Annotated in this window: 57 protein-coding genes (2 of these 57 only partly in view); 43 read left to right on the top strand and 14 right to left on the bottom strand. The window is 58.9% G+C overall.

Going from position 1 to position 56000, the window contains the following annotated elements:
- Positions 1-3387, bottom strand: partial view of a transcription-repair coupling factor gene (gene mfd / locus DXT88_RS09505; RefSeq protein ID WP_265212962.1) — the 5' portion only. Its footprint begins 69 nt before the window's first position; 3387 of the gene's 3456 nt are visible here — the first part of the coding sequence; its start codon is at positions 3385-3387; the stop codon falls past the left edge of the window.
- A gap of 166 nt (positions 3388-3553) precedes the next feature.
- Between mfd and ispD the strand changes: the two genes are divergently transcribed.
- From ispD to DXT88_RS09490, 3 genes are all read left to right on the top strand, one after another.
- On the top strand, positions 3554-4294 hold the full coding sequence (gene ispD, locus DXT88_RS09500) for a 2-C-methyl-D-erythritol 4-phosphate cytidylyltransferase (protein WP_265212961.1): 741 nt from the start codon (positions 3554-3556) through the stop codon (positions 4292-4294).
- 20 nt (positions 4295-4314) lie between these two features.
- Complete coding sequence (ispF, locus tag DXT88_RS09495; RefSeq protein ID WP_265212959.1) at positions 4315-4818, top strand: 2-C-methyl-D-erythritol 2,4-cyclodiphosphate synthase; 504 nt, start codon at positions 4315-4317, stop codon at positions 4816-4818.
- 162 nt (positions 4819-4980) lie between these two features.
- Positions 4981-5184 (top strand): cold-shock protein, encoded by a 204-nt coding sequence (locus DXT88_RS09490; protein WP_053197264.1) that lies wholly within the window; start codon positions 4981-4983, stop codon positions 5182-5184.
- A 241-nt stretch (positions 5185-5425) separates the two neighbouring features.
- On the opposite strand, the gene aceB is transcribed toward DXT88_RS09490, so the two are convergent.
- Entirely contained in the window at positions 5426-7012 is a 1587-nt protein-coding gene (aceB, locus tag DXT88_RS09485; RefSeq protein WP_265212957.1) for a malate synthase A, read from the bottom strand.
- 181 nt (positions 7013-7193) lie between these two features.
- Between aceB and DXT88_RS09480 the strand changes: the two genes are divergently transcribed.
- Positions 7194-8102 (top strand): LysR family transcriptional regulator, encoded by a 909-nt coding sequence (locus DXT88_RS09480; RefSeq protein WP_016833893.1) that lies wholly within the window; start codon positions 7194-7196, stop codon positions 8100-8102.
- Positions 8103-8172: 70 nt separating this feature from the next.
- Here the strand turns inward: DXT88_RS09480 and thrC are convergent, their stop codons facing one another.
- Together thrC and DXT88_RS09470 are read right to left on the bottom strand one after the other, a co-directional pair.
- On the bottom strand, positions 8173-9633 hold the full coding sequence (gene thrC / locus DXT88_RS09475; RefSeq protein WP_265212956.1) for a threonine synthase: 1461 nt from the start codon (positions 9631-9633) through the stop codon (positions 8173-8175).
- A 92-nt stretch (positions 9634-9725) separates the two neighbouring features.
- A complete protein-coding gene (locus tag DXT88_RS09470) occupies positions 9726-10862 on the bottom strand; it encodes a helix-turn-helix transcriptional regulator (protein ID WP_265212954.1) in 1137 nt (378 codons plus the stop codon).
- Positions 10863-11052: 190 nt separating this feature from the next.
- Between DXT88_RS09470 and DXT88_RS09465 the strand changes: the two genes are divergently transcribed.
- The 5 genes from DXT88_RS09465 to DXT88_RS09445 all read left to right on the top strand — a co-directional run bounded on the left by DXT88_RS09465 (position 11053) and on the right by DXT88_RS09445 (position 15398).
- Positions 11053-12705, top strand: coding sequence for a COG3014 family protein (locus DXT88_RS09465; protein ID WP_265212952.1), 1653 nt, complete (start codon positions 11053-11055; stop codon positions 12703-12705).
- A 43-nt stretch (positions 12706-12748) separates the two neighbouring features.
- Positions 12749-13171: a YcfL family protein gene (locus DXT88_RS09460; RefSeq protein ID WP_265212950.1), complete on the top strand. Its 423-nt coding sequence runs from the start codon at positions 12749-12751 to the stop codon at positions 13169-13171.
- 85 nt (positions 13172-13256) lie between these two features.
- Entirely contained in the window at positions 13257-13856 is a 600-nt protein-coding gene (gene lpoB, locus DXT88_RS09455; RefSeq protein WP_116435580.1) for a penicillin-binding protein activator LpoB, read from the top strand.
- A gap of 34 nt (positions 13857-13890) precedes the next feature.
- A complete protein-coding gene (locus DXT88_RS09450) occupies positions 13891-14739 on the top strand; it encodes a penicillin-binding protein activator LpoB (RefSeq protein ID WP_265212947.1) in 849 nt (282 codons plus the stop codon).
- A 236-nt stretch (positions 14740-14975) separates the two neighbouring features.
- Positions 14976-15398, top strand: a complete 423-nt coding sequence (locus DXT88_RS09445; RefSeq protein ID WP_265212946.1) for a surface-adhesin E family protein — start codon at positions 14976-14978, stop codon at positions 15396-15398.
- Between the two features lie 137 nt (positions 15399-15535).
- Here the strand turns inward: DXT88_RS09445 and DXT88_RS09440 are convergent, their stop codons facing one another.
- Positions 15536-16846, bottom strand: coding sequence for a homoserine dehydrogenase (locus DXT88_RS09440; protein ID WP_265212944.1), 1311 nt, complete (start codon positions 16844-16846; stop codon positions 15536-15538).
- Positions 16847-16985: 139 nt separating this feature from the next.
- Positions 16986-18215 carry a pyridoxal phosphate-dependent aminotransferase gene (locus tag DXT88_RS09435; RefSeq protein ID WP_265212942.1) on the bottom strand — a complete coding sequence of 410 codons (1230 nt, stop codon included), beginning with the start codon at positions 18213-18215 and terminating at the stop codon, positions 16986-16988.
- A gap of 227 nt (positions 18216-18442) precedes the next feature.
- On the opposite strand from DXT88_RS09435, the gene DXT88_RS09430 reads away from it, so the two are divergent.
- The 11 genes from DXT88_RS09430 to DXT88_RS09380 all read left to right on the top strand — a co-directional run bounded on the left by DXT88_RS09430 (position 18443) and on the right by DXT88_RS09380 (position 29056).
- The gene (locus tag DXT88_RS09430) at positions 18443-18826 is read left to right on the top strand and encodes an Mth938-like domain-containing protein (RefSeq protein ID WP_029363360.1); all 384 of its coding nucleotides are present in this window, start codon (positions 18443-18445) and stop codon (positions 18824-18826) included.
- A gap of 13 nt (positions 18827-18839) precedes the next feature.
- Positions 18840-20558, top strand: a complete 1719-nt coding sequence (locus DXT88_RS09425; RefSeq protein ID WP_265212938.1) for a glycosyltransferase family 39 protein — start codon at positions 18840-18842, stop codon at positions 20556-20558.
- A complete protein-coding gene (locus DXT88_RS09420) occupies positions 20555-20926 on the top strand; it encodes an EamA family transporter (protein ID WP_016833905.1) in 372 nt (123 codons plus the stop codon). The genes DXT88_RS09425 and DXT88_RS09420 overlap by 4 nt, the downstream gene beginning before the upstream one ends.
- 103 nt (positions 20927-21029) lie before the next feature.
- Positions 21030-22169 (top strand): DegT/DnrJ/EryC1/StrS family aminotransferase, encoded by a 1140-nt coding sequence (locus DXT88_RS09415; protein ID WP_265212936.1) that lies wholly within the window; start codon positions 21030-21032, stop codon positions 22167-22169.
- Between the two features lie 61 nt (positions 22170-22230).
- A complete protein-coding gene (locus tag DXT88_RS09410) occupies positions 22231-23187 on the top strand; it encodes a glycosyltransferase (RefSeq protein ID WP_016833907.1) in 957 nt (318 codons plus the stop codon).
- Entirely contained in the window at positions 23184-24101 is a 918-nt protein-coding gene (locus tag DXT88_RS09405; RefSeq protein ID WP_016833908.1) for a formyltransferase, read from the top strand. Before DXT88_RS09410 ends, DXT88_RS09405 begins: the two co-directional genes overlap by 4 nt.
- A gap of 14 nt (positions 24102-24115) precedes the next feature.
- A complete protein-coding gene (locus DXT88_RS09400) occupies positions 24116-25171 on the top strand; it encodes a bifunctional UDP-4-keto-pentose/UDP-xylose synthase (RefSeq protein WP_016833909.1) in 1056 nt (351 codons plus the stop codon).
- Between the two features lie 256 nt (positions 25172-25427).
- Positions 25428-26369 (top strand): polysaccharide deacetylase family protein, encoded by a 942-nt coding sequence (locus DXT88_RS09395; protein WP_265212934.1) that lies wholly within the window; start codon positions 25428-25430, stop codon positions 26367-26369.
- Between the two features lie 69 nt (positions 26370-26438).
- The gene (locus DXT88_RS09390) at positions 26439-26918 is read left to right on the top strand and encodes a peroxiredoxin (RefSeq protein ID WP_265212932.1); all 480 of its coding nucleotides are present in this window, start codon (positions 26439-26441) and stop codon (positions 26916-26918) included.
- Positions 26919-26940: 22 nt separating this feature from the next.
- The gene (locus tag DXT88_RS09385) at positions 26941-27387 is read left to right on the top strand and encodes a hypothetical protein (protein ID WP_265212930.1); all 447 of its coding nucleotides are present in this window, start codon (positions 26941-26943) and stop codon (positions 27385-27387) included.
- On the top strand, positions 27362-29056 hold the full coding sequence (locus DXT88_RS09380) for a PhoH family protein (RefSeq protein WP_265212929.1): 1695 nt from the start codon (positions 27362-27364) through the stop codon (positions 29054-29056). Before DXT88_RS09385 ends, DXT88_RS09380 begins: the two co-directional genes overlap by 26 nt.
- 84 nt (positions 29057-29140) lie before the next feature.
- Here the strand turns inward: DXT88_RS09380 and DXT88_RS09375 are convergent, their stop codons facing one another.
- The 7 genes from DXT88_RS09375 to rpsF all read right to left on the bottom strand — a co-directional run bounded on the left by DXT88_RS09375 (position 29141) and on the right by rpsF (position 34040).
- The gene (locus tag DXT88_RS09375; protein WP_029363364.1) at positions 29141-30148 is read right to left on the bottom strand and encodes an inorganic phosphate transporter; all 1008 of its coding nucleotides are present in this window, start codon (positions 30146-30148) and stop codon (positions 29141-29143) included.
- Between the two features lie 85 nt (positions 30149-30233).
- Positions 30234-30860: a DUF47 domain-containing protein gene (locus DXT88_RS09370; protein ID WP_016833914.1), complete on the bottom strand. Its 627-nt coding sequence runs from the start codon at positions 30858-30860 to the stop codon at positions 30234-30236.
- Positions 30861-30969: 109 nt separating this feature from the next.
- Positions 30970-32367 carry a replicative DNA helicase gene (locus DXT88_RS09365; RefSeq protein ID WP_407649298.1) on the bottom strand — a complete coding sequence of 466 codons (1398 nt, stop codon included), beginning with the start codon at positions 32365-32367 and terminating at the stop codon, positions 30970-30972.
- 181 nt (positions 32368-32548) lie between these two features.
- Positions 32549-33001: a 50S ribosomal protein L9 gene (gene rplI / locus DXT88_RS09360; protein WP_265212923.1), complete on the bottom strand. Its 453-nt coding sequence runs from the start codon at positions 32999-33001 to the stop codon at positions 32549-32551.
- A gap of 26 nt (positions 33002-33027) precedes the next feature.
- The gene (gene rpsR / locus DXT88_RS09355; protein WP_007882558.1) at positions 33028-33312 is read right to left on the bottom strand and encodes a 30S ribosomal protein S18; all 285 of its coding nucleotides are present in this window, start codon (positions 33310-33312) and stop codon (positions 33028-33030) included.
- A gap of 33 nt (positions 33313-33345) precedes the next feature.
- The gene (priB, locus tag DXT88_RS09350; RefSeq protein ID WP_265212918.1) at positions 33346-33639 is read right to left on the bottom strand and encodes a primosomal replication protein N; all 294 of its coding nucleotides are present in this window, start codon (positions 33637-33639) and stop codon (positions 33346-33348) included.
- Between the two features lie 32 nt (positions 33640-33671).
- Positions 33672-34040, bottom strand: a complete 369-nt coding sequence (gene rpsF / locus DXT88_RS09345) for a 30S ribosomal protein S6 (RefSeq protein WP_016833918.1) — start codon at positions 34038-34040, stop codon at positions 33672-33674.
- 251 nt (positions 34041-34291) lie between these two features.
- Here rpsF and lexA point away from each other — a divergent pair, with 251 nt between their 5' ends.
- The 10 genes from lexA to DXT88_RS09295 all read left to right on the top strand — a co-directional run bounded on the left by lexA (position 34292) and on the right by DXT88_RS09295 (position 44383).
- Entirely contained in the window at positions 34292-34942 is a 651-nt protein-coding gene (lexA, locus tag DXT88_RS09340) for a transcriptional repressor LexA (protein WP_265212915.1), read from the top strand.
- A gap of 184 nt (positions 34943-35126) precedes the next feature.
- A complete protein-coding gene (locus DXT88_RS09335; RefSeq protein ID WP_265212912.1) occupies positions 35127-37094 on the top strand; it encodes a tetratricopeptide repeat protein in 1968 nt (655 codons plus the stop codon).
- 337 nt (positions 37095-37431) lie between these two features.
- Positions 37432-38520, top strand: a complete 1089-nt coding sequence (locus DXT88_RS09330) for a flagellin N-terminal helical domain-containing protein (RefSeq protein ID WP_116435561.1) — start codon at positions 37432-37434, stop codon at positions 38518-38520.
- Between the two features lie 77 nt (positions 38521-38597).
- Entirely contained in the window at positions 38598-38957 is a 360-nt protein-coding gene (locus DXT88_RS09325) for a flagellar protein FlaG (RefSeq protein WP_265212908.1), read from the top strand.
- Positions 38958-39190: 233 nt separating this feature from the next.
- On the top strand, positions 39191-41260 hold the full coding sequence (fliD, locus tag DXT88_RS09320) for a flagellar filament capping protein FliD (RefSeq protein ID WP_265212906.1): 2070 nt from the start codon (positions 39191-39193) through the stop codon (positions 41258-41260).
- 26 nt (positions 41261-41286) lie between these two features.
- Positions 41287-41706: a flagellar export chaperone FliS gene (fliS, locus tag DXT88_RS09315; protein ID WP_265212904.1), complete on the top strand. Its 420-nt coding sequence runs from the start codon at positions 41287-41289 to the stop codon at positions 41704-41706.
- 52 nt (positions 41707-41758) lie between these two features.
- Positions 41759-42094 (top strand): flagellar protein FliT, encoded by a 336-nt coding sequence (locus tag DXT88_RS09310; protein ID WP_016833925.1) that lies wholly within the window; start codon positions 41759-41761, stop codon positions 42092-42094.
- 2 nt (positions 42095-42096) lie between these two features.
- Entirely contained in the window at positions 42097-43272 is a 1176-nt protein-coding gene (gene fliK / locus DXT88_RS09305; RefSeq protein ID WP_265212903.1) for a flagellar hook-length control protein FliK, read from the top strand.
- Positions 43259-43546, top strand: a complete 288-nt coding sequence (locus DXT88_RS09300) for an EscU/YscU/HrcU family type III secretion system export apparatus switch protein (RefSeq protein WP_016833927.1) — start codon at positions 43259-43261, stop codon at positions 43544-43546. Before fliK ends, DXT88_RS09300 begins: the two co-directional genes overlap by 14 nt.
- 81 nt (positions 43547-43627) lie before the next feature.
- The gene (locus tag DXT88_RS09295; RefSeq protein ID WP_016833928.1) at positions 43628-44383 is read left to right on the top strand and encodes a flagellar brake protein; all 756 of its coding nucleotides are present in this window, start codon (positions 43628-43630) and stop codon (positions 44381-44383) included.
- A gap of 123 nt (positions 44384-44506) precedes the next feature.
- Here the strand turns inward: DXT88_RS09295 and fliE are convergent, their stop codons facing one another.
- Positions 44507-44848, bottom strand: coding sequence for a flagellar hook-basal body complex protein FliE (fliE, locus tag DXT88_RS09290; protein ID WP_016833929.1), 342 nt, complete (start codon positions 44846-44848; stop codon positions 44507-44509).
- Positions 44849-45116: 268 nt separating this feature from the next.
- On the opposite strand from fliE, the gene fliF reads away from it, so the two are divergent.
- From fliF to fliR, 13 genes are all read left to right on the top strand, one after another.
- On the top strand, positions 45117-46880 hold the full coding sequence (gene fliF / locus DXT88_RS09285) for a flagellar basal-body MS-ring/collar protein FliF (RefSeq protein WP_029363368.1): 1764 nt from the start codon (positions 45117-45119) through the stop codon (positions 46878-46880).
- Positions 46873-47868: a flagellar motor switch protein FliG gene (gene fliG, locus DXT88_RS09280; RefSeq protein WP_016833934.1), complete on the top strand. Its 996-nt coding sequence runs from the start codon at positions 46873-46875 to the stop codon at positions 47866-47868. Before fliF ends, fliG begins: the two co-directional genes overlap by 8 nt.
- A gap of 80 nt (positions 47869-47948) precedes the next feature.
- Positions 47949-48647 (top strand): flagellar assembly protein FliH, encoded by a 699-nt coding sequence (gene fliH, locus DXT88_RS09275; RefSeq protein ID WP_265212897.1) that lies wholly within the window; start codon positions 47949-47951, stop codon positions 48645-48647.
- Positions 48648-48701: 54 nt separating this feature from the next.
- Positions 48702-50105: a flagellar protein export ATPase FliI gene (gene fliI / locus DXT88_RS09270; protein ID WP_116435549.1), complete on the top strand. Its 1404-nt coding sequence runs from the start codon at positions 48702-48704 to the stop codon at positions 50103-50105.
- A gap of 37 nt (positions 50106-50142) precedes the next feature.
- On the top strand, positions 50143-50583 hold the full coding sequence (gene fliJ / locus DXT88_RS09265; RefSeq protein ID WP_016833945.1) for a flagellar export protein FliJ: 441 nt from the start codon (positions 50143-50145) through the stop codon (positions 50581-50583).
- Between the two features lie 20 nt (positions 50584-50603).
- The gene (locus tag DXT88_RS09260) at positions 50604-51866 is read left to right on the top strand and encodes a flagellar hook-length control protein FliK (RefSeq protein WP_265212895.1); all 1263 of its coding nucleotides are present in this window, start codon (positions 50604-50606) and stop codon (positions 51864-51866) included.
- 112 nt (positions 51867-51978) lie between these two features.
- On the top strand, positions 51979-52503 hold the full coding sequence (gene fliL, locus DXT88_RS09255) for a flagellar basal body-associated protein FliL (protein WP_029363369.1): 525 nt from the start codon (positions 51979-51981) through the stop codon (positions 52501-52503).
- A gap of 4 nt (positions 52504-52507) precedes the next feature.
- Complete coding sequence (fliM, locus tag DXT88_RS09250; RefSeq protein ID WP_029363370.1) at positions 52508-53521, top strand: flagellar motor switch protein FliM; 1014 nt, start codon at positions 52508-52510, stop codon at positions 53519-53521.
- Positions 53514-53963 carry a flagellar motor switch protein FliN gene (gene fliN, locus DXT88_RS09245; RefSeq protein ID WP_016833952.1) on the top strand — a complete coding sequence of 150 codons (450 nt, stop codon included), beginning with the start codon at positions 53514-53516 and terminating at the stop codon, positions 53961-53963. The genes fliM and fliN overlap by 8 nt, the downstream gene beginning before the upstream one ends.
- The gene (fliO, locus tag DXT88_RS09240; RefSeq protein ID WP_265212892.1) at positions 53960-54427 is read left to right on the top strand and encodes a flagellar biosynthetic protein FliO; all 468 of its coding nucleotides are present in this window, start codon (positions 53960-53962) and stop codon (positions 54425-54427) included. Before fliN ends, fliO begins: the two co-directional genes overlap by 4 nt.
- Positions 54414-55220, top strand: a complete 807-nt coding sequence (gene fliP, locus DXT88_RS09235; protein ID WP_265212890.1) for a flagellar type III secretion system pore protein FliP — start codon at positions 54414-54416, stop codon at positions 55218-55220. Before fliO ends, fliP begins: the two co-directional genes overlap by 14 nt.
- A gap of 9 nt (positions 55221-55229) precedes the next feature.
- Positions 55230-55499: a flagellar biosynthesis protein FliQ gene (gene fliQ, locus DXT88_RS09230; RefSeq protein WP_029363372.1), complete on the top strand. Its 270-nt coding sequence runs from the start codon at positions 55230-55232 to the stop codon at positions 55497-55499.
- A 41-nt stretch (positions 55500-55540) separates the two neighbouring features.
- A protein-coding gene (gene fliR / locus DXT88_RS09225) for a flagellar biosynthetic protein FliR (protein ID WP_016833958.1) crosses the window boundary here: on the top strand, positions 55541-56000 show its 5' portion. 344 nt of this gene lie beyond the right edge of the window; 460 of the gene's 804 nt are visible here — the first part of the coding sequence; it begins with the start codon at positions 55541-55543; its stop codon lies off the right edge, out of view.

Here is a 56000-nt window from a genome sequence, read left to right as displayed (position 1 = left end):
GGTGATCCGCAACTTGTCCTGGCCGTTGAGCTTGATGTGGCGATTCTTCTGGATCAGTTCAATGATGCGCATGGCGTCGACCGGTGGATTCGGCACGAATTGCAACAACGCCGATTCGGCATGCGCGTCGATCTTGATGATGCCGAGCGGCTTGGCGGCGATGCGCAGGCGATGCGTTTCGACCAGCGCCTTGGCGACTTCCGGCAACTTGCCGAAACGGTCGATCAGTTCTTCCTGCAAGGCGTCGATGGTGTCTTGCGAGGTACAGTTGGCGAAACGTTTGTACAGCGACAAACGCTCGTGCACGTCGCCGCAATAGTCGTTCGGCAGCAAGGCCGGCACGTGCAGGTTGATCTCGGTGGTGCTGGCCAGCGGCGCCGCCAAGTCCGGCTCGCGGCCGTCCTTGAGCGCGCGCACCGCTTCGCTGAGCATGTCGGAATACATCTGGAAACCGATCTCGTGCATCTCCCCCGACTGGCTGTCGCCGAGTACTTCGCCGGCGCCGCGGATTTCGAGGTCGTGCATGGCGAGGTAGAAGCCGCTGCCGAGTTCTTCCATCTGCTGGATCGCTTCGAGGCGGCGTTGCGCCTGCTTGGTCAGGCCCTTGACGTCGTTCACCAGCAGATAGGCATAGGCCTGGTGATGCGAGCGGCCGACGCGGCCGCGCAACTGGTGCAACTGCGCCAGGCCGAATTTGTCGGCGCGATGCATGATGATGGTATTGGCGGTCGGCACGTCGATGCCGGTCTCGATGATGGTGGTGCACAACAGGATGTTGGAACGCTGCGCGACGAAATCGCGCATGACCTTCTCCAGATCGCGCTCGTGCATCTGGCCATGCGCGATGACCACCCGCGCTTCCGGCAGCAGCGCTTCGAGCATGGCCTTGCGGTTCTCGATGGTGTCCACTTCATTGTGCAGGAAGTAGACCTGGCCGCCGCGCTTCAACTCGCGCAGACAGGCTTCGCGGATGGTCGATTCGCCTTCGGCGCGCACGAAGGTCTTGATCGCCAGCCGCTTTTGCGGCGCGGTGGCGATGATCGAGAAATCGCGCAAGCCTTCCAGCGCCATGCCCAGCGTGCGCGGGATCGGCGTGGCGGTCAGCGTGAGCACGTCGACCTCGGCGCGCAGCGACTTGAGCGCTTCCTTCTGGCGCACGCCGAAGCGATGTTCTTCATCGATGATGACCAGACCCAGGCGCGAGAACTTGACGTCGTCGGACAGCAGCTTGTGGGTGCCGATGATGATGTCGAGCGTGCCGTCGGCCATGCCCTTGATGGCCTGTGTGATTTCCTTCCCGGTACGGAATCGCGACAGTTCGGCGATGCGCACCGGCCAGTTGGCGAAGCGGTCGGCGAAGGTCTGCGCATGCTGCTCGGCCAGCAAGGTGGTCGGCGCCAGGATGGCGACCTGCTTGCCGCCCATGACGGCGACGAAGGCGGCGCGCAGGGCCACCTCGGTCTTGCCGAACCCGACGTCGCCGCAGATCAGCCGGTCCATCGGCTTGCCGCCGGTCATGTCGCCGATGACGGCGTTGATGGCGGCGGCCTGGTCGGGCGTTTCTTCAAAGCCGAAACTCTCGGCGAAGGTTTCGTAATCGCGTGCGGAATACTGGAAGGCGTGGCCCTGGCGCAATGCACGGCGCGCATACAGGTTGAGCAATTCGGCGGCGGTGTCGCGGATCTGTTGCGCCGCCTTGCGTTTGGCTTTTTCCCACTGGCCGGAGCCGAGCGAATGCAATGGCGCGTCTTCCGGCGAGGCGCCCGAGTAGCGTGCGATCACGTGCAGTTGCGAGACCGGCACGTAGAGCTTGGTTTCCTTGGCGTATTCCAGGTGCAGGAATTCGGTCTCGCCCTCGCCCAGGTCCATGCTCAGCAAACCCATGTAGCGGCCGATGCCGTGGTTGGCGTGCACCACCGGATCGCCGATCTTGAGTTCGGACAAATCGCGCACCATGTGCTCGACCTGCGTGACGTTTTCCTGCTTCTTGCGACCGACGCGGCGGCCGGAACCGGCATACAGTTCGGTCTCGGTAATGAAGGCGACTTGTTCCTGCTCCAGCTCGAAGCCGGCATGCAAGGGCGCCACGCCCAGCATCAGCGGTTCGCTGTTGCCGATGAAGCTGTCGTAGCCGTCGCACAGGGCCGGATGCAGATCGTATTCCGCGAAGTATTGCTGCAATGTTTCGCGGCGGCCGTTGGACTCGGCGCACAGCATGACGCGCTTGCCTGTCTTGAGCAGATAAGCACGCAGGTTGGTCAGCGGATCGTCGGTGCGGCGATTGACCGCGACGTTGGGGATCGGCGCCGACAAGGCCGATGGCGCATCGTCGGTTTGCAATACCCAGCGGCCGTAGGGCTTGACCAGCGTAAAGAAATCTTCGTCGGTCAGGAACACCTGTTCCGGCGCCAGCACCGGACGTTCGCGGTCGGCCTTGAGGAAATTATGGCGCGAGCGCGTGTCGCTCCAGAAGCGCTTGATGGCCTGGTCGATATCGCCGACCGTGGCGAACATGCTGTTCTCGGGCAGATAGCGGAACAGGGTTGCGGTCTCTTCAAAAAACAGCGGCAAGTAGTATTCGATACCGGCCGAGGCGATGCCGTTGCCGATGTCCTTGTAGATTGCCGAACGGGAAGGATCGCCTTCGAACACCTCGCGCCAGCGACTGCGGAAGGCGGTGCGCGAGATTTCATCCATCGGAAATTCGCGGCCCGGCAGCAGGCGCACTTCACGCACGGGGTACAGCGATCGCTGGGTGTCGGCGTCGAAGGTGCGGATGGTTTCGATGATGTCGCCGAACAGGTCGAGGCGATACGGCAGCGCCGAGCCCATCGGGAAAATGTCGATCAGGCCGCCGCGCACCGAATACTCGCCGGGCGACATGACTTGCGTAACGTGGGTGTAGCCGGCCAGCGTGAGCTGCGATTTCAGGCGCGCCTCGTCGAGCTTCTCGCCCTGCTTGAAGAAAAAAGTGTAGGCGGCCAGGAAGCCCGGTGGCGCCATGCGCAGCAAGGCGGTGGTGGCCGGCACGATCAGCACGTCGCACTGGCCGTTCTGGACTTCATACAAGGTGGCCAGACGCTCCGAGACCAAGTCCTGGTGCGGCGAGAAGGCGTCATAGGGCAGCGTTTCCCAGTCGGGCAGCAGATGACAGCGCAGCTTGTCTCCACCGTCGCTGCCTTCAACCGGGCGCTGGAACCACGGGATTTCCGACAGCAGGCGCTGGGCGTCGGTGGCATTGGCCACGACCACGGTCAGCATGCGCTTTTCAGCTTTCAACGCAATCGCGGCTTGCGCCAGCAAATAGGCATCGGCGGAGCCATGCGGCGCTGGAGGAACGAAGCGCGCACCTGGCTTGGGAAGGGATTTTTTCAGGTCAAAAGACATTGGCGGGATCGGGAGGCGCCTGGGGCGCGCAAAATACTGCGAAAGAAGCCAAATTTGGCTTTAGAATTCAGCCTCACATTATAAACGAAGCCCTCTGCTGGCAAGGCTGCGCCCCAGGCGCCGCACGCAGGCATTTTCTGCGCTCTTGCCGTCATGGCGCCCCGGCATGACCGCTTCCGCATCGTCACCTCAGACCCGACATTTTGCCCTGATCCCCGCTGCCGGCATCGGCGCGCGCGTGGGCGGCGCCATCCCCAAGCAATACCTGCCGCTGGCCGGCAAGCCGATGCTGCAATATGCGCTGGACATCTTCGCCGCCAGTGCGCTGATCGCCCACACTTTCCTCGTGGTCAGCGCCGACGACGGTTATATCGACGACTTCCTGGCGACGCAGCCGCAACTGGCGGGCAAACTGACGGTGCTGCGCCACGGCGGCGCGACGCGCCAGGACAGCGTGTTGAATGGCTTGCAAGCCATCCGCGCACAGCTCGGCGCCGACGACTGGGTGCTGGTGCATGACGCCGCACGCCCGGGGCTTACTGCGGATCTGCTGGATCGTCTCATCGCCGCACTGCATGGCGATGAGGTCGGCGGCTTGCTGGCGCTGCCGGTGGTGGATACGCTCAAGCGCAGCGGCGGCACGCCGGAGCAGCACGAGCGCGTGCAGGCGACGGTGCCGCGCGATGCGTTGTGGGCGGCGCAGACCCCGCAGATGTTCCGCTACGGTTTGCTGACGCGGGCGCTGGAACAGGCGCATGCGCAAAACCGCGTCGGCGACATCACCGACGACGCCAGCGCCATCGAGATGCTGGGCCTGCAGCCGAAACTGGTCGAAGGCAGTCCGCGCAATTTCAAAGTCACGCTGGCGCACGATGTCGCGCTGGCCGAACTCTTCCTGAAAACATAAGGACATAAAGGATATACCGCATGACGTTTTCCCCTCCCCCATTCCGCATCGGCCAAGGCTACGATTGCCACGCGCTGGTGACGGGACGCAAGCTGATCATCGGCGGCGTCGACATTCCGCACAAGACCGGGCTGCTCGGACATTCTGACGCGGATGTGTTGCTGCACGCCATCACCGATGCTATTTTCGGCTCGGCCGGACTGGGCGACATCGGCCGCCATTTTCCCGATACCGACGTCCAGTTCAAGGGCGCCGACTCGCGCGTGCTGCTGCGCGAAGCGGTCAGGCGCCTGGCCGCCGCCGGTTATGCGATCGGCAACATCGACGCCACCATCATCGCGCAAGCGCCCAAGATGGCGCCGCATATTCCCGACATGGTGGCGCACGTGGCTGCCGATCTCGGTATTGCAGCGGAGCAAGTAAACATCAAGGCCAAGACCAATGAAAAGCTGGGCTACCTCGGTCGCGAAGAAGGCATCGCCGCCGAAGCGGTGGTTTTGGTATACAAACTGGGCGCAAATTAAATCATTCTCATAGAGTGAAAAACGCTTGCATTGGCGATTTAATCGGTATAATTAAAGGGTCGTTAAGATTCGAGTTGGTAGTGCGGTATCAGTCTGTCATTCCTCTCTAGGTTTAAACGATAATAACGGGCAAAGCCCACACTAACTTATTTAGGAATTAACATGGCAACTGGTATCGTAAAGTGGTTCAATGACTCGAAGGGCTTCGGCTTCATTACTCCTGACGAAGGCGGCGAAGATTTGTTCGCTCACTTCTCGGCTATCCAATCGAACGGCTTCAAGTCCCTGAAAGAAAACCAACGCGTTTCTTTCGAAGTGACTACTGGTCCTAAGGGCAAGCAAGCTTCGAACATCGTCCCGCAATAATTGCGCAGATAAGCGGATCGATTCGTCGGTTCGCTTCGATGATGAAAAATCCCCGACATGTCGGGGATTTTTTTCGTCTGCAGGTTTTGCGGCGCAGGCATTGTACGTGCGTTGCGCGTGCATCATCCGCGCCCCGCTGAATGAAAAACGCCCGGCATGACCGGGCGTTTCCACATGTACAGCGATGCCGGAAAAACGGCGACCTCAGTGCAGATCGCCGTCCCGCCGCCTCAATGCATCATCAGATTTCTTCGTACAGCGGCAATGTCAGGAATTCGGCGAACGTCTCCGAAGTCGACATGTCTTCGAAGATCTTTGCTGCACGGTCGTAGGTCGGACCGTTGCCGGCCACTTCCTTGACCTTGGCCAGCTCCTCCGGAATCATCGCGCGCACCATGTCGGCGGTGACCTTGCGGCCGTCTTCCAGGTTGCCCTTGCTGCTGCGGATCCATTGCCAGACTTGCGCGCGGCTGATTTCCGCAGTTGCAGCATCTTCCATCAGGTTGTGGATAGGCACGCAACCGTTGCCGGCCAGCCAGGCGCCCAGATAGTGGATGCCGACGTTGATGTTGTAACGCAGGCCGGCTTCGGTGATCGGCGTTTCAGGCTGGAAGTTGAGCAGGTCGGCCGCCTTGACGTCGACGTCCGGACGCTGCTTTTCGAACTGGTTCGGCTTATCGCCCAGCACCGCCACGAATTCCTTCATCGACGGTTCGACCAGGCCCGGGTGAGCAACCCAGCCGCCATCGTAGCCGTCGGTCGCATCGCGACGCTTGTCGTTGATGATGCCTTGCATGGCGATGGCGTTCTTTTCCGGATCGTTCTTGATCGGGATCAGCGCGCTCATGCCGCCGATCGCCGGCGCGCCGCGCTTGTGACAGGTCTTCAGCAGCAGCAATGCATACGAACGCATGAACGGCGCGGTCATGGTGACCTTGGCGCGATCGGCCAGGCAGAAGTCCTTGTCGTTCTTGAACTTCTTGATGCAGGAGAAAATGTAATCCCAGCGGCCGGCGTTCAGGCCCGCGCTGTGTTCGCGCAGTTCGTACAGGATTTCTTCCATTTCGAAAGCGGCGGTGATCGTTTCGATCAGCACGGTCGCCTTGATGGTGCCTTGCGGCAGGTCGATTTCGTTTTGCGCCATCACGAAGATGTCGTTCCACAGACGCGCTTCCAGATGCGATTCCATCTTCGGCAGGTAGAAGTAAGGACCGGCGCCGCGCGCCAGTTGCTCCTTGGCGTTATGGAACAGGAACAGCGCGAAGTCGAAGATGCCGCCGGAGATACGCTTGCCGTCGATGGTGACGTGCTTTTCGTCCAGATGCCAGCCGCGTGGGCGCACCACCAGCGTGGCGATCTTGTCGTTGAGCTTGTAGCTCTTGCCGTTCGATTCCAGCGAGATGGTGCGACGGATCGCGTCGAACAGGTTGATCTGGCCGCTGATCTGGTTGTCCCAGACCGGCGAATTCGAATCTTCGAAGTCGGTCATGTAGCTGTCGGCGCCCGAGTTGAAGGCGTTGATGACCATCTTGCGCTCGACCGGGCCGGTGATTTCGACGCGGCGGCATTTCAATGCTTCAGGAATCGGCGCGATCTTCCAGTCGCCGCTGCGGATGTTCGCAGTCTCCGGCAGGAAGTCGGGACGCTCGCCGGCGTCCAGGCGCTTGACGCGCTCAACGCGTGCGGCCAGCAATTCCTGGCGGCGCGATTCGAAGGCGCGGCTTAATTTGGCTACCAGCGCGAGCGCGTCAGGCGTCAGGATCTGTTCATAACCAGGCTTGATTTCACCAGAAATCTGCATCCCGGCCGGCAGTGTCAATTGCGTCATGCTGTGCTCCTAAGTAGATAAAAGATCGGATGACAATGTCTTGTCGAATTGTATTTTTGTGCACTTAGTATATTTAAACTAAATCCACATGAGTGAAACGTTTTATCACTTTATCTTTGCGTTTTAGTCACAAGTGACGAGATAATGACTACGCCGTTTTCCCGCCTTCGAGAGTACCGCCATGGATCAGTTCAAGCAAATTTCCACCTTCGTCGACGTTGCCGCCAAAGGCAGCCTCTCGGCCGCCGCCCGCGCCGAGGGCATCGCCCCCGCCATGATCGGCCGCCGGCTGGATGCGCTGGAGGAGCGCCTGGGCGTCAAGCTGCTGCAACGAACCACGCGCAAGATCGTGCTGACCAATGAAGGCGCGGCCTTCCTGGAGGACTGCCAGCGCATCCTGACCGACCTCGAAGACGCCGAATCATCGGTTTCCGAGCGCAGCGCACGCGCCAGCGGCAACCTGCTGATCTCGGCCCCGGCCGGCTTCGGCCGCCAGCACGTGGCGCCGCTGGTGCCCTCCTTCCTGACCGAACATCGCGACGTCACGCTCACGCTCAATCTCAACGACCGCATCGTCGATCTCATCGGTGAAGGCGTCGACGTCGCCATCCGTATTGCCGCACTGACCGATTCCAACCTGATCAGCGTCAAGCTGGCCGACAACCACCGCGTGGTGGTGGCGGCGCCCTCCTATCTGCGCCGCCATGGCATTCCGGAGACGCCCGACGACCTGGCGCGCCACAACTGCCTGGCCATCAGCAGCGAAGGCAGCCAGCGCGGCTGGACGCTCAGGCAGCACGGCAAGGTCAGCGTCTACAAGGTCGGCGGCAATATGGTCTGCAACGATGGCGAGGTGCTGCACAACTGGGCGCTCAACGGCAAGGGACTGGCCTGGCGTTCAATGTGGGAAGTCGGCGCCGCGCTCGAGTCGGGCGAACTGGTAACGGTGCTGGACAAGTTCGACGCGCCGGCGCCGGCGATTTATGCGGTCTTTGCCCAGCGCCGGCATTTGCCGCTGCGGATACGCGCCTTCGTGGATTTTTTGCGGCATACCTATGCCCAGCCGAACTACTGGCGGCATCCGGCCTGAGCAGCTTGAAGTGCGCGACCGAGATGCGCCGCTGGCGTCACCCGGCGCGACTTTGCTCATGTGCGCTTGCTTACAGTCCGGTGTGCTTCGCCACAAAGGCTTTGACCTCGGCGGCATCGGCGGACATGACATCGAAACGCTGTGGCAGCGCTTCGATGTTTTCGAAGCCGGCGGGACGGTCCGCGTCGCGACCCAGCGCTTCGCGGATGGTCTCGTTGAACTTGGCCGGCAAGGCGGTTTCCAGCACGATCATCGTCACGCCTGCGGTGAGGTTTTCACGCGCGACCTTGATGCCGTCGGCAGTGTGTGTGTCGACCGTGATGCCGTAGCTCTTTTCGGCAAAGCGGATGGTTTCCAGGCGATCGGCGTGCGTCGACTTGCCCGAGGCGAAACCGTAGCGGATCACGCTGGCGAATTCATCGCCGTCGCTGCCCGGCTTGCCGGTCAGGTCGAAGCCGCCTGCGGTCTCGACCTTGTGGAACAGGGCTTTGACGCGTGTGCTGTCGCGGCCTAGCAAGTCATAGACGAAACGCTCGAAGTTGGAGGCCTTGCTGATGTCCATGCTCGGGCTGCTGGTGTGGTAAGTCTCGGCCGACTTGCGCACGCGGTAGACGCCGGTGCGGAAGAATTCGTCGAGCACGTCGTTCTCGTTGGTGGCGACCACCAGCTTGTCGATCGGCAGGCCCATCATGCGCGCGATGTGGCCAGCGCAGATGTTGCCGAAGTTGCCCGACGGGACCGTGAACGAGACCTTCTGCTGGTTGCTGGTCGTCGCCGTCAGATAGCCGCGGAAGTAATACACCACCTGCGCCACGACCCGCGCCCAGTTGATCGAATTGACGGTGCCGATTTTTTGCGCAGCCTTGTAATCGAGATCGTTGGAGATTGCCTTGACGATGTCCTGGCAATCGTCGAACACGCCTTCCACCGCCAGGTTGAAAATGTTCGGATCCTGCAGGCTGAACATCTGTGCGGTCTGGAACGCGCTCATCTTTCTGTGCGGCGACAGCATGAAGACACGGATGCCCTGCTTGCCGCGCATGGCGTATTCGGCCGCGCTGCCGGTGTCGCCGGAAGTCGCGCCGACGATGTTGAGTTCGGCGCCCTTCTTGGCCAGCGCATATTCGAACAGGTTGCCCAGCAACTGCATGGCCATGTCCTTGAAGGCCAGTGTCGGGCCGTTCGACAGGCCTTGCAGCACCAGCTTCTTGCCGTCCTTGTCTTCCAGCGTGCGCAGCGGCGTGATCTGCGCGGCGTCTTCGCCGGCGCGCGTGTTGCGATAAACGTCGGCGGTATAGGTCTTGTGCGTCAGCGCCTTGAGGTCGGCGTCGGGAATATCGCCGGCAAACTTCTTCAGCACTTCGTACGCCAGGTCCGCATAGGACAGCGTGCGCCATTGATCCAGCTCGGCGCCGGTGACCTGCGGATAGTGCGCCGGCAGATACAGGCCGCCATCCGGCGCCAGGCCGCCCAGCAGGATTTCGGAAAAGGAAGGTGAAGCAGAGTGACCGCGAGTGGAGACGTATTGCATGGCGTAAGTAAGAGTGGAAGTGGTCTTGCAACAGGTTGCACGGAGACCGCCATTATAGCTGGCTCGCGGGAGGAATCCGCGTTTTTGCCGCTCTACAGCATCACGTGCGGCTGCGACGCCAGCAAGGTGCGGATCAGCTCCGCCTGGCGCTTGGCGCCGGTCTTGGCGAACAGACTCGCCAGATGGGTGCGCACGGTGTTGCGACTGATGTCGTTCTTCAATGCGTACGACTCGATGGTGTCGTTCTCGAGCAAGGCTTCAGCCAGGCGCGTCTCGGCCGGCGTCAGGCGATAGATAACCTGCAATTGCGCCGACCGCGAGACGCGCTGGCCCGTCATGTCCTGCAGGATCAGCAAGGCAAACGGACCGCCGCACAAGGGATCGAGCGCAGCAGGAATGGTCGCCGGAATCACCGATACCAGCAGCGGCGTCGATTGTTTGCGGCGCGCGACGGCAAACCATTGTCCTTGCCGCGGTCCCATCGTGGTCGCCATGCGCAGCGCGTGCTGCAGGCGTTCGGCGTCGGCCGGTTCGGACACAACCAGTTTGTCGTTGCGCACGGACAAGCCGTCGGCAGCGGCCAGGATGGCGGTCGCCTGCGGATTCAACGAGACGATGCGACCCGCGGCGTTGATCCATAAGGTGCCGTAAGGCAGGTGCGCCACCACCGATTCGCTGGCCGATTGCTGGCGCTCCAGCGTCTGCATGCGCGCGCGCAGTGTGGCCGAGCGGATCAGGTGCGGCGACAGACTGCGCAGGAAAGCGTATTCGGTTTCAGCATATTCCTGAGCGCCCAGCGGCCGCAAAAAGGCGATCGCCTCGGACTGCGTGGTGCGCTCGCCGATGCGCCCGACCACCATGTGCCGGCCGCCGTATTTGAACAGGAAGTCATTGTAGATTTCGCTCTTGCGCACGAAGCGCTCGTCGAAGCGCTGATGGTCGGCGCGCCACTCGCCGACCTGCCCGGTGGCAAGCCAGCCGAGGCGGTCGTCGACCTGGCTGTAGTATTCCTTGTACTCCACGTCGCCAGCCTGATAGTCGCTGTTGCTGACGCAGGAGGCGATCACTTCGCGGCTTTCCATGTCCATGTGGACGTAATGGCCGGCAATGGCGCCCACCTCGAGGCAGATCATTTCCATGGCCGGCGCGATCCGGCTCAGGTCCTGAACGGAGTCGTAAATCAACTCCACCAGCTGGCCGAAGCGTTGTCCCGCATTCCCCGTTGACATATTCAAGCCCCTGAATCGCGTTATTTGACGTTATTTGCCGCGACTTCTATCCCTGTGAACGAGCATAGAACATTTCGCTATCTCATTCAAACGAATGAGGCTTTTTTCTTCGGCGATCTTTAGAATAAATGCAATAAAAATGCCTGCCGGCATCTTTCGGCAGTAGCTCATATCCTGGGGAGGATAAAAAATGGAACAACAAAACAAATCCGTCGCATTGACCATCAAGCGGCTCGGGAAAAACATCGGCGGCAGCGTCTGCCTGATCTCGCTGGTGGCCGGTTGCGCCACGAACGGCTACGACCGCAAGGCGACCACGACGATGGACGCAATGAAGTCCGGCAACGCGGAACTGGCGCTGCAAGCGCTGGAGCAGCAGAATCCCGACAAGGACAAGGATCTGCTCTATTTCATGGAAAAAGGCGAGTTGCTGCGCATGAAGGGCTCCTACGAAGCCAGCAAGGAAACCTGGCTGGCCGCCGATGAAAAAGTGCGCGGCTGGGAGGACCAGGTCAAGACCGATCCATCCAAGCTGCTGGGCGACATCGGCTCCATCGTCTTCAACGACACCACGCGCCGATACGACGGCCGCGACTACGAAAAGGTATTCATCAATCTGCGCCTGGCGCTGGACCACCTTGCCATCGGCGACTGGGATTCGGCGCGCACCGAAATCAAGAAGATGCACGAGCGCGAAGCCATCATCGCCGACTTCCGCAGCAAGGAACTCGACGCCGCCAAGAGCAGCGCCGAGTCGAAAGGCCTGAAGACCACCTCCTTCAAGGAACTCAACGGCTATCCGGTGGAAACGCTGGAAGACCCGGCGGTGCGCGGGCTCAAGAACTCCTATGAATCGGCGTTCGCCAACTATCTTGCGGGCTTCGTCTATGAAGGCCTGGGCGAGCCGTCGCTGGCGGCCGCAGGCTATCGCAAGGCGATTGAAATGCGTCCCGGCCAGGCCACGCTGGAAGAAGGCCTCAAAGGCCTCGACGGTCGCGTGCGCAGCCGCTCGCCGAAGCTGGTCGATACATTGATCGTGATCGAATCGGGCAGCGCCCCGGCGATCAGTTCGATGACCTTGCCGATCATCCTGCCGATTCCAGGTCGCAGCGGCCTGAGCCTGATCGCCACGCCGATCTCATGGCCGGTGATCCGCGCCGCCGACAATTCGGTGGTGCCCGCCACCATCACGGTCGACGACAAGCCGGTGCAGGTCGCCCTGCTGACCAGCGTCGACCAGATGGCGCGCCGCGCGCTGTCGGATGAAATGCCGGGCATCATTGCACGCTCTTCCATCCGCGCCATCACCAAAGGCATCGCGCAGAAAGCCATCGACGACAACGCCGGCTCGCTGGGCGCGTTCGGTTCGCTGCTGAGCATCGCGGCCAAAGCCGGCACGATGCTGGGCGAAGTCGCCGATGAACGCACCTGGCGCACGCTGCCGGGCTTCTTCTCGGTGGCGCGCGTGAAACTGGCGCCGGGGATGCACAAGATCCTGCTGCCGACCGCGACCGGTCCACAATTGCGCGAAGTCGGCGTCTCCGGCGCCTACGCCATGGTGTCGCTGCGCACGTCCGGCCCCTCGCTTTATCTGGCGCAGACCCCCTATAATGCCGAGCAGGCAGCGTTAGCCTTGGCAGCACCGGAGAAGCCTATCCCTGCGGCGAAAACAGCCAAAGGCAAAACCGCCGCCAGGAAAGTGGCGGCGAACAACAGCAAGAGTACCGGCGCTGATGCAACAGCAACGATAACCGCAGTACCGGCGGAAAAAGCCGCGGCAGTCGCCAGCAACATAAAGAAAAAAGCCATTGTGCCGGTATCGGCCAGTGTCAGCGCACCGTGAACACGCGGATGCTGAAAACAGGATTAAACGGGGAATCGATCACATGAACATCAAACACGCATTGCGTGCAGGCGCGCTGGCGTCCGCACTCGCGCTCGGCATGCAAACCATGCCGGCACAAGCGCAATCCATCGCCTCCAAAATCGAATTGCTGGGCGCTCCGGCGTCGCTGGAATTCACCGGCCTGCGCATGCGCGAGCAAAACGGCCTGCTCAACGTCCAGGCCGAGCTCACCAACCGCGACAACCGACAGCACACGGCTTACTACCGCGTCAAATGGATGGACGAGACCGGCTTCCAGGTGTGGGACGACGAGCCATGGAAGCCGCTGCTGGTCAACGGCGAACAAAAGCTGACGCTGCAGATGGTCGCGCCGACTACCAAGGCGCGCGACTTTGCGATCCAGTTCAGCGCCACCATCAACAAATCGCTGTCGACCAGCGATGCTCCTCTGATGGGACGCTGAGACCGCAGCGGTCTCCGTCTCCGCGCTGATTCAACACTGTCTATTCATCACTCACCACTGTCTTTACGCTTAACAAGGAATTGCCATGATGCACACCACTGCCCGCTACGCCGGCCTCACCCTGATTTCCGCGCTGCTGTTCGGCTGCGCCCAGACCGGTACGCCGACGGTCGGCAGCAACGTCCAGTACGGCGACGCCAAGGCCGTCGAACAAGTCACCAATGAATTCGGTTCGACCGACCTGCAGACCATCGCCGAATCGATGGCGCGTTCGCTGGGCCAATCGGCAGCCGGCTACAAGAGCAAGCCGCTGGTGACCATCGCCGACGTCAAGAACAAGACCAGCGAATACATCGACACCCGCTCGATCACCGATTCGATCCGCGTGCAATTGCTCAAGGGCGGCACCATGCGCTTCGCCACCGACATCGTCGGCATGCAGAACCAGACCGACGAACTGACTCGTCAAAACAACACCGGCCTGTACAAGAAATCCGCCACCGCCAAGGTCGGCAAGATGGAAGGCGCGCAATTCCGCATCGAAGGCAACATCACTTCCATCGTCAAGCGCAGCAGCAACACGACGGACGTGTACTACAAGTTCAGCCTGATCATGACCAACATCGAGTCCGGCACCATCGAATGGGCCGACGAGAAGGAAATCCGCAAGACCTCCAAGCGTTGATTCCCGTTCACCAATGTTGAGAGAGGATTTCCCCATGCCGACATCGCCATCCCGGATGTTCAACGCACTGCTGGCTTCGCTGGCATTGGCGTTGACGCTGGCGGCGCCGACGCTTGCGCAGTCGCAGAACCTGCCCAAGATCGCCGTCACCGACTTGTCGTACGAAGAGAAGGTAAAAGAGTACTTCCAATACTTCGAAGCGCGCGAGAAGCACAACAACAGCTATTCCGCCAACGCGCGCGCCAGCGACTCCAATTTCGCGTCATCGGCCTCGATGTCGGAACGCGCATCGAGCCGCGGCGAAAGCTCGGTGATCGCCGCCTCCGGCACCATCACCACGATCAGCCGCGGCGAGCTGCGCAAGTTCACCGCCGACATCAAGGGTGAATTGCTCAAGTCGGGTTCCTACCGCCTGGTCCAGGGCAAACCCTGGACCCAGCAAAACACCGAGAAGCTGTTCGACATCATCGATCGCATCAAGAAGGGCTACTACCCCGGCGCGGACTACGTGTTGTTCGGCACGATCAACAACATCGACTTCCGCCAGGAAAGCAATCCGGTGCAAGGTTCGAATGCGGTGTCGTTCTCGCTGGCGCTGGAACTGGTCGGTGAATTTTCGCTGATCAATACCCGCACCTATGAGATCAAGGCTGCGTTCTCGGCCATGGGCGAAGGCTCCGACGTGCGTCTGGCCAATGCCGCCGGCACCGTGATTTCGCTCAACAAGAGCAAGGTCATGCAGGAAGTATCGCGCTCGCTGGGCGACGCCGTCGCCGCCGAGATGGAAGCGCAGTTCAATCCGGCCGGCTCCAGCCGCAGCTCGCGCCGTATCGAGCGCCAGTCGGAACCCGTACAAGAACAAAAGACCGTCATTTTCAAATGACCCTCTTTTCCGGCGCGCACACGCTTGCGCGCCGGATTTTCATTTCCCTTCCCGCCTCCTGCGACCCTGCACCTCCTCCATCGAAGTGAAATAAAACGTTACCGGGGTTGTAAGCGGCCGTCCGGCACGCTATGCTCAGTGCCCTGAGGCATCGCAGGCTGTTTTTCCCTGCGCAGTCACTCATGGGCCGCCGGCGACAATGCCACGTGCGCTCCTCTCTGAACGGAAACGGATACATGATGAAAAAATGGATTTGGATGTTGTGCCTGATCAGCGCCGGTGCGGCGCACGCGGAGAACTGGCAAAACGTCGGCGGCAGCGACGTGGCCGAGTTGTCGATCGATGTCGACTCCATCAAGGAAAGCAAGGGCATCCGCGAAGCCTGGTCGCTGTGGAATTTCAAGGAGGCCCGCGCCAACAACGACAGTTCTTTCCCGACGCTGAAATCCTACAAGGACCTGCACCAGTATGACTGCAAGGCCGGCGCCGTGAAGCTGGTGCGGGAAATCATCTTCGCCGAGAACGATGGCAAAGGCGACAAGCGCGACCATTCCGACGCGCTGAAGAACATGCAATTCGAGAAACCGAAGCCGCTGTCGGTGGGCGACGCGATGCAGCAACTGGTGTGCGGTTACGACATCCCGGCCGCAAAAAAATAATGCGCGACTGAATGCGGTTCTGCATTGAAAAAAGGGCGCCTCGCGGCGCCCTTTTCATTGTTCCGCCCTTCAAGGGCAGCAGAAAAAAAGGAGGCCAATGGCCTCCTTTTTTCAAGTTGCCGGCGACCGGAGAATAGTCAGTTCAACTCTTCCAGACGGATCTTCATGACGCTGCCCATGACCGTCGGCAACGCTTCGATCTTGGCGATGGCGGCCTCGATGTTGCGCTCCTGGGTCTGGTGCGTGAGCATGATGATGTCGGTCTGCTGTTCGCCTTCGGCCGGCTCCTTTTGCAGCATGGCGTCAATCGAAATCGACGAGTCCGCCAGGATGCGCGTGACGTCGGCCAGCACGCCCGGCTTGTCGGCCACGTGCATGCGCAGGTAGTAGCTGGTGGTGACGTCCTGGATCGGCAACACCGGCGTATCGGCCATGGCGTTCGGCTGGAACGCCAGCGACGGCACGCGGTGTTCCGGATCGGCCGTAGCCAGGCGCGTGATGTCGACCAGGTCGGCGATCACGGCCGAAGCGGTCGGCTCGGAACCGGCGCCCTTGCCGTAATACAGCGTCTCGCCGACGGCGTCGCCGCGCACCATCACGGCGTTCATCGCGCCTTCGACGTTGGCGATCAGACGACCGGTCGGAATCAGGGTCGGATGCACGCGCAGTTCAATGCCTTTTTCGGTCTGGCGCGTAATGCCCAGCAGCTTGATGCGGTAGCCCAGTTGCTCGGCGTAGCGGATGTCGGTGGCTTGCAGCTTGGTGATGCCTTCCACGTGCGCCTTGTCGAACTGCACCGGGATGCCGAAAGCGATCGAGGCCATGATGGTCAGCTTGTGCGCCGCGTCCACGCCTTCGATGTCGAAGGTCGGATCCGCTTCTGCGTAGCCCAGGCGTTGCGCTTCCTTCAGCACGACGTCGAAGTCCAGACCCTTGTCGCGCATCTCGGACAGGATGAAGTTGGTGGTGCCGTTGATGATGCCGGCGATCCACTGGATGCGATTGGCGGTGAGGCCTTCACGCAGGGCCTTGATGATCGGAATGCCGCCGGCGACGGCCGCTTCGAAAGCAACCATCACGCCCTTTTCCTGCGCCGCCTTGAAGATCTCGTTGCCGTGCGTGGCGATCAGCGCCTTGTTGGCGGTGACCACGTGCTTGCCGTTGGCGATCGCCTTCAGGACCAGGTCCTTGGCGAGGCCGTAGCCGCCGATGAGCTCGATGACAATATCGATGTCCGGATCGTTGACCACCAGATTGGCGTCGTTGACAACCTTGACTTGTCCATTGGTCAGCTCGGTGGCGCGCTCCGTGTTCAGATCGGCCACCATGGTAATTTCAATGCCGCGCCCTGCGCGCCGCGCAATTTCTTCCTGATTGCGCTTCAATACATTGAAAGTACCGGAACCCACGGTGCCGATGCCGAGCAAACCTACTTTGATGGATTTCATATTGTCTTCGTGGTTGATAAAAAAAGCCGTCGGCGGAAATCAAGACGATTGCTGACGGGTACTGCGGTAAAACGGAATTGCCGGCCTGCCCCGCCACGTGCGGAGCAAAGCCGGTGAATCATGCCTGCGTCAGTCCGGTTCAGTTGGTGCCGTGACGCCGGCGATAACCTTCGAGGAAGTGCGCAATACGGCCCATCGATTCGGTCAGGTCGTCGGTGTTCGGCAAGAACACCACGCGGAAGTGATCCGGCGTCGGGCAGTTGAAGCCGGTGCCCTGAACGATCAGCACCTTCTCTTCAGCCAACAGCTCGTAGGCGAACTCCTGGTCGTCCTTGATCGGGTAGATTTCCGGATCAAGGCGCGGGAACATGTACAGCGCCGACTTCGGCTTGACGCAGGTCACGCCCGGGATATCGGTGAGCAGCTTGTGCGCAAGGTCGCGTTGCTTGGCCAGGCGACCGGTCGGCGCGACCAGGTCGTTGATGCTCTGGTAGCCTCCCAGCGCGGTCTGGATGGCGTACTGCCCCGGCGCATTGGCGCACAGGCGCATCGACGCCAGCATGTTGAGGCCTTCGATGTAATCCTTGGCGTGTTTCTTCTCGCCCGAGACCACCATCCAGCCGGCGCGGTAGCCGCAGGAACGGTAATTTTTCGACAGGCCGTTGAAGGTGATGAACAGCACGTCGTCGGCCAGCGAGGCCAGCGAGGTATGCGTGTTGCCGTCGTACAGGACCTTGTCGTAGATCTCGTCGGCGAAAATGATCAGTTGATGCTGGCGCGCGACTTCGACCAGTTCCTTGAGCACTTCGGTGGAGTACAGCGCACCGGTAGGGTTGTTTGGGTTGATGACCACGATCGCCTTGGTGTTGGGCGTGATCTTCTTGCGAATGTCGGCGATATCCGGCTGCCAGCCCTGCTGCTCGTCGCAGACATAGTGCACCGGCGTACCGCCGGACAGGCTGACCGCGGCGGTCCACAGCGGATAGTCCGGCGACGGCACCAGCACTTCATCGCCGGTGTTGAGCAAGGCGTTGACGCTCATGACGATCAGCTCGGAAGCGCCGTTGCCGAGGTAGATGTCGTCGATGGTGACGCCCTGGATGTTCTTTTGTTGGGTGTAGTGCATGACCGACTTGCGCGGCGCGAACAGGCCCTTGGAATCGGTGTAGCCGGAAGCGTTGCCCATGTTGCGGATCATGTCCTGCACGATTTCATCGGGCGCGTCGAAACCGAAGGCGGCCAGATTGCCGATGTTCAGCTTGATGATCTTGTGGCCCTCTTCTTCCATTTGCCGCGCTTTTTCCAGCACGGGGCCACGGATGTCGTAACAGACATCCGCCAGTTTCTTCGATTTTTGAATCGGTCGCACGGTACTAATCCTTTGTATGAGCCTGAACTGCCGGCTCGGCTTGCTCGGCTGACTTGGCTTGCCGGCGGAGCCGCCGGAACCGGCCATTTTGCCGAAAGCCTTCCATTTTATCAATGAATAAAACATAGTCCCGAACCGGAAAACGCTACAATGCAGCACTTTAAGACCTTATTGCCGAAAATAGCCCGGGCCGATCCATCGCCGGCGGCATTTTGGCACTGCGCGCCATGAAGCTCCATTCGACAGAAACCCAGCAATACCAGACCGTTTCCTCCTACGACGACACCGGCGTCGAGCTCAATGCGATCCGCTACGAGCAAAGCCTGCTCGTGCTGCCTGAAACCCCGCCGGTGCCTTGGCCGGTGACCTCGTTCGATGCATTGACCAGCGAACATTTCGACCAGATTGACGCCACCCGGCCCGATGTCGTGATCCTCGGCACCGGCGCGCGCCAGCGTTTCGTCCATCCGAAGCTGACCGCCGTCCTCACCGCGCGCCGCATCGGCGTCGAGTGCATGGACAACCAGGCGGCTTGCCGCACGTACAACATTCTCATGGCAGAGGGCCGCAAAGTGGCGCTGGCATTGATTCTCGAACCAAAACCAGCTTAAGGACCTCGCCGCAATGCGCGACTTGTACAAATCCAAAGCGTTCGTCTGGACGCTGCTCATCTTCTTCCTGCTGATCTGGTTCTACATGCTCGGCGCGCGCACCCTGGTGCCGACCGACGAAGGCCGCTACGCCGAAATGGCGCGTGAAATGGTCGCCACGCAGGACTGGATCACCACTCGCCTCAACGGCATCAAGTATTTTGAAAAGCCGCCGCTGCAGACCTGGATGAACGCCGTGACCTTCGAGCTGTTCGGTCTGGGCGAATGGCAGGCGCGGCTGTGGACCGGCCTGTGCGGCCTGTTCGGCATCGGCCTGGTGGCCTACACCGGCCGTCGCGTGTTCAACGCTCGCGTGGCGTTCTACGCGCCGCTGGTGCTGGCGTCGAGCTTCTTCTGGGCCGGCATGGGTCACATCAACTCGCTGGACATGGGCCTGGCCGGGATGATGACGCTGAGCATCTGCGCCCTGCTGCTGGCGCAACGCAACGATGCCAGTCGCGACGAACAGCGCAACTGGATGCTGTTGTGCTGGGCCGGCATGGCGCTGGCAGTCTTGTCCAAGGGGCTGATCGGCATCGTGCTGCCGGGCGCGGTGCTGGTGCTGTATACGATTTTCTCGCGCGACTGGGCGATCTGGAAAAGGTTGCACCTGATCAAGGGCCTGATCCTGTTCTTCGTCATCACTACGCCGTGGTTCGTGCTGGTGTCGCTGAAGAATCCGGAATTCCCGCAGTTCTTCTTCATCCACGAACACTTCCAGCGCTTCACCACCAAGATCCATAGCCGCACCGGTCCGTGGTACTACTTCCTCCCGATTCTGCTGCTCGGCATCCTGCCGTGGCTGGGCGTACTCGTACAAAGCCTGCTGCATGGGCTGCGTGAAGACCAGGGCAACAGCAGCTTCAACAGCCTGACCAACGGCAAGTTCCAGCCGCGCAAGATGCTGCTGGTGTGGTCGGTGTTCATCTTCGTCTTCTTCAGCATTTCCAGCTCGAAGCTGCCGTCCTACATCCTGCCGATCTTCCCGACGCTGGCGCTGCTGATCGCCAGCTATCTGGAGCGCTCGTCGTCCAAGGCGATCATCTGGTCGGCAATGGTGGTGGCCGTACCTTGCGCCATCGGCATGGCCTTCATCTCGCGCGTGCCGAGCCTGGCCAAGGACGCCTACTCGCTGCCGCTGGTGAGCGCCCATGTGCCGTGGATTTATGCAGCGACCATCATCGCCTTCGTCGGTGCGGTGCTGGCGATCCGTTTTGCCCGTTCGCAAAAAGACCTGGCGGTGGTGTTCCTGGCCGCAGCGACCTTCGTCAGCGGACAATTGCTGATGCTGGGCCACGATCCCCAGGGCCGCTATTCGGCCGGTATCGATTACGTCCCCGCACTGCAGGCGGAACTGACGCCGGAAACCCCCATGTATCTGGTCGGCCGTTACGAACAGGCCTTGCCGTTTTATCTGCAACGCACGATGACGCTGGTGCGCCACGCCGATGAAATGGAATTCGGCCTGAAGCAGGAGCCGCAGCTGTGGCTGCCGACCATTGACGCCTTCGTCGCGCAATGGGTTGCCGACCACACCGCCGGCAAGAAGGACATCGCCATCATCGACCCCTCCGTCTACGCCGACCTGAAGCAGCGCGGCGTTCCGATGCGCCTGATCGGCCAGGATCCGCGCCGCGTGATCGTGGCGAACAATCCCGACGTCACCGAAAAGAACCCGAAGGCGGCACCATGAATATCACCACCTTCGGTTTCATCTTCGTCGGCATTTGTCTTAACGCCGTCGCGCAACTGCTGCTCAAGGCCGGCACCAATGCCGTCGGCGCAATCCACCTGACGGCTGAGAACTGGTTCGCCACCGGCATCAAGCTGGCCACGCAATTGCCGATCATCGGCGGCCTGACCTGCTACGTGATTTCGGTCGGCGTGTGGATCATCGGACTATCGCGCGTGGACGTGACGATCGCCTATCCGCTGCTGTCGCTGGGCTACATCATCAATGCCGTCGGCGCCTGGTATTTCCTCGGCGAAGTCGTGTCGGCGCAGCGCCTGCTGGCCATCGGCGTGATCATCGTCGGCGTTATTCTGCTGACGAGAAGCTGATCCGGCCGACTTGGCTGATTTACAATATGCGGCTTGCGCGCAGGCGACATGAGCGCCGGCGCGGCCGACTGAATTCACTATCCCAGATTATTGCGAGCAACCCATGACTCAGCCTGTTCAGCCCACCTTGCCTTTCCTGCCATTCTCCAAACCGACCATCGACGAACCGACCATCGCCGCCGTCGCCGACGTGCTGCGCTCCGGCTGGATCACCAGCGGCCCCAAGGTGCAGGCATTTGAAAAGGCCTTGTCCGACTATCTCGACAGCCGCCTCGTGCGCACGTTCAATTCAGGCACCTGCACCATGGAAATCGCGCTGCGCATCGCCGGCATCGGCGCCGGCGACGAAGTCATCACGACGCCGATTTCATGGGTCGCGACCGCGAATGTCATCATCGAAACCGGCGCCACGCCGGTTTTTGCAGATATTGACCCGGTCACCCGCAACATCGACCTGGACAAGCTGGAAGCCGCCATCACGCCCCGCACCAAGGCCATCATCCCGGTTTACCTGGCGGGCCTGCCGGTCGACATGGATCGCCTGTACACAATTGCCAAAAAGCACAACCTGCGCGTGATCGAAGACGCCGCCCAGGCGCTCGGCTCGACCTGGAAAGGCAAGCGCATCGGTTCGTTCGGCGATTTCGTCTCGTTCAGCTTCCAGGCCAACAAGAACGTCACCAGCTCCGAAGGCGGTTGCCTGGTCGTCAACAATCCGGACGAAGCGCGCCTGGCGGAAAAATACCGCCTGCAGGGCGTCACCCGCAGCGGCTTCGATGGCCTCGAAGTCGACGTGCTGGGCGGCAAGTTCAACATGACCGACATCGCGGCCGCGATCGGCCTGGGCCAATTCGCCCACATCGACGCGATCACCGAAAAACGCCGCAGCCTGGCGAAGCATTACTTCGACGTGTTCGGCCCTGACTTCGAAGCGCAAAGCGGCGTTCAATTGCCGGCAGCCGACTTCGAAAACTCCAACTGGCACATGTACCAGCTGGTCTTGCCGGAACGCATCACGCGCGCCGCCTTCATGGAAAAGATGATGGAGCGCCAGATCGGCATCGGCTACCACTACCCGCCCATCCACCTGCTCAAGCTGTACCGCGACCGCGGCTTCCGCGAAGGCATGTTCCCGATCGCCGAGCGCGTCGGTCGCCTGATCGTGTCGCTGCCGATGTTTACTGCAATGAGTAAAGAAGATGTCGAGCGCGCAGTCGGCGCGGTAAAATCCGTGCTCGCCTAAGGTGACCAACGCAGGTTTACAGTAACGCTTTCAGTACAGCAATTTTTCATTCCAGGCTTTGATGAAACCAGAAATTTCCGTCGTCATTCCCGTCTATAACGAGGAAACCGGCCTCGCCAAACTGTTCGACCGCCTCTATCCGGCGCTGGACGCTCTCGGCATGCCCTACGAAATCATTTACGTCAACGACGGTAGCCGCGACAAGTCGGCCGCCATCCTGGCCGACCAGTATCGATTGCGACCGGACGTCACCCGCGTGGTGCTGTTCAACGGCAACTACGGTCAGCATATGGCGATCCTGGCAGGATTCGACGCGACCCGCGGCGACATCGTCATCACGCTCGACGCCGACCTGCAAAATCCACCGGAAGAAATCGGCAACCTGGTTGCGAAGATGCGCGAAGGTTACGATTACGTCGGCTCGATCCGCCGTCAACGCCAGGATTCGGCATGGCGCACCTGGGCTTCCAAGGCCATGAACCACCTGCGCGAAAAGATCACCCACATCAAGATGACCGACCAGGGCAACATGCTGCGCGCCTACGGGCGCAACGTCATCGACCTGGTCAATCAGTGCCGCGAAGTGAATACCTTCGTGCCGGCGCTGGCGTACACTTTTGCACGCAAGCCGACCGAAATCACTGTTGAACATGAAGAGCGCGCGGCCGGCGAATCGAAGTATTCGCTGTACAGCCTGATCCGCCTGAATTTCGACCTGATCACCGGTTTCTCGCTGGTGCCGCTGCAATTCTTCTCGCTGCTCGGGATCGGCCTGTCGTTCGCATCGGCCGCGCTGTTCGTCCTGATGGTGATCCGCCGCTTCATTCTCGGCGCCGAAGTGCAAGGCGTGTTCACGCTGTTTGCGATCACCTTCTTCCTGATCGGCGTGATCCTGTTCGGCATCGGCTTGCTGGGCGAATACATCGGCCGCATTTACCTGCAGGTGCGCGCACGTCCACGCTATGTGATCCAGGCCGTGTTGGAACATTCTTACGATCAGGACAAACAAAGCTCATGAACGCAGTCGTTTTTGCCTATCACGACGTCGGTGTACGCTGCCTGAAGGTGCTGCTCGCGCGCGGCGTGCGCGTGGCGCTGGTGGTAACGCACGAAGACAGCGCGACCGAAAACATCTGGTTCAATTCGGTCGCCGGCGTTTGCCGCGAATACGGCATCCCGTACATCACGCCGGAAGACCCGAAATCTCCGCAGCTGCTCACGCAAGTGCAGGCGGCACAGCCGGACTTCATCTTCAGTTTCTATTATCGCCACATGCTGCCGGTGAACCTGCTGGCCCTGGCCAAGCACGGCGCCTACAACATGCACGGCTCGCTGCTGCCGAAGTACCGCGGCCGCGTGCCGATCAACTGGGCGGTGCTGCACGGCGAAACCGAAACCGGCGCCACGCTGCACGAAATGGCCGCCAAGCCCGATGCCGGCGCCATTGTCGCGCAAACCTCGGTGCCGATCCTGCCGGACGATACTGCTTTCGAAGTTTTCGGCAAGGTCGTGGTTGCCGCCGAGCAAACTCTCTGGCGCGTGCTGCCGCTGATGCTGGCCGGACGCACGCCCAAGCTCCCCAACGACCTGAGCAAAGGCAGCTATTTCGGCGGCCGCAAACCGGAAGACGGTCGTATCGACTGGAAAAAACCCGCCCAACACGTGCATAATCTGGTCCGTACCGTCGCGCCGCCCTATCCCGGCGCCTTCGAGGAAATCGCAGGTGATAAAATCACGCTGGTGAAAACGCGATTGGTGTCGGCATCGGCCCGTCCCACACTTGAGAGGTCGCACGGCGCTCAAGACAAGTTCTTTGAAGGCGGCCGTCTCTACGCGCGTTGCGGCGACGGCAACTATCTGCAAATCCTGGGCATCCAGATCAACGATCAGGACGTCTCTCTTAACAATTATCTGAAATACATGGCTGTCTAGGCCGTCTACTTATTATGAAAAAAGTCCTCATTCTCGGCGTCAACGGCTTCATCGGCCACCACCTGTCCAAGCGCATCCTGGAAACCACGGACTGGCATGTCTACGGCATGGACATGATGACCGACCGCATCACCGATATCCTTGAAAACGAGGCCTACAAATCGCGCATGCACTTCTTCGAAGGCGACATCACGATCAACAAGGAATGGGTCGAATACCACGTCAAGAAATGCGACGTCATCCTGCCGCTGGTCGCCATCGCGACGCCGTCGACCTACGTCAACAAGCCGCTGCGCGTGTTCGAACTGGACTTCGAAGCCAACCTGCCGATCGTGCGAGCAGCCGCCAAGTACGGCAAGCACCTGGTGTTCCCGTCGACCTCTGAAGTGTATGGCATGTGCCATGACGACGAATTCGATCCGGAAGAATCCGAACTGATCTGCGGCCCGATCAACAAGCCGCGCTGGATCTACTCCTGCTCCAAGCAACTGATGGATCGCGTGATCTGGGGCTACGGCATGGAAGACAACCTGAACTTCACGCTGTTCCGTCCGTTCAACTGGATCGGGGCCGGCCTGGATTCGATCCATACGCCAAAAGAAGGCAGCTCGCGCGTCGTGACCCAGTTCTTCGGCCACATCGTGCGCGGCGAGAACATCTCGCTGGTCGACGGCGGCCAGCAAAAGCGCGCCTTCACTTACATCGACGACGGCATCGATGCGCTGATGAAAATCATCGCCAACGAAGGCGGCGTCGCCACCGGCAAGATCTACAACATCGGCAACCCCGTCAACAACTATTCGATCCGCGACCTCGCCGACATGATGTTGAAGCTGGCTACCGAATATCCCGAATACGCCGATTCGGCCAAGCAGGTCAAACTGGTGGAGACCACTTCCACCGCCTACTACGGCAAGGGTTACCAGGATGTGCAGAACCGCGTGCCGAAGATCACCAACACCTGTGAAGAACTGAACTGGAAGCCGACATTCACCATGGCCGATACGCTGCGCAATATTTTTGACGCGTATCGAGGCCAGGTTGCTGAAGCCCGCGCCCTGGTCGACTGAACCTTGCCGGAGGCTGGACGCGGCAAACGAATCCGCCCTTTCCGGGCGGATTTTTTTTGCGCTTGAATCACCCTGCCAAGCATCAGCTCGCTACGGGAACACTCAGGAAAATACGAATGAATCCTCAAAATGGGTTTATTCGTTGCGCCTTTCGTGCCACAATTTGGTCAACAGGCAACCGGATCCCGTGCGCCGCCGTCACGGCAACAGCATGACCATTGACGCCGCCGCGCTCCCTTCAAGAAAGCAAGCAACTTTGCCCCAGATCACCCTCAAAATCGACGCCGATACCTATCGCGGCACCCGCGAAGGCGTTCCTAATCTGGTCCAGCAACTGCTGCGTCACGACGCCAATGCGACCTTCCTGTTTTCACTCGGTCCCGACCACACCGGCTGGGCGCTCAAGCAAGTGTTCCGTCCCGGCTTTTTCAGTAAAGTGTCGCGCACGTCGGTGGTAGAACATTACGGCATCAAGACGCTGATGTACGGCACGCTGCTGCCGGCGCCGGACATCGGCAAGACTTGCGCGAAGTACATGCGCGCGGTGCGCGACGCCGGTTTCGAATGCGGCATCCACACCTGGGATCACCGCGTCTGGCAAGACCATGTACGCACGCGCGATGCGGCGTGGACGCGCGAGACCATGCAGCGTTCGTATGCCCGCTTCCACGACATCTTCGGCCATGCGCCCTTGACGCACGGCGCCGCCGGCTGGCAGATGAACGACCACGCCTTTGCCCAGCTCGATGAGTTCGGCATTGCGTATTCCTCGGATGGCCGCGCAGTGCTCAATGAAGATGGTTCGCTGCAGGATTTCGCCGCCGGTCCGCATCGCCTCGCTGCCGGCGGCAAGACTTTATCGTGCGTGCAGTTGCCGACCACGCTGCCGACGCTGGACGAGCTGCTCGGCCGCACCATCCACGGCGTTGTCATGGACGCGTCAAATGTCGCCGCTATGCTGTTGCGATTGACCGAGCAACGCCGTGACCACGTCTTTACCTTGCACGCCGAACTTGAAGGGCAGAAACTTGCCCCCATCTTCGAGCAATTGCTGCTCGGCTGGCGCGCCCAAGGCTACGATCTGATCTCGATGGGCGAGTATTACCAGACTGTGAAAGACGACGTCCTGCCGATTCTGCCCATTGCATGGGGCGAGTTGCCGGGACGGTCCGGCGACATGATTCTGCAGGCTGCATAAGCACCATGAGCACGCAACATCGCCCGATTCTCGACGACGCAACACCAACACTTACCTCGGGACGCTATTTTGACTGACGACACACCATCCATACTGAACAAGACCGTACCGGAATTTTCCGCCGCGATGACCAGCGGCAAAACCTTCTCGCTGTCGGATTACAAAGGCAAGAAGCTGGTGCTGTACTTTTATCCAAAAGACAATACGCCGGGCTGTACCACCGAGGGCATCCAGTTCCGCGAAAGCTATCCGGAGTTCCAGAAGCACAATACCGAAATCTTCGGCATCAGCCGCGACAGCCTGAAGTCGCATGAAGGCTTCAAGGCAAAGCTGGGCATGCCCTTCGAACTGATTTCCGATCCTGACGAAACGCTGTGCATCATGTTCGACGTCATGAAAATGAAGAACATGTACGGCAAGAAAGTCCGCGGGGTCGAACGCAGCACGTTTGTGATTGACGGATCGGGCACATTGGTGAAAGAATGGCGTGGAGTAAAAGTGCCATCGCATGTCGACGAGGTGCTCAGTTTTGTGAAGACAATTGCTTAAGAAACGTTAGTCCCACGACGACATGCGTTTCCCCGAGCGGCAGCAGGATCGATCTCAAGAGTCATGTTGCAGCCGCCAGCCGAAAGTTGCGGTCAATTTAGATAAGCCTTTGAATTCAAACAGAAAACCGTTTTTTGGAAGCCGTTTTTGGATCAGGTCCCGAACCTGCCAAAACGGCTTTTTTACTTTGCGAATTTACGCTGCGGATAAAACACCGGCAACACGCTACGCCTGTACCGACGGTACGCGCGGCATTGCCTTGTCCGCCGCCTTCCCTTCTTCCACTAATCAAGCCCTCCTTCCTCTTTTCCTGCGTCCGTCGGCGGCGCATGCCTGTACCAAGAAGGGTTTTATTAGCGGCAGTCGTTCGTTGTTGCACCTCCAGCAATACCTGTACGCTCTGACAAAGCGGCATTTTTCTTCCCTTCACTACCGAGGTTCTGATGCCCCTGCCCAAACTGCCGAGTAAACCAGCTGCCTTATTGGCGCCCAAAGATTATCCGAAGGCCGAACGCGGTAAAACCGTCAAACCCCATATCGCATTGGTAGAACCTGCTGCACCGATTGCCCCGGTCGCCTCCATTGCTGCTCCATCCGCCAAGGCGCAACAGCCGCTGCAGCCGCAAGCCAAGATCACCGGCAAGAGCCCGGTCGAAAAACCGCGTACAGGCACTCCCAAGGTGCTGGAATCGCGCGCCAAGTCGACCACGAGTCGCATTGCCGACAAGCTCGGCGTGTCGAAACTATTCGTGCTCGACACCAACGTGCTCATGCATGATCCGACTTCGCTGTTCCGCTTCGAGGAACACGACATCTATCTGCCGATGATCACGCTGGAAGAACTCGACAACCACAAAAAAGGCATGTCGGAAGTCGCCCGCAATGCACGCCAGATTTCGCGCTCGCTCGATGCGCTGGTCAGCGACATTGCCGAAGACGCCATCGACCTCGGCATCCCGCTGTCCAAGCTGGGCAACAAGGACGCCAAGGGCCGCCTGTTCTTCCAGACCAAGCTGCAGAACGCCAAGTTGCCCGATGGCCTGCCGGAAGGCAAAGCCGACAACCAGATTCTCGGCGTGGTGCGCGCACTCGATCAGCAATATCCGGAACGCCCGGTCGTGCTGGTGTCGAAAGACATCAACATGCGCATCAAGGCGCGCGCCATCGGCTTGCCGGCGGAAGATTACTTCAACGACCATGTGCTGGAAGATACCGATCTGCTGTATTCGGGCATCCAGCAGCTGCCGGACGACTTCTGGAACAAGCATGGCAAGGGCATGGAGTCCTGGCAGGAAAACAAGCACGGCACCAGCTACACCTATTATCGCGTGACCGGTCCGCACGTGCCCTCGATGCTGATGAACCAGTTCGTCTTCATCGAGCCGAAGAACGGCGAACCCGCCTTCTACGGCCAGGTCACGCAAATCAACGGCAAGACCGCGGTCCTGCAGACCTTGCGCGACTATGGCCACACCAAGAACAGCGTGTGGGGCATCACGGCGCGCAACCGTGAGCAGAACTTCGCCCTGAACCTGCTGATGAATCCGGAGTGCGACTTTGTCACGTTGCTGGGTCAGGCCGGCACCGGCAAGACCCTGCTCGCCCTGGCGGCCGGTCTGGCGCAAGTACTGGAAACCAAGAACTACAACGAAATCATCGTCACCCGTGTCACTGTGCCGGTGGGCGAAGATATCGGTTTCCTGCCCGGCACCGAGGAAGAAAAGATGGGGCCGTGGATGGGCGCTTTCGACGATAACCTGGAAGTGTTGAACAAGTCCGACGGCGACGCCGGTGAATGGGGTCGCGCGGCAACGCAAGACCTGATCCGCTCGCGCATCAAGATCAAGTCGCTGAACTTCATGCGTGGCCGTACCTTCGTCAACAAGTTCCTGATCATCGACGAAGCGCAAAACCTGACGCCGAAACAGATGAAGACGCTGGTCACCCGTGCTGGTCCGGGCACCAAGATTGTCTGCCTCGGCAACATCGCGCAGATCGACACGCCCTACCTGACCGAAGGATCGAGCGGCCTGACTTATGTGGTCGATCGTTTCAAGGGCTGGTCGCACAGCGGCCATGTCACGCTGGCGCGCGGCGAACGGTCGCGTCTGGCGGATCACGCCAGCGACGTCCTGTAAGGCAGGATCGAAGTAGAAGCTCGCAGCAAATAAAAAAGCCACCGCAAGGTGGCTTTTTTATTGTCCGCAGAGACCGCCCTTCGCTTACAGGATGTGCATGCCGATCCACCAGGCGATCGCCGCCACGAAGGCCGATGCCGGAATCGTGAAAATCCAGGCCCACACGATATTGCCTGCCACGCCCCAGCGCACCGCCGACATCTTGTGCGACGCGCCGACGCCAACGATCGCGCCGGTGATGGTATGCGTGGTCGAGACCGGGACTCCCATTGCAGTGGCGATGAACAAGGTGATGGCGCCACCGGTTTCGGCACAGAAGCCGCCGACCGGCTTGAGCTTGGTGATCTTCTGGCCCATGGTCTTGACGATGCGCCAGCCGCCGAACAAGGTGCCCAGGCTGATGGCGCAATAGCAGCTGATGATGACCCACATCGGCGGATTGTCGGCTCCGGAATTGCCCGACGCAATCAACAGCATCCAGATGATTCCGATGGTCTTCTGCGCATCATTGCCGCCATGGCCGAGACTGTACATCGATGCCGACACCAACTGCGCGCGGCGGAACCAGCCGTCGACCTTGCGCGGCGTCGAGCGCACGAAGATCCACGATACCAGCAGCATCATGATGGACCCCAGGATGAAGCCCAGCAAAGGCGACAGCACGATGAAGATGACGATCTTGATCAGGCCGGAAGCCACCAGCGAACCGGTGCCGGCCTTGGCCACCGCGGCGCCGACCAGGCCGCCGATCAGGGCATGCGACGACGACGACGGAATGCCGTAGTACCAGGTCACCAGGTTCCAGAAAATCGCGCCGATCAAGGCGCCGAACACCACCACGTGATCAACCACGGCCGGATCAATCGTGCCCTTGCCCACCGAAGCGGCGACGTGCAACTGATGAAAGACGAACACCGCGGCCAGATTGAAGAATGCCGCCATCGCCACCGCTGTCTGCGGACGCAACACGCCGGTGGAGACTACCGTCGCAATCGCATTGGCCGCGTCATGGAAACCGTTCATGAAATCGAACAGCAGCGCCAGGACGATCAGCAAGGCAAGAATGTGAAAACTAATTTGAACTGTATGCATGGATAAACCGTTATCTTGAGAAGCAGCGGCAACATCGCACCGTGACGGCGCCAGTGTCGAGCGCCGGCGCAGTCAATGGCGAAGGTCAGGCATTTTCGACGATGATGCCTTCAATGATGTTGGCGACGTCTTCGCAGCGATCGGTAACGGTTTCCAGGATTTCGTAGATGGCTTTGAGCTTGATCAGGTTGCGCACGTCCGGCTCGTCGCGGAACAGCTTGGACATGGCGGCGCGCATGACATGGTCGGCATCCGACTCGAAGCGGTCGATCTCTTCGCAGATGGCGAGGATCTGGCGCGAGTTGTCCATGTTGTGCAACAGGCCGACCGCAGCCTTCACCTTTTCGGCACAGGCCAGGCACAACTCGGCGAGGCGCTTGGCTTCCGGCGTGATGGCCTTGATGTCGTACAGCGAAATGGTTTGCGCACCGTCTTCCAGCAGGTCGAGGATGTCGTCCATGCGGGTGATCAGTTGATGGATGTCGTCACGGTCCAGCGGCGTGATGAAGGTCTTGTGCAACAGCTCAATCGTGTTGTGAGTGACTTTGTCCGCCTGCTTTTCCAGGGTCTCGATCGCATGCACGCGAATTTCCAGGTCGTCGAAATTGGTCATCAATGCGACCATTTCCTTGGCGCACTTCACACCCAGCTCCGCATGCTGGTTGAACAGATCAAAAAACTTGCCCTCGGTGGGCATCAGGCGTCCAAACATGTTCCACTCTCTTATGAATAATTAGAATTTCACTTACACAACATGAGCCGCCTGAAAAGCGACCTTCATTGTCCGCGCAGCCCGGGGCTGAGCGATGCACCGCGTCGCGTCAGTCGCCGCCGTAAGGCGACGCCAGGCTGCCGACGTAGTTGTCATACTTGGTAAATTGCCCCAGGAAGGCAAGGCGAATACTGCCGATCGGACCGTTACGCTGTTTGCCGATGATGATTTCAGCGGTGCCCTTGTCCGGCGAATCGGGATTGTAAACTTCGTCGCGATAAATGAACAAAATCACGTCGGCATCCTGCTCGATAGCGCCGGATTCGCGCAAGTCCGACATCACGGGACGTTTGTTGGGACGTTGTTCCAGCGCACGGTTCAACTGCGACAAGGCGATCACCGGACAATTGAGTTCTTTGGCCAGCCCTTTCAGGCTTCGCGAAATTTCGGAAATTTCGGAGGCGCGATTTTCACCGCTGTTGCTGCCGCCGTTGCCTGACATCAGTTGCAGGTAGTCGATGATGATCAGACCGAGCTTGCCGCATTGGCGCGCCAGGCGACGCGAGCGCGCACGCAATTCGATCGGGCTCAAGGCCGGTGTTTCATCGATGTAGAACTGCGCGTCGTTCATCTTCTGGATCGCATGCGTCAGGCGCGGCCAGTCTTCGTCGATCAGGCGGCCGGTACGCAGACGATGCTGGTCGAGACGGCCGACCGAGCCCAGCATACGCATGGCCAGCTGGGCGCCGCCCATTTCCATCGAGAACACGGCAACCGGCAGGCCGCTGTCGATGGCAACGTTTTCACCGATGTTGATGGAAAATGCGGTTTTACCCATGGAAGGACGGCCGGCGACGATGATCAGATCGCCCGGCTGCAAGCCGGAAGTCATCTTGTCGAGATCAATGAAGCCGGTCGGCACACCAGTGATGTCGCTGGTGCTGTCGCGGTTGTACAGTTCGTCGATGCGCTCGACCACCTGGGTCAGCAGCGGCTGGATCGACAGGAAGCCTTGCGAGCCGCGCGAGCCCTCTTCCGCAATCGCGAAAATCTTGGATTCCGCTTCGTCGAGCATCTGTTTGACGTTCTTGCCCTGCGGATGGAAAGCATCGCCTGAAATCTCATCCGACACCGTGATCAGCTTGCGCAGGATGCCGCGGTCGCGCACGATCTCTGCATAGCGGCGGATATTCGCCGCCGACGGCGTATTTTGCGCCAGCGCGTTGAGATAGCTCAGGCCGCCCACCTCTTCGGCCTTGCCGCTGGTGGACATCGCTTCATAGACCGTGATCACGTCGGCCGGCTTGCTTTCGTTGATCAGCTTGACGATGTGCTGGAAGATGATGCGGTGATCGTAGCGATAGAAATCTTCTGCGCTGACAAAGTCGGCAATACGATCCCACGCGGCGTTGTCGAGCAGCAAACCGCCAAGGACGGATTGTTCGGCTTCGATGGAGTGCGGCGGGACGCGCAGGGATTCTAGTTGCGGATCGGGAGATGCGTTCATGGCGCGCATTATACCTGCTAAGAGTAGTCGCTTCAGGTGCGGTGGCGAATTAGCCGGCGGTTTTACAAACTACGATCAGACTTGCGCCGGTCCCGGCATGACGCAACAAGACCGACAAAATAAAAAAGCCAGGCGAACCCGGCTTCTTTATCAAAACAGATGGAACGATCGGCGTAATGAATTACGCGTGATCGCCCGTAACAGCAACAGTCACGTCAACCACGACGTCGGTGTGCAGAGCCACCGAAACAGCGTGATCGCCAACGATCTTCAGAGGACCTTGCGGCAGGCGAACTTGCGCCTTTTCGACCGGGAAACCTTGCTTTGTCAGCGCATCAGCGATGTCAAAGTTGGTCACGGAACCGAACAGACGACCGTCAACGCCGGACTTCTGGGTGATCTTGACTGTCAGGCCGGCCAGCTTTTCGCCTTGGGCTTGTGCAGCTGCCAGCTTTTCAGCGGCGGCCTTTTCCAGCTCGGCGCGCTTCGCTTCGAATTCGGCGATGGCGGCTGCTGTGGCGCGGCGCGCCATGCGTTGCGGGATCAGGAAGTTACGTGCGTAACCGTCCTTGACGCGGACGACTTCGCCCAGACCACCGAGATTAACGACTTTTTCCAACAGAATGACTTGCATGTTTTTCTCCTATATCTCGTCGTCAATTACGCGTTGTGCAGATCTGTGTATGGCAGCAACGCGAGGTAGCGTGCGCGCTTGATCGCGGTGTCAACTTGACGCTGATAGTGTGCCTTGGTGCCGGTCAGACGTGCTGGCATGATCTTGCCGTTTTCTTGCACGAAATCCTTCAGGGTGTCGACGTCTTTGTAATCGACTTGCTCAACACCTGCTGCGGTGAAACGGCAGAATTTTTTACGCTTGAACAGCGGGTTTTGCTGTTGACGTTTTTGCTTCAACTTGCTTTTATCGAACTTTTTACCGAATGCCATTTTGCGGCTCCTGATATCTAAAATTGAGTGGTTCTAAACTACAGATTCAAAATCAACGATGTGAAACACGATGCTTTTGCTATTGCGATTCCTGCGCGCCATGAAACCGGTGAACTTGAACATCTCGCCGAGACCGGCCCGGTTAAGCCGACCTGAAATTTCGCCTGCAGCGAATGCAGTGATTTCAAACTCGACCAACCTCTTGATGCCCGCTTCCGTCTGTTCCGATTGGTGCTGCAACTTCGCAGTCACTACCGGAATGCCTGCCGGGGTGTAACGTATGACGTCACGCTCGGCGATACTGGCGACAAACTGAAAGTGATTCACGCTCCCTGGTGCTTTTCTCGCAATGTCAGCAATTAAGCCGCTGGTGCTTCTGCGCGATTGCTCTTTACTGCGTCTTCCTTCTGGACAGCCTTCAGGATTGGCGAAGGACCGGTTTCGGCCTTCTTCATCTTGACTGTCAGGTGACGCAACACTGCATCGTTGAACTTGAAGCCGGTTTCGATTTCGGCCAGAGTTTCGCCGTCAACTTCGATATTCAGGCAAACATAGTGTGCTTTTGCCAGTTTTTGGATTTGGTACGCCAATTGACGGCGGCCCCAATCTTCGACACGGTGAATCTTGCCGCCGCGTGCAGTAACGATGCCCTTGTAACGCTCGATCATCGCTGGAACTTGCTCGCTTTGGTCCGGATGGACGATAAATACGATTTCATAATGACGCATGTAGACTCCTTTATGGACTGATTAACAAATCGCCCACCTCGGCGTCAAGACGAGTGTGGGAAGAGGAAAGCCCGCAATCATATACCAGAATGCCAAAAACCTCAATGCTTTCAGGCATTTGCCGTGGAACGGCGCCCACAGAGCAAAAATTGCCGATGACATGATTTCAATATTGCAGATTGACACTGCTTTATAACTGTATAAAAATACAGACTGTTTATGCAACCAGCATAACTTCCCCGAAAGTCGACATGCTCAAACTGACCGCTCGCCAGGAACAGATCCTGAATCTGATCAAAGACGCCATCGAAAACACCGGCTTCCCGCCGACGCGCGCAGAAATCGCCAATGAGCTCGGCTTCCGCTCGGCCAACGCCGCCGAAGAACACTTGCAGGCGCTGGCCCGCAAAGGCGCCATTGAAATTTCTCCCGGCACCTCGCGCGGCATCCGCCTGCGAGACGGATCGGCGGGCAACCCGGGTCGTCAGATGGCCCTCCCGCACCCTGCCCTGATGCAGTTGTCGCTACCGCTGGTCGGCCGCGTCGCCGCCGGCTCGCCGATCCTGGCGCAGGAGCATATCGAAACCAATTACACCGTCGACCCGGCGCTGTTCTCGGCAAAACCCGACTATCTGCTGAAGGTGCGCGGCATGTCGATGCGCGACGCCGGCATCCTGGACGGTGATTTGCTGGCGGTAAAGAAAGCCGATCAGGCCCGCAACGGCCAGATCGTCGTGGCGCGAATCGGCGACGACGTCACGGTCAAGCGCTATCGCAAGACCGGCTCGCTGATTGAACTGCTGCCTGAAAATCCCGACTTCAAGGTGATCAAGGTCTCTTCCGAAGAAGAAAATTTTGCCTTGGAAGGCTTGGCGGTAGGTTTATTGCGTAGCTGGAACTGATTCCGTTTCAGACCCTGCTCGAACTAAAGCTCGCTAAATCGCGGGCTTTTTTTACGTCTGTTTGCCAGATCGAAACCAGAATTGCATCATATGATACGCATAGCTTATTGCGACCGGCAAAGCAAGGCAGATGGCGCCCTTCCTTTGCACGGCAGCACAATCATTCAATCCGGTAAGGAATCACATGTCAACGCGTAGCAGCAACAAGCCCGCCAACAAGAGCGCTCAACCCAACGTCAAAGATCTCCTGGCTGTAAGAGAATGCCTGAGCTTGCTGGACGATCACAAGGTCGACGAGGCAAAAGTACTGTGCGCCCAAGTACTCAAGCGCGCGCCGAACCTGGTCTATGCTAACCATGCCTGGGGCTTAATCGCGATGCATAAAAATGACTATGTCACGGCAGAGGTCGCCCTGCGCAAAGCCGTGGCGGCAGATCCGGCAAATTCCGAGTACGTTGCCAACTTGGCCACCGCCGTTCTTAACCAGGATAGGATCGAGGATTCCATCGCGCTGTACGAGGAAGCCATCAAGCTTAACAGCGAAAACAAAGATGCGCGCATTGGCCTAGCCAATGCCTTGCACGAAAAGAACGATCCGGATGCCTCAATCGCCTATTTCGAGGACGCCGTCAAACGCAATCCCGATGCGCCCGGCCCGCTGTCTCACTTGGGCAAGGCCTTGATCGATGCAAAGCAATACAAAGAGGCCGTCGGCGTTCTGTTCAAGTCCTTGCAACTGCAAATCAATTTTGCTCCGGCACACACTAATCTGGGCATTGCCTTTCAGGAAATGGACATGCTCAAGGATGCTCTGGAATGCCACAAGACCTCCCTGCTGCTGGACCCGACCGACATCTACGCGCAAAACAAGATAGCCGACACGTACATCAAGCAAAAAGACTACGACAAAGCTAACGAACACTATCAGCGCGTCCTTGAGCTTGCCCCCAAGGATCCGAACAGCTATACCAAACTCGCATCGAGCCTGTTTACCTATCAGGATCGCTATGAAGAGGCTATGGCATTGTTCCATCAAGCACTTGAGGTCGACCCAAAGCATCCGGTGACGCTCAATAATATCGGCGCGACGATGTATGACTACGGCGAAACGGTGTCATCCTTGCAATATTTCAAGGATGCGCTCGCACTCAAGCCCAACTATCTGACTGCCCAACACAATCTTGCTCTCGGGCAATTACTGGCCGGCGATCTGAAGGATGGCTGGGCCAATCATGAGAGTCGCCTGGAAGTCAAAGAGCGTCGCTACGTCTATAAATTGATTCACAAGCTGTTCGGACTGATCCCGAAATGGGACGGCAAGTCCTCGCTGACAGGCAAATACATCTTGCTGATGCATGAACAAGGCTTCGGTGACAGCATTCAGTTCGTACGCTACGTCCACAAGCTGCTGGAGCAAGGCGCCCGCGTGGCGCTGCATGTCAAGGATCCGCTTGCCCGCCTGTTCCGCAGCGTGTCCGATCAGGTGACGCTGGTGCGCGAGAACGACCCGCTGCCCAAATGCGACTGTGCTTACGTGCTGATGAGCCTGCCGCACGCGCTAGGTACCGATCGCATCGAAGACATCCCGTCTTACCCGTTCTATTTGTCCGCCGATCCGCAAGACATCAAGAGCTGGAAAAACAAGATGGACATGCTCGCCGGAAACACCAACGATCTGCGCGTCGGCTTCGTCTGGGCAGGCAACCCGGAGCACGGCAACGACCGGAAACGTTCGATCCCGCTTGAGACCTTTGCCCCGTTATTTAATACACCTGGCGTCCAGTTTTTCTCCATCCAGAAAGGACTGGCCACGCCTGAGTTGGCCAAGCTTCCTCAAGGACTGCCTGTATACAATATAGGCGACGCCTTTAACGACTTTGCCGATACGGCTGCGGCCATGGCCAATCTGGACCTGATTATCAGTGTCGACACCTCGGTAGTTCATTTGGCCGGCGCGCTCGGCCGGCCCACCTGGACGTTGCTCGCCCACACGCCGGACTGGCGCTGGCTAAACGACCGGGAAGACTCGCCTTGGTATCCGAGCATGCGCCTGTTCCGCCAACAAACCCGCAGCGACTGGCCGACCGTTATTAATAAAGTGGCTTTGGAGCTAGCAATCTTGGCGCAAGAAAACAAGAAAAGCATCGCCTAATCAACGACTTGCCGCATCCATTCGATACGGCAAGTCTCGGAAGACACCTCTCAACAGTCCAGCACAAACTTCTTGCGCATCAAAATTGGAACTTTTCCAATAATACTCACTAAAGTTTTCTTAAATAGCGTCGAAATAAGATTTGCTTGACGTATGGAAGCACGCAGTTTTAGGTCGGACAGCATTGGAAAAATTTTTTTGCGATAAACATTAAACTTTTTCCGATACCGTCCGATATAGCTAACAACAGCGGTTTGAACGCCTGAGGCTTTAGGTAAAAACCAAAGTTAAGCACTGAAACTCGGATTTATCGGCCTCAAATCTTAGGAGAATTAACATGGCATCAGTCATTAATACCAATATTGCGTCGCTTAACACGCAACGCAACCTCAACATGTCGCAATCGTCGTTGAATACTTCGATTCAACGTTTGTCTTCCGGTCTGCGCGTCAACAGCGCAAAGGACGACGCTGCAGGCCTGGCAATTGCCGACCGCATGAATGCTCAGGTCAAAGGCCTGGCAGTTGCGCAACGTAACGCCAACGACGGTATCTCCCTGGCTCAAACCGCTGAAGGCGCACTGAGCACAGTTACCGACAACCTGCAACGTATGCGCGAACTGGCGGTTCAAGCTTCCAACGGTTCGAACAGCGCTCAGGATCGCAAGACTCTGAACGACGAATACAAGCAACTGTCGGATGAAACGTTCCGTGTTCTGAACGGCACCAACTTCAACGGCCAAAACCTGTTCACAGGTATCGGTTCCGGCGCCAGCGCTGGCACAGGTTCCGACAACGCCAACGTGTCGGCTTCGCTGACACTGACTTTCCAAGTCGGCGCCAACGTTACCGACAACAAACTGAACGACCAAATCAGCATCTCGCTGTCCGACTTGTCGAACGACAAGACAATCTCGACAGTTATCGGTACCAGCGCCAAGGGTCTGATCGGTCTGGGCACCACTACTTCGGTTGACGCAGCTCAAGTGACTTACACTTCGGCTAAGGCTGCTCTGGACAACCTGTTCGCAACAGGTTCGACCATGACATCCACAGCACTGGCCGCTTCGGCTGTGACTCTGCAAAGCGCTATCGACACCGCCAAGCTGTCCCTGGACAAGGCAATTGCCGATCCATCGGCACAAAGCGATGCGCAAAAAGCGATCAAGAACCTGGACAACGCGATCAACCTGATCTCGTCCAAGCGTGCAGAGTTCGGTGCGGTCCAGAACCGCTTCAGCGCCGTTATCAGCAACTTGCAGATTTCGAGCGAAAACATCACCGCCTCGCGCAGCCGTATCATGGATACCGACTACGCGGCAGAAACTGCAAACCTCACACGTGCGCAAATTCTGCAACAAGCAGGCACGGCGATGCTCTCGCAGGCGAACTCCGCACCGCAAAGCGTCCTGTCTCTGTTGAAGTAGTCTTGAGAGCCATGTAGGATAATATGCGGAGAATATGTAAGTATTCTCCGCATATTCCTTGATGAAGGAGTAAGAACATGTCGATTTCCCCGCTTAATATCACAGCTGCAGGTGATTCCGGTTCGTACGCGCCGGTGCAGCCGTCCAATACAAAACCAGATCCAGTGGTATCGACAGTTGCGCCTGCAGCATCTCCGCAAGCACAACGTTCCACCGAAAGCGATGTGGCCGACGCCGTTGATAAATTGAATGACTTTGCAAGCAAAAATGCATCGGACCTCAATTTTTCGCGCGACAAGGAAACCGGTAAAACGATTGTGAAAGTTGTCGATACGGCAACCGACGTCGTCATTCGCCAGATTCCGACCGAAGAAGCGGTTGCCATCGCAAAGTCGATTGATAAGATGCAAGGTTTGTTGATCAATCACAAGGCGTAATTAAGTCTGCTACGAACTGTTGGAGCATTTAAAAATATTCATGCGCAAGTATAAAATTTGCGCATGGTATATTTCGCCCCGGTAGTTCATAACAGATTTTTATTTTCTGTTGCATGTCATCAGAACCCCATCAAGAGTTGACACTCAATTGATGTGAAGCCAGCCAGCTTTATCACTCTTGTCTGATTTCAGCATCGCATTTTGCGCTCAGCGCATAGATTTCAGGAGATAGCATGGCCACCTCTACCGGGACAATCTCGACCTCGGCAGGTCCTCTCGACGTAGCGACCCTCGTTTCCAAACTGATGGGTGCTGAGGCCAAGGTTCTCGATCCGCTCACCTCGCAAGCCAGCAGCTATAACAGCCTGATTTCCGCTTACGGCAATCTGAAAAATTCGGTTTCCACCTATCAAAACGCACTGAAAGCCCTGACTGCGGCAAGCTTTGCTGCGCAGAAGTCCAGCGTCTCCAATAGTGGCACCGGCACACCGCTGACGACCGATCCGTTCACGGCGGACGTCAACACCGACGATTCCACCAAGGTATTGGCGCAAAAGATCCAGTCTGCCGGTTACCCGAGCTCACAACAGTTCACTGCAGGCGACTCCGTCGCGATCAAGATCGGCACCAATCCGCCGACCTTCGTCACCTTGCAGGCAAATGCCACCCTGGCAGGCGTTCGGGATGCGATCAATGCCTCAAAAGCCGGCGTTACCGCCAGCATTGTCACTGACGGCACCGGCGATCACCTGGTCATGGAATCGAACACCGCCGGCACCGCCAATACCATCAAGGTGCAGGCAAACAACAGCCTTGCCGACCTGGCTTACGATCCCTCGAGCTCGAATCCGAGTACCGTGACGCAGATCCAGGCGCCCCGCGACGCAACCGCAGCAGCCTCCGGCACCTATTCCGTGTCGGTTTCGCAATTGGCTCAGGCGCAAAAGATTACTTCTACCGGTTTTGCTGCGGGCTACTCGTTCGATACGGGCATTCTGGCGATCAAGACCGGCACCGGCTCGACTGCGATCATCAAACCGGCAACCAACACGCTGGCCGGCGTACGCGACGCCATCAATGCGAGCGATGCAGGCGTGAGCGCGACCATCGTCAGCGACGGCACCGCAGCCCATCTGGTCCTTACGGCCAAGGACAGCGGTTCCGCCAATTCGATACGTGTCACCGGCACCGGCAGCTATTCGGCACTGACCTTCGACCCGAGCGGCAAGTATTCGTCGCCAGGTGTCGCCACAGGCCAGACGTATGACGCAGGCACAGGCGCATTGACGCTCAAAGTCGGCAATACGACCACCAATGTCGCCCTGTCCGGCGCGGGCAAAACCCTGCAGGACGTACGTGACGCAATCAATACCGCCAATGCCGGCGTGACCGCCAGCATCACCAATGACGGCACGCAAGACCATCTGGTTCTGACGCCATCCGGCACCGGCGCGACCAGCCCGGTGTCGTTGACGGGTACTGGCGACTTCGCCAATCTGTCCGGCAGCACCATGGGACAATTGCAAGCTGCGCAAGATGCGAAACTGAGCATTGATGGCACCCTCGTCACCAGTCCGTCGAATACCGTCAAGGACGCCATTTCGGGCGTGACGCTGAACCTGACCAAGGTCACTACAGCGGCTGACAATTTCTCGCTGACCATCTCCAACGACACGACGGGCGTGACCAGCACAGCGACCACGTTCGTTTCCGCCTACAATGCGCTCGCCAAGTCGATCACCGATCTCACCAAGCAGACGCCTGCAACCACGCTCGGCCAAGCAGGTACTTCTTCGCCGCTGGCAAGCGAATCGTCAGTGCAAAGCATCCTGACCCAGCTGCGCAGCGCCCTTCTGGGCAACGTTCCTGGCGGCAGCGGGATCAGTTCGCTGACCGACATCGGCATCGGCTTCCAGAAAGACGGCACGCTGGCGCTGGATGCGACCAAATTGTCGACTGCGACAACCAAGAATTTCGCCGGCATTGCCAATTTGTTCACATCGACAGCGACCACCAACGCCGACGGCACGACGACAGGAACCAATGGTATTTTGACCAATGTACAAAAATTGGTCGACGGCTTCCTCGCCGATGGCGGTATTATTGATACCAAGACCAAGGGATTGCAGGCCAGCCTGAAGATCAACACGGATCGCCAGACTGTCATCAACACCCGCTTGACCAGTTTGCAGGATCAATACACCAATCAGTTCAACGCACTGAACTTGACGCTGGCCAGCATGGCGGCTACGCAAAGCTATCTGACGCAGCAATTGGCCAATCTGCCCAAAGCCGGCAGCTGATCGTTAAGCGAACACAGGAGAGGATAATGTTCGGAACCATGCAACGGGGCGCAAACGCCTATGCGAATATCGGTGTCGAAACAGGTGTTATCGCAGCAAGTCCGCACAAGCTGATCACCATGCTGTTTGACGGCGCCATGGTTGCGATCGCGATGGGCCAGAAGTACATGAAGTCAGGCGACATCAAGAACAAGGGCGAATCGATCACCAAGGCCATCCTGATCATCGAGAGCGGTTTGCGCGCCAGCCTGAACAAGAACGTCGGCGGCGAAATCGCCATGAACCTCGACGCGCTGTACGAGTACATGGGGCGCCGCCTGCTCTCGGCGAATATTGAAAATTCGCAGGAAATTCTGGACGAAGTGCATGGCTTGCTCGATGGACTGCGTGAGGCATGGGAACAAATCACTCCAAATGCGGCCGATAGCGCCCAGGCAGCTGCCTGATCGCTGCAATCGACGATATTCTTCACTGATAGTCACCCGAAAGCAAAACACCATGGACGGTGCAGAAGTCATCTCACTTTACGAGTCGATTGCCGACCTGACCGACCAGATGCTGGCGGCGGCGCGCAAGGAAGATTGGGTCCTGCTGACCAAGCTTGAAGCAGACTGTGCCCATGTCGTCGACTTCCTCAAGCGCAATGAATTGGAGGTCGTGCTGAGTGACGACCGGCGTGACCGCAAGATCGAGATTCTGAAGAAAATCCTGGAAGACGATCGCGACATCCGCAAGCTCACCGAACCGGGCCTGCAAAAACTCTCCGCCCTGATCCAGAGCACCAGCACGGAGCGCAAACTGGCCAATACCTACGGCATGAATCAAAGAGGCTAGCAATGATTCCCCGGGCCGACATCTCCATGACCGTCCAGCCCGTAGCCGCCGTCGATGCGCCAACGGCGATAGTCTCCGTCGCCGACGCCAAACAGGAAGCCTTCAGCCGCCTCGCGCAAATCGCCAACGGCCAGCAATTGCAGGCCAAGGTCCTCTCGACCTACAACGACGGCACCTACCTCGTTCGCATCGCCAATACCGCGGCACGCATGGTCTTGCCGACCTCCACCCGCACTGGCGACACCTTGCAGCTGACCATGGTCGGCAAGGATCCGCGCCCGACCTTCCTGCTCACGGAAAGCAGCCGCGGCGAAGCAGAGGACGGCGATAGCACCGAAGTCTCGCTGAGTACCGCCGGCCGGGCGATGGAAAAGGACATGAAGTCGCTCAAGGCGGCTCAGCAAGGCCTCACCAACATTGTCACGCGCGACAATCAGCTGGAAGAAGGCGACGCCAAGAATGCAGCGCCAAGCCAGCTCGCCCCCGAAAGCACCAAGACCTCGCTCAGCAGCGCCGGCAAACTGGTCGACGCCCTGCTCCATGCCTCCGAAGAAAGCGACCTGCCCAGCGCTATCAAGCCCGGCAGTCCGCTGGTCGCAAATCCGAACAACACTCCGCAACTGGCTGGCGCCCTGCGCGATTCCGTGGCTCTTAGCGGCGCTTTTTACGAATCCCATGTCGCCGAATGGGCCGACGGCAAGCGGCCGATGACCGAGCTGCTCAAAGAGCCGCAGGCGCAACTGGGCCAGCAGACCCAGAGCGGCGTCTCCAGCCTGCTGAATACTACCGACCCCGCCAATACGCAATTGGGCCAACTGATCAACCTGCAACTCAATGCGCTTGAGCAGCAACGCGTCGTCTGGCACGGCGAAGTCTGGCCGGGCCAGCAAATGGAATGGGAAATCAACCGGGACAGCCCCGACCAGCAACAGCAAAACACGCTGGAAGACGAACACGCGCCCTCCTGGCACAGTGTGGTGCGCTTCAACTTCGAACATCTGGGGTCGGTGTCGGCCTCGATACGCTTGATTGGCCAGCAAATCCATATGCAGGTGCGCACCGACAACGACGTCACGGCGGCTGCATTGCGCGCCAACGGCAGCATGCTGGCCGATTCCATGGAAGCAGCCGGATCCTCACTCGACTCCCTGATTGTGAAACGGGATGAACAAGCCTAAGCTTCCCTTCCAGAATGCCGTTGCACTGGCCTACAACACCAATCAGGCCGCGCCCAAGGTTGTCGCGAAAGGCAGCGGCCTGGTCGCGGAAGCCATCATTGCGCGCGCCAGGGAAAGCGGCGTATTTGTGCATGAATCAAAGGAACTCGTCTCGCTGCTGATGCAGGTTGATCTCGACCAGCAAATTCCTCCCGCGCTGTATCGTGCCGTGGCGGAACTTTTGGCATGGTTGTATCGCATTGAAAATATGCAATTGGACCGCAGTGATGTATGATTAGAGGTTAGATTAAATACTGTCCTTTTGGGATATAAGTCTACCCTTTTATCCTTTGATTCGAGACGCATAGACGCACAGATGGCAAATACCGACGAGATTAAAGACGACAGCCCGTACCGCGTACATTCGCGCCGGGAAATCGTGTCCCTGCTGAATAGCATGATGGAGCGCAATCAGTTGCTGAGCCTGCTCATCAAGGGCGGTTCAGAGTCTATTATCACGTCGATTCTGGACATTGATGAAGGTCAGAACAGTGTCGTTATCGACGCGGCTCCGAGCGCCTCGCTCAACCTGAGCATTCTGCAAAGTAATCGCATCGGCTTTGAGGCGCTGTACAACAACATCCGCATCACGTTCAATGTCGACAAGGCAAAGCATTGCGAGTTTCAGTCGCGTCCCGCCCTCAAGATCGACATCCCTGAAAGCCTGGTGCGCCTGCAGCGCCGCGAATATTTCCGCATTCCGACACCGATCGCCAAGCCCTTGCGCTGCACCTTCCGCGTGACGCAGGATGACGGCTCGTTTACCACCATCGTCACCTTGCTTAACAACATCAGTGCCGGCGGTGTCGGCTTGACTGATGAAAAGAAGATTCTGGACAGCACTGTTGGTCGCATCTACGAAGATGTATCGCTGGAAATGACGGACAACACGATCGTGACCGTCAAATTGGTGGTGCGCGATTGCAAGGAAGCCAAGCTGGCTTCGGGCAAGACCGTCAATCGTTTCGGCTGCGAATTCGTCGACCTTCCTCGCGCTGTTCTGGCTGCGGTGCAACGCTTCATCACCAAGCTGGAACGCGAACAGAATGCCAAAGCATCAGGCATGATGTAAGCCATCCGGATAAGCGAGAATGAATACGCGTCGCGCAATAAAAAAGAGCTGCCAAGGCAGCTCTTTTTTATTGCGCTCCAGCAAGGCACAGCAGCTGGATTGCACCAAAACATTCCCTTACCGTCACACCTGCATCGTCATGATGTCGCGATAGGCCGAAACCAGCTTGTTGCGCACCTGAAGACTGGTCTGGAACGAGATGCTGGATTTCTGCATCGCAATCATGACATCAGACAAATTGATGTTGTCGTCGCCCATGGAAAAGGCTTCGGACATTTTCTTGGATTTTTCTTGCGAGGCACTCACTTCATCGAGCGAATTTTTCAGAACGCTGGCAAAATCCACCCTTTGAGCAGGTTTTTCACCGCCGGTGATACTTTCCACCGGCGCAACATTTCCCTGGGCGCGCGCAGCAGCAGCCTTCAACTGGGAGACCATCGCTTCAATCCTGCTGGTATCGATCATACTTGTTGCCAATTTTGCACCCCTTCGAATTCAGTCAAGCATCTGTGATCGCGCATCGCAATCACACTTCTCGCTTCTACAACGGCAGATTAGCATGCCATCCCCTGCATTTCGCACCAATAAGCGGGGAAATAGCCATTCTGTTCCAGAGATCAAATTTTCGCTCTGGCAGGACAATCCACACTAAGCAAAAAACCTATATGGGTAGGGAAGCAGTGAAGCAAATCACACATAGCCACAAGCTCGGCAGCACATGCAAGGGGAAATCATGGCGGTAGCAGCCGATGGCACGCTGACCAACGACAGCAACGCCACAGCCACGGAAGGCACGACTTCGGGCGAACATTCGTCCCAGGAGCCGCCGCGCAACGGCGTCGTCCGCTATGCGCAGTCGCCTCAGGGGCGCCGCGTTGTTCTGATGGTTGCAGCAGCAGCGGTCATCGCCTTGATGATCGGCATCTGGATGTGGAGTCAGAAGACCGAATACCGGGTCCTGTTCTCCAACTTCTCCGACCGCGACGGCGGCGCCATCGTCGCGTCGCTGCAGCAGATGAACGTGCCGTACAAATATTCCGAAGGCGGCAGCGCCATTCTGGTGCCCGAAACCATGGTGCATGACGCACGCCTGAAACTGGCGTCGCAAGGCCTGCCCAAGGGCGGCAACGTCGGTTTCGAACTGATGGAAAACCAGAAACTGGGCGTGTCCCAGTTCCTTGAGCAAGTCAACTTCCAGCGCGCCCTTGAAGGCGAACTGGCGCGCTCCATTCAATCGCTGTCGGCAGTTCAGGCCGCCCGTATTCACCTGGCCTTGCCCAAGGCGTCGGTGTTCGTGCGCGACCAGCAAAAGCCGACCGCCTCCGTCATCCTCAGCCTGTACCCGGGCCGCGGACTGGACCCTCAACAAGTCAGCGCCATCGTCCATCTGGTCGCCAGCAGCGTCCCGGAACTGTCGCCCAAGAGCGTAACGATCGTCGACCAGAACGGCAACCTGCTATCGGACACCACCAAGCAGCCCGCCAACGGCCTTGACCCGACCCAGCTCAAGTACGTCCAGGATCTGCAGCAAGACATCATCAAGCGCGTCGAGTCGATCATTGCGCCTATTGTCGGCACCGGCAACGTCCGCGCCGAAGCAACTGCGGACGTCGATTTCTCGCGCAGCGAACAAGCCGCCGAAACCTACAAGCCGAACCAGACTGCCGATACCGCCGCCGTTCGCAGCAAGCAAAGCAGCGAATCGCAAAACGGCAACTCCAGTACGTCCGGCATTCCAGGCGCCCTGACCAACCAGCCGCCCGCTCCTGCCACTGCACCGATCGTCAATCCGCCGGTCGCGGCAGGCGCGCCGGGCGCCGCCGGAACCGCTGCTGCACCGGCGACCAGTTCCGGCACCTCGCATAAAGACGCCACGATCAACTACGAAGTCGACAAGACCGTACGTTACGTCCAGCAACCGATGGGCGGCGTCAAGCGCCTGACGGTTGCGGTGGTGGTCAATTACAAGCGCACCACGGACCAGACCGGCAAGGTCGTGATGAAGCCCCTGACCGAAGCCGAGCGCAATCAGATCTCGGACCTGGTCAAGGAAGCGATGGGCTTCAACAAGGATCGCGGTGACTCGCTGAATGTGGTCAACACCCAATTCAGCAGCGAGATGGAGCCGGAATTGCCATTGTGGAAACAGCCGGACATGATCCAGCTGGCCAAGGAAATCGGCAAGTACGTCCTGCTGGCGGCCGTGCTGCTCTACCTCTACTTCGGCGTGTTGCGTCCGATCATCTGGAAACTGTCGGGCCGCGAAGAACGCGAAGCCAAGGAACGCGCCGAGGCCGAAGCCAAGGCTGCCGCCGAAGCCGCAGCAGCGATGTACGATCCGGACAATCCAGACGCCATCGTCGAGCTGTCGCCCGAAGCAGCAGAGGCCGATGCCCGCTCCGAGTACAAGAAGAATCTCGAATCCGTCAAGCAACTGGCCAAGTCCGATCCGAAACTGGTTGCAAGCATCATTAAGGCATGGGTGAACAATGAGTAACGAAGGCATTCAAAAAGGTGCCATCCTGATGCTGGCGCTGGGCGAGGACGAGGCCGCCGAAGTCATGAAGTACCTCGGCCCCAAGGAAGTCCAGAAGCTGGGCGCCGCGATGACGACCCTGAAAAACATCAGCTTCGAGGAAATCAACGGCGTTCTCGACGACTTCCTGGCGCAAACCGGCCAGGCCTCGTCGATCGGCCTCGATTCGGATGAATACATCCGCAGCGTGCTGACCAAGGCGCTGGGCGACGACAAGGCCACATCCCTGCTCAACCGCATCCTGGGCGGTCGCGATGCCAGCGGTATCGAAAGCCTCAAATGGATGGATGCGCAATCGGTCGCTGAACTTATCCGCAACGAACATCCTCAGATTATTGCAACGATCCTGGTTCACCTCGAACGCGATCATGCTTGCGATATTCTGAACAATTTCACCGAGCGCCTCCGCAACGACGTGATCCTGCGTATCGCAACCCTGGATGGCGTGCAGCCGACCGCATTGCGCGAACTGAACGACGTCCTGACCAAGCTGCTGACCGGCAACGAAAGCCTGAAGAAGCAACAAATGGGCGGTATCCGCACTGCCGCGGAAATCCTCAACTTCATGTCGGGCGAGAGCGAAACATCGGTGATGAGCAACCTGCGCGCCTATGACGAAGACATGGCGCAAAAGATCATGGACGAAATGTTCGTGTTCGAAAACATCATCGACATCGACGGCCGCGGCATCCAGCTGCTGCTGCGCGAAGTGCAATCGGAATCGCTCATCGTCGCACTCAAGGGCGCTTCGCAAGCGCTGCGCGACAAGATTTTCGGCAACATGTCGCAACGTGCTGCGGAAATGATGCGGGAAGACCTGGAGTCCAAGGGACCTGTGCGCCTGTCGGAAGTCGACGCGCAACAAAAGGCCATCCTCCAAATCGTCCGCCGCCTGGCCGACGAAGGCCAGATCGTGCTCGGCGCGAAGGGCGAAGATGCATTCGTCTAACGCCGCTGCGACCGGCGCATGCCGCCTCCAAGGCCGCATGACGTCGATCGCATCCATGGCTCAGCCTTACCGGATCTGAAATGGCTTCAAGAAACAACATCATTCCCAAAGAACAGATGACGCCTTACCAGCGTTGGGAAATGGCGTCCTTCGATGAGCCGCAGGAAGAGATTCCGCCGCCCGAAGAACAGTTTGCGGAAGAAATCCCGCCGCCGCCCTCGCTGACCCTCGAAGAAATCGATGCCATCCGCGAACAGGCGCGCCAGGAAGGTTATGCCGAAGGCCAGCAACAAGGCTTGCAGGCCGGCCGGGCAGAAGGCTACATGGCCGGCTTGCAGCAAGGCCAGACCGAAGTCAACGAAACCATTCAGCACCTGCGCCAGATCGCGGTGTCGTTCGGCACTGAAGTCTCGCAAACCAGCGAAACCATGGCGCCGGAATTGCTCAATCTCGGTCTCGACATCAGCAAGGCGATGATCAAGACGGCGCTTAACGTCAAGCCGGAACTGATCCTGCCAACCATCAGCGCCGCGATCCACTCGTTGCCGGGTTTGCAATTGCCCGCCCTGCTTTATTTGCAGCCGGACGATGCCGCATTGGTGCGCGAACATCTCGGCGAAGAGCTCAGCCGGAACGGCTGGCGTCTGGTCGAAGACCCCGAACTGCAACGCGGCGGCTGCCGCATGGAAACCGGCACCAATCAGGTTGACGCCACCGTGCAGACACGCTGGCGCCGTATCGCGGAATCGCTCAGCAAACAACTGGACTGGCTGGAGTAGCGCCATGCGCGCACTGCCCTCCCTGCCCGCTGTTCCCGTCTACAAGGTGCAACGATGAATTCGCCGATGCCCTCCCATTTCAGCCGCTGGCAGGCCTATCTGCATAATTGCAGCGGCCTGGTGGCGATGACTGAGCCGACGCAGCTTTCCGGACGCATTACGCGCGTCGCCGGACTCGTCATGGAAGCGGTCGGCCTGAAATTACCGGTCGGCAGCCCCTGCACCGTCCCTTTGCCGAATGGCACCCTGATCGAGGCAGAAGTCGTCGGTTTCCAGGACGAACGCCTGTTTTTGATGCCGCAGAGCGATGTCGAAGGCATCGTGCCGGGCACCCGCGTCTACCCGGTCGAACCGGTCAAGCCGCCGCCGCGCACCGGTCCGATCGCCTATATCCGCCGCACCGACGAACACACGCGCCGCCTGCCGGTTGGCGACGAACTGCTGGGACGCGTACTCGACGGCGCCGGCCGCCCGCTCGACAATCTCGGGCCGCTCCATACGGAAAATTCAGCGCCGCTCAGCGTGCGCGCCGCCAACCCGCTGGGACGCGCGCCCATCGAAGATATTCTCGACGTCGGCGTACGCGCCATCAACAGCATGCTGACCGTCGGACGCGGCCAGCGCATGGGACTGTTTGCGGGTTCCGGCGTCGGCAAGAGCGTCTTGCTCGGCATGATGGCCCGCTACACCAGCGCCGACGTCATCGTGGTCGGCCTGATCGGCGAACGCGGCCGCGAAGTGAAGGAATTCATCGAGCACATCCTCGGCGACGAAGGCATGGTCCGTTCGGTCGTGGTCGCCGCACCGGCCGACACGCCGCCCCTGATGCGCCTGCAAGGCGCCGCCTACGCGACTGCGATCGCCGAATACTTCCGCGACCAAGGCAAGAACGTGCTGCTGATCATGGATTCGCTGACCCGTTACGCCATGGCCCAGCGTGAAATCGCCCTGGCCATCGGCGAACCGCCGGCCACCAAGGGTTATCCGCCTTCCGTCTTCGCCAAACTGCCGGCGCTGGTCGAACGCGCCGGCAACGGCGACGTCGGCGGCGGTTCCATCACGGCGTTCTACACCGTGCTGACCGAAGGCGACGATCAACAGGATCCGATCGCCGACGCGGCGCGCGCGATTCTCGACGGCCACATCGTGCTCAACCGGGTGCTGGCCGAGGCCGGACACTACCCGGCGATCGATATCGAACAATCGATCAGCCGCGCCATGCACAGCATTACTTCCGCGGAACATCAGCGCGATACGCGCCGGCTGAAACAGTTGTACTCCCGCTATCAGCGCAACCGCGACCTCATCAGCGTCGGCGCCTACTCGGCCGGATCCGACCCGGTGCTGGACCAGGCGATCCAGTTGATGCCGCGCATCGAGGCGTTCTTGCAGCAGGGCATCCCCGAACGTGCGGGTGTTTCCGAGAGCTTGGGGCAACTTACCGCTCTATTCCAGTGATTGAGCACTTCGCCCCGAAAATATAATCAAAGCTACCATGGCTACGACCACCGCACTCGAAACGCTGATCGAATTGGCGACCAAAGAGACCGACGAAGCGACCAAACGCTTGGGCCGGTCTGTGCGTACGAGCGAAGAGGCGCAGCAAAAACTTGTCATTCTGGAACAATACCGCGACGACTACGCTTTGCGTTTTCAGGAAAGCCTGTCCTCCGGTTTGACGGCGATGAGCTATCGGAATTTTCAGTTGTTCATTGAGAAAATCGACAGCGCCATCACCGGGCAGCAAAATGTGGTGAAAAACGCCCAGCAACGCGTGGCGGAAGCACGGGCTGCATGGCAGGCATGCGAGCGCAAACGGATGTCTTATGACACACTGGCGACGCGGGCGAAACAAACGATGCAATTGCGCGAAACACGACGTGATCAGAAGCAGACTGATGAACAAGCGTCGCGGATCACGTTTTACAAACGGTAGGCTAGGAACTGGCGGAAACGATGAAAACACAATTGCCGATCTTGAACGTCGCGAACCTGCAGAATTCTGCACGTCCCGCCACGCAAGCCGACTCTTTCACGGCCGACGTTCCGTTCAACCAGGTGTTGAACAAGGAAGTCAGCAACCGCAACGCCGAAAATCAAAGCAAGCCGAGCGAAGCCGCCAAGGATAAATCGCCGGAACCGGCCAAAGCGGCGCCTGCCCCGACCGCCTCGACCGCGCCAAAATCAGATGCGGACAAGACGGCCTCATCCGACGACAAGAAGACTGACGATCAGGCTGCGGACGATGCCAGCGCCGCTACTGACGCCGCTTCCACGCAGCAGATGCTGGCGCTGGTCACCAACATGGGCCAGATGATCGTCCAGCCGCCTTCCAGGAAAGCCACTGACCAGGACATCGATGCCCTGGCCAGCCAGAAAGGCAAGAAGCCGATCGGCCAGATCGGCGCTGAGGCGAAGACCGACCTCGCGCTGGCGGATACCCAGAGTGAAGACAAGAGCAAGGGTAAAAACAACCTGCTCGACCTCGCCGCATTGCAAGACAGCGAAAAAGACGCAGCAGACGGCAAGTCGGCGCTGCCGACACGCGCCACCACCGAAAAGAACCAGGCGGAATCGCCGGTTTCGGCAAAATCCTTCCAGGCCGATTTGCAGGACTCCGCCGTTGCGGCCCGCAACGCCAAGGTAGCGCCGGAGGTCAACCTCAAATCGATCGAAACACCAGTGCAGCCAACCGCTGCGACCGTGGTCCCTGCCCTGCAGCAAGCGATGTCGCTGAGCCAGCAAGCCGCCATGAGCGGCCAGGCAGTGCAACGCCTGACGCCGGCCGTCGGCAGCCAGGGTTGGGATCAGGCTGTCGGCCAGAAGGTGTTGTGGATGGTCAACGGCGGTCTGCAAAGCGCGTCGCTGACACTGAATCCGCCGGATCTGGGCCCGTTGCAAGTGGTCCTGCACGTCAACAACCAGCAAGCCGATGCGACCTTCATCACCGCCCAGCCCGAGGTCAAGCAGGCGCTCGAAGCCGCCATGCCGAAGCTGCGCGAAATGATGGACCAGGCCGGCATCCAACTGGGCCAGGCCACCGTCAACACCGGCAACCCGAATCAACAGCAAGGCGCGAACCAGCAACAACAGGCGCGCAGCACCAGCGGCAACGCGTCGAACTTCGGCGGCCGCGACAACGAAACAGACGTCAATGTGGCAGTCGTGCCCCGTCCAGTCGCTCGCGGCGGACAAGGCCTTGTGGACACATTTGCATAAGTCGAACAGCATTCAATAAAAACAGGTGTTCAGCCGGCAGTATCAATATCGGCGTTTTTTTGCCGATAGTATTGTGATGTGCTCAACGAACACGCGCGAAAGGGAAAATTAGATGGCAACAAAAGCAGCAGCAAAACCGGCAGCCAAGGGGGCGGATGCTGCAGAGGCGGCACCGGCGAAATCGAAGAAAATGCTCTTCATCATCATCGGTGCGGTGCTGGTGCTGGCAATCGGCGGCGGCGCAGCCTTCATGCTGATGGGCGGCAAATCCAAAAAAGCCGATGCGGAACATGTCGAAGAAAAGGCCACCTCGAAGGTGCCCGTATTCGTTGTCATCGAACCGTTCGTGGTGAACCTGCAGCAAGAGACCGGCGATCAGTTCCTGCAAGTCGCATTGACGCTGCAAGTGCCGAACGCGGAAACCGCCGAAAGCATCAAGGTCTTCATGCCGCAAGTGCGCAGCCGCCTGCTGATGGTCCTGTCGAGCAAGAAGGCTTCCGAATTGCTGACCAGCGAGGGCAAGCGCAACCTCACCGACGAGATCATCGATCAGTTGGGCGAGCCGTTTGCCGGCGGCGGCAAGGGTCCCTCGATCACCGACGTGTTCTACACCTCTTTCGTCATTCAACAGCAGTAGCATCATGGCAGAACACTTTCTATCGCAGGAAGAAGTCGATGCACTCCTAAGGGGAGTGACGGGGGATCAGGACGAAGAAAAAAGCGTCGAAGAAACCCCCGGGACGGTACGCAACTACAATCTTGCAACGCAAGAGCGTATCGTTCGCGGCCGGATGCCGACGCTTGAAATCATCAACGAACGTTTCGCCCGCCTGTTCCGCATCGGTTTGTTCAACTTCCTGCACCGCACCGCCGAGATTTCGGTCGGCCCGGTGAAAGTCTCGAAGTACAGCGAATTCATCCGTAACCTGGTAGTGCCGACCAACCTGAATCTGGTCCACATCAAACCGTTCCGCGGCATCGGCCTGGTGGTCTTCGACCCGCAGTTCGTGTTCCTGCTGGTGGACAACATGTTCGGCGGCGACGGACGTTTCCATACCCGGATCGAAGGCCGTGAATTCACGCCGACCGAGCAACGCATCATCATGCGCGTGCTGGACATCGTGTTTGAAAACTATTCCAAATCGTGGGAGCCGATCTACCCGATCGAATTCGAGTACATCCGCTCGGAACTGAATACCCAGTTCGCCAACATCGCCACACCCAATGAAGTCGTGGTGTCGACCTCGTTCACGATCGAACTAGGACCGGTCAGCGGCGAGATTCACATCTGCACGCCGTATTCGATGATCGAACCGGTCCGGGACAAGCTCACCAGCAGCATGCAAGGTGAAGCACTTGAAGTTGATAAACGCTGGATCCGCCTGATGAAGCAGCAGATCCAGACCGCTGAAGTTGAGCTGATCGCCAACTTCGGCACCGCCCGCGTCACGTTTACCGATTTGCTGAACATGCAAGTCGGCGACGTCATCCAGTTGCAGACGGCCAATCCGGTCACTGCACAAGTCGATGGCGTTCCTGTGATGGAGTGCAGCTATGGCAAATTGAATGGTCAATACGCGTTGCGCGTAGAAAAACTGCTATCCATCACGCAAAGCGAAACACCAGAAAGTATTCAAGGAGAGCAGAATGGCTGAAGATAACGTTGACCAAACAGCGGCGGAAGACGATCCGTGGGGCGCCGCGTTGGCCGAACAAACAGAAGCGGAAGAGTCGCAGAAGAAGCACATTCCTGAAGAAGAAGGCCTGACGACCAAACCGGCCGAAGCGACCATCTTCAAGGATCTCAGCGCATCGGATATACAGACCAACACGCCCAACGACATCGACTTCATCCTCGACATCCCCGTCCAGCTGACGGTGGAACTGGGCCGCACCAAGATCGCCATCAAGAACCTGCTGCAACTGGCGCAAGGTTCCGTGGTGGAACTCGACGGCATGGCCGGTGAACCGATGGACGTGCTGGTCAACGGTTGCCTGATTGCACAAGGCGAAGTGGTGGTGGTCAATGACAAGTTCGGTATCCGTCTGACCGACATCATCACTCCCGCAGAGCGCATCCGCAAACTCAATAGATGAACCGTCCGCGCCGTCTCCGCAATTTTCTGACCTGCATCCGCTGCAGCTTCGCCGTTGTGCCGGTAGCGCTTGCCGCCGGCGCGGCGCATGCAGCGGAACAGCAAACAGCCCCGGCATTACCCTCCGCCACCGGCAGCGTGTTCACCATGCTGCTGGGGCTGACGGCCGTGCTGGCGATCATGGCCGGTATCGCGTGGCTGTTCAAACGCACCGGCCTGGTCCAGCGTGCGCAGGGCAACGCAGTCGCCAAGATCATCGGCGGCGTCAGCGTCGGCACGCGCGAGCGTGTGATGGTCATCGAAGTCGCGGACCAATGGATCGTCATCGGCGTTGCGCCGGGACGCGTCAATACACTGGCAACCATGCCACGCCAGGAACATGTTGCAGCGCCGGCCTCGGCCGCCTCCGCCAATTTTTCGTCCTGGCTGAAAAACACGATCGACAAACGTAATGGCAGCAGTTAGAACTTCCCGGGCGCGCTTGTTCCACTCATTCCGCTCATCCGGCTCCTTCGGTTCGTCCCGCTGGCTGCGCCTGCTGCCGGTTTTCCTGCTCTGCCTGCCGCTCGCGGCAGCGGCCCAACAGGGCTTGCCGGCATTCACCAGCACACCGGCGCCGGGCGGCGGACAGACCTACAACCTCAGCATCCAGACGATGCTGTTGCTCACGTCGCTGTCATTCATCCCGGCCGCGCTGCTGATGATGACCTGCTTCACGCGCATCGTCATCGTGCTGTCGCTGTTGCGCCAGGCGCTCGGCACGCAATCGACGCCGCCGACGCAGGTGCTGGTGGGCCTGTCGCTGTTCCTGACCCTGTTCGTGATGGGCCCCGTGTTCGACAAGATCTACGTCGACGCCTACCAGCCATTCGCGGACAACAAGATTTCCATGATCGACGCGATGGAAAAAGGCGCCGCGCCGCTGAAGGAATTCATGCTCAAGCAAACACGCCAGTCCGACCTCGCCCTGTACGTCAAGCTGTCGCACAGCCCCGACCTGCAAGGCCCGGAAGACGTGCCGCTGCGCTTGCTGATCCCGGCCTTCATCACCAGCGAACTGAAGACCGCATTCCAGATCAGCTTCGCCATCTTCATCCCCTTCCTGATCATCGACATGGTGGTCGCCAGTATCCTGATGTCGATGGGCATGATGATGATGTCGCCGGCGATCGTGTCACTGCCGTTCAAGCTGATGCTGTTCGTGCTGGTTGACGGTTGGCAGTTGCTGATCGGCTCGCTGGCAGAAAGTTTTTACTAAGGCCCCGCCATGACACCAGAAAGCGTAATGACCCTCGGCCGCCAGGCCATGGAAGTCACTCTGATGATCGCCGCGCCGATGCTGTTCACCGCGCTGGTGATCGGCCTGATCGTCAGTATTTTCCAAGCCGCGACGCAAATCAATGAAGCCACGCTGACCTTCATTCCGAAACTGGTGGGGGTCTTCCTCGCGCTCATCATCGCCGGTCCGTGGATGCTGAGCGTGATGCTCGATTACATGCGCCTGATGTTTACCGGCATTCCGGCCATGGTTCAGTAAGGCATGCAAGGATTGCCACCTCCACCGGCAATCGCAACATCATGATCAACGTCACCAGCGCTCAGCTCTACATCTGGATCGCCGCTTTCATCTGGCCGCTGACGCGCATCCTCGGCTTGCTGGCGGTTGCGCCCCCATTCGGCAGCGCCAGCGTGCCCATGCTGGTGAAGTTGCTGCTCGGCGTCATGACCTCGCTGGTCATCGCGCCCAACGTGCCGGTGCCACCGGCGCTGGACCCGATGTCGATGACAGGACTGTTGATCCTGGTCCAGCAATTCATCATCGGCGCCGCCATGGGATTTTCAGTTCGCCTGGTTTTCTCGGCCGTAGAGATGGCGGGTGAAATGACCAGCAACACCATGGGCCTCGGCTTCGCCGTCTTCTTCGATCCACAATCGCAAGGACGCACGTCCGCCATCAGTCAGTTGTTTTCCTTGCTGGCTACGCTGGTCTTCCTTAGCATCAATGGCCACCTGCTCCTGGTAGCGGTCATGGCGGATA

It is taken from the genome of Herbaspirillum lusitanum (assembly GCF_026127345.1).
Lineage (GTDB): Bacteria > Pseudomonadota > Gammaproteobacteria > Burkholderiales > Burkholderiaceae_D > Herbaspirillum > Herbaspirillum lusitanum.
The sequence above is the reverse complement of the archived record's forward strand: the minus strand, read 5'-3'. Positions and strand labels throughout refer to the sequence as shown.

What these genes read in the sequence shown, in the direction of transcription:
- ispD (WP_265212961.1), top strand. Translation starts at nt 3,554, where the DNA reads ATGACCGCTTCCGCATCGTCACCTCAGACCCGACATTTTGCCCTGATC.
- ispF (WP_265212959.1), top strand. Translation starts at nt 4,315, where the DNA reads ATGACGTTTTCCCCTCCCCCATTCCGCATCGGCCAAGGCTACGATTGC.
- DXT88_RS09490 (WP_053197264.1), top strand. Translation starts at nt 4,981, where the DNA reads ATGGCAACTGGTATCGTAAAGTGGTTCAATGACTCGAAGGGCTTCGGC.
- aceB (WP_265212957.1), bottom strand. Translation starts at nt 7,012, where the DNA reads ATGACGCAATTGACACTGCCGGCCGGGATGCAGATTTCTGGTGAAATC.
- DXT88_RS09480 (WP_016833893.1), top strand. Translation starts at nt 7,194, where the DNA reads ATGGATCAGTTCAAGCAAATTTCCACCTTCGTCGACGTTGCCGCCAAA.
- thrC (WP_265212956.1), bottom strand. Translation starts at nt 9,633, where the DNA reads ATGCAATACGTCTCCACTCGCGGTCACTCTGCTTCACCTTCCTTTTCC.
- DXT88_RS09470 (WP_265212954.1), bottom strand. Translation starts at nt 10,862, where the DNA reads ATGTCAACGGGGAATGCGGGACAACGCTTCGGCCAGCTGGTGGAGTTG.
- DXT88_RS09465 (WP_265212952.1), top strand. Translation starts at nt 11,053, where the DNA reads ATGGAACAACAAAACAAATCCGTCGCATTGACCATCAAGCGGCTCGGG.
- DXT88_RS09460 (WP_265212950.1), top strand. Translation starts at nt 12,749, where the DNA reads ATGAACATCAAACACGCATTGCGTGCAGGCGCGCTGGCGTCCGCACTC.
- lpoB (WP_116435580.1), top strand. Translation starts at nt 13,257, where the DNA reads ATGATGCACACCACTGCCCGCTACGCCGGCCTCACCCTGATTTCCGCG.
- DXT88_RS09450 (WP_265212947.1), top strand. Translation starts at nt 13,891, where the DNA reads ATGCCGACATCGCCATCCCGGATGTTCAACGCACTGCTGGCTTCGCTG.
- DXT88_RS09445 (WP_265212946.1), top strand. Translation starts at nt 14,976, where the DNA reads ATGATGAAAAAATGGATTTGGATGTTGTGCCTGATCAGCGCCGGTGCG.
- DXT88_RS09440 (WP_265212944.1), bottom strand. Translation starts at nt 16,846, where the DNA reads ATGAAATCCATCAAAGTAGGTTTGCTCGGCATCGGCACCGTGGGTTCC.
- DXT88_RS09430 (WP_029363360.1), top strand. Translation starts at nt 18,443, where the DNA reads ATGAAGCTCCATTCGACAGAAACCCAGCAATACCAGACCGTTTCCTCC.
- DXT88_RS09425 (WP_265212938.1), top strand. Translation starts at nt 18,840, where the DNA reads ATGCGCGACTTGTACAAATCCAAAGCGTTCGTCTGGACGCTGCTCATC.
- DXT88_RS09420 (WP_016833905.1), top strand. Translation starts at nt 20,555, where the DNA reads ATGAATATCACCACCTTCGGTTTCATCTTCGTCGGCATTTGTCTTAAC.
- DXT88_RS09415 (WP_265212936.1), top strand. Translation starts at nt 21,030, where the DNA reads ATGACTCAGCCTGTTCAGCCCACCTTGCCTTTCCTGCCATTCTCCAAA.
- DXT88_RS09410 (WP_016833907.1), top strand. Translation starts at nt 22,231, where the DNA reads ATGAAACCAGAAATTTCCGTCGTCATTCCCGTCTATAACGAGGAAACC.
- DXT88_RS09405 (WP_016833908.1), top strand. Translation starts at nt 23,184, where the DNA reads ATGAACGCAGTCGTTTTTGCCTATCACGACGTCGGTGTACGCTGCCTG.
- DXT88_RS09400 (WP_016833909.1), top strand. Translation starts at nt 24,116, where the DNA reads ATGAAAAAAGTCCTCATTCTCGGCGTCAACGGCTTCATCGGCCACCAC.
- DXT88_RS09385 (WP_265212930.1), top strand. Translation starts at nt 26,941, where the DNA reads ATGCGTTTCCCCGAGCGGCAGCAGGATCGATCTCAAGAGTCATGTTGC.
- DXT88_RS09380 (WP_265212929.1), top strand. Translation starts at nt 27,362, where the DNA reads ATGCCCCTGCCCAAACTGCCGAGTAAACCAGCTGCCTTATTGGCGCCC.
- DXT88_RS09375 (WP_029363364.1), bottom strand. Translation starts at nt 30,148, where the DNA reads ATGCATACAGTTCAAATTAGTTTTCACATTCTTGCCTTGCTGATCGTC.
- DXT88_RS09370 (WP_016833914.1), bottom strand. Translation starts at nt 30,860, where the DNA reads ATGTTTGGACGCCTGATGCCCACCGAGGGCAAGTTTTTTGATCTGTTC.
- DXT88_RS09365 (WP_407649298.1), bottom strand. Translation starts at nt 32,367, where the DNA reads ATGAACGCATCTCCCGATCCGCAACTAGAATCCCTGCGCGTCCCGCCG.
- rplI (WP_265212923.1), bottom strand. Translation starts at nt 33,001, where the DNA reads ATGCAAGTCATTCTGTTGGAAAAAGTCGTTAATCTCGGTGGTCTGGGC.
- rpsR (WP_007882558.1), bottom strand. Translation starts at nt 33,312, where the DNA reads ATGGCATTCGGTAAAAAGTTCGATAAAAGCAAGTTGAAGCAAAAACGT.
- rpsF (WP_016833918.1), bottom strand. Translation starts at nt 34,040, where the DNA reads ATGCGTCATTATGAAATCGTATTTATCGTCCATCCGGACCAAAGCGAG.
- lexA (WP_265212915.1), top strand. Translation starts at nt 34,292, where the DNA reads ATGCTCAAACTGACCGCTCGCCAGGAACAGATCCTGAATCTGATCAAA.
- DXT88_RS09335 (WP_265212912.1), top strand. Translation starts at nt 35,127, where the DNA reads ATGTCAACGCGTAGCAGCAACAAGCCCGCCAACAAGAGCGCTCAACCC.
- DXT88_RS09330 (WP_116435561.1), top strand. Translation starts at nt 37,432, where the DNA reads ATGGCATCAGTCATTAATACCAATATTGCGTCGCTTAACACGCAACGC.
- DXT88_RS09325 (WP_265212908.1), top strand. Translation starts at nt 38,598, where the DNA reads ATGTCGATTTCCCCGCTTAATATCACAGCTGCAGGTGATTCCGGTTCG.
- fliD (WP_265212906.1), top strand. Translation starts at nt 39,191, where the DNA reads ATGGCCACCTCTACCGGGACAATCTCGACCTCGGCAGGTCCTCTCGAC.
- fliS (WP_265212904.1), top strand. Translation starts at nt 41,287, where the DNA reads ATGTTCGGAACCATGCAACGGGGCGCAAACGCCTATGCGAATATCGGT.
- DXT88_RS09310 (WP_016833925.1), top strand. Translation starts at nt 41,759, where the DNA reads ATGGACGGTGCAGAAGTCATCTCACTTTACGAGTCGATTGCCGACCTG.
- fliK (WP_265212903.1), top strand. Translation starts at nt 42,097, where the DNA reads ATGATTCCCCGGGCCGACATCTCCATGACCGTCCAGCCCGTAGCCGCC.
- DXT88_RS09300 (WP_016833927.1), top strand. Translation starts at nt 43,259, where the DNA reads ATGAACAAGCCTAAGCTTCCCTTCCAGAATGCCGTTGCACTGGCCTAC.
- DXT88_RS09295 (WP_016833928.1), top strand. Translation starts at nt 43,628, where the DNA reads ATGGCAAATACCGACGAGATTAAAGACGACAGCCCGTACCGCGTACAT.
- fliE (WP_016833929.1), bottom strand. Translation starts at nt 44,848, where the DNA reads ATGATCGATACCAGCAGGATTGAAGCGATGGTCTCCCAGTTGAAGGCT.
- fliF (WP_029363368.1), top strand. Translation starts at nt 45,117, where the DNA reads ATGGCGGTAGCAGCCGATGGCACGCTGACCAACGACAGCAACGCCACA.
- fliG (WP_016833934.1), top strand. Translation starts at nt 46,873, where the DNA reads ATGAGTAACGAAGGCATTCAAAAAGGTGCCATCCTGATGCTGGCGCTG.
- fliH (WP_265212897.1), top strand. Translation starts at nt 47,949, where the DNA reads ATGGCTTCAAGAAACAACATCATTCCCAAAGAACAGATGACGCCTTAC.
- fliI (WP_116435549.1), top strand. Translation starts at nt 48,702, where the DNA reads ATGAATTCGCCGATGCCCTCCCATTTCAGCCGCTGGCAGGCCTATCTG.
- fliJ (WP_016833945.1), top strand. Translation starts at nt 50,143, where the DNA reads ATGGCTACGACCACCGCACTCGAAACGCTGATCGAATTGGCGACCAAA.
- DXT88_RS09260 (WP_265212895.1), top strand. Translation starts at nt 50,604, where the DNA reads ATGAAAACACAATTGCCGATCTTGAACGTCGCGAACCTGCAGAATTCT.
- fliL (WP_029363369.1), top strand. Translation starts at nt 51,979, where the DNA reads ATGGCAACAAAAGCAGCAGCAAAACCGGCAGCCAAGGGGGCGGATGCT.
- fliM (WP_029363370.1), top strand. Translation starts at nt 52,508, where the DNA reads ATGGCAGAACACTTTCTATCGCAGGAAGAAGTCGATGCACTCCTAAGG.
- fliN (WP_016833952.1), top strand. Translation starts at nt 53,514, where the DNA reads ATGGCTGAAGATAACGTTGACCAAACAGCGGCGGAAGACGATCCGTGG.
- fliO (WP_265212892.1), top strand. Translation starts at nt 53,960, where the DNA reads ATGAACCGTCCGCGCCGTCTCCGCAATTTTCTGACCTGCATCCGCTGC.
- fliP (WP_265212890.1), top strand. Translation starts at nt 54,414, where the DNA reads ATGGCAGCAGTTAGAACTTCCCGGGCGCGCTTGTTCCACTCATTCCGC.
- fliQ (WP_029363372.1), top strand. Translation starts at nt 55,230, where the DNA reads ATGACACCAGAAAGCGTAATGACCCTCGGCCGCCAGGCCATGGAAGTC.